Consider the following 51,094-nt stretch of genomic DNA (forward strand, 5'->3'; position numbering starts at 1 on the left):
TGGCTGTGTGCAGGGCGCCGGCCACCAGGTGCTCGAATTCGCGCCGGTTGATCAGGCCCGTCAGGGCGTCGTGTGTGGCTTGCCACGACAGTTGTTGGCTCAGCTTGCGCTCGTGGCTGACATCGCGAAACACGACGACGGCGCCGAGGATGTCGCCGTCGCACGACCAGATGGGCGCAGCCGATTCCTCGACGGCGATGCGCCGCCCTTCGCGCGTGATCAGCTGCGAGCGGGGGGAAATGCCGATGGCCTGGCGCTGTTGCAGGCAGCGCATGGCCACGTGCTCGAGTGCTTCGCCCGTGCGTTCGTCAGCCAGCGGCATGGTCTGGCCGATGTCCAGGCCCCGCGCCATGTCGTTGGTCCAGCCCGTCAATTGCTCGGCCACCCGGTTCAGGGAGCGTGTCTTGCCTTGCGGATCGGTAGTGATGACGCCGTCAGCGATGGAGCTGAGCGTGACTTCGGCCAGTTCCTTGCGCTCGGCGATCATGAGTTCGCGCAGTATGTGCTCTGTGACATCCCAGATGACGCCCAGGGTGCGCTCGGGATGGCCTCCACCATCCATGAAGACCTGCGCCTTGGCCGCCAGCCAGTGTTCGCTGCCGTCGGGCCAGATGACGCGGTATTGCAGGGCGTAGCCGCCGCGCCGGCGCACGCCGTCCTGCAGCACGCCGATCACCTTGTCGCGGTCAGCGGCATGGACGCAGTCGAGAAAGGCGGGGAAGGAATGCGTCACGGGGTGCTCCCCGAGGCCCAGCAGGGCCGCGCCCCTGGCCGACCAGATGACCGTGCCGTCGATGACCTGGCCAGCGACGATGCGCGAATCCCAGATGGCCATGTGCGCCGCTTCCAGCGCCATCTGCAAACGTTTCTGCTGGTCGCTCATCGCCCTCTCCCGATATGGATACAGGGATAGACACGCCGCCGGTGCTTAAGTTCCCGGCGCCTCGGCAGACGTGGCCGCAGAGGTGGCCGGCGCTGCGCGCGCCACGTCGCGCACGTTCTTTTGCACGGCCACGGCGGCAAACAGGCTGAGCAGGAATGCCATGGCATAAAAGCCCTTTTCGCTATTTTGCAGGGTGGCGTTCCACAGGCCCACAGTCAATAGCAGCAAGGCCAGCAGCACGGAAATCCAGCACAGGCCGAAATACATGCCCGTCACGGCGATGCCTTCGCTGCGGTCGCGCACGGATTTTTGCAGCGAGACGGCGGCGAACAGGCCGTACATGAGGAGCGTGAAGTAATAGCCCTTTTCGTTGAGGGCCATGCTGGCGTTCCACAGGCCGGACAAGTAGGTGATGGCGCCGATCAGCAATGCTGCCCAGGAGGCGCCGATAAAGGCGCTGCTGGGACGTTGGATGGGGGAAGTCTGCATAGGGTCTCCATGGGCAGGCAGGCGCCGCCGGCATGGCCGGGGCGGCAGGCACGGATGCGCCTGCCGCCCCATCAGACCAGAAAGCTTATTTGCTTGATTTGACCATGCGCAACAAAGCCGACACGGCCGTGACGCCGGCCAGCACCAGGCCACCGGCGATGAGGCCGGCCACCGCGTTGATCAGGCTGGGCGTGACGGCCGCCAGCACGGGGCCGATGCCGGCCACGCCGCCGACGGCTTCTTCTGCATGGTGCAGCATGGTGCTGGCCCACGGCCAGCCATGCGTCAAAATGCCGCCACCGACCATGAACATGGCCAGGGTGCCCACGACGGAGAGAAATTTCATCAGTTTCGGCGCTGCCGACACGAGCATGCGGCCAAAGCCGCGCACGCCATCCATCAGCGCGCCCGCGCCCTTGCGCGCCGCCAGGTAAAAGCCCGCGTCATCGAGCTTGACGATGCCGGCCACCAGGCCGTACACGCCTACCGTCATGATGAGGGCGATGCCGACGACGACGGCCACCTGCTCGGCGAAGGTGGCGGCGGCCACCGTGCCCAGCGCGATGACGATGATTTCGGCCGACAAAATGAAGTCGGTGCGGATGGCGCCCTTGATTTTGTCCTTTTCCAGCGCGACGAGGTCGACCTGCGGGTCGCGCAGCGCCTGTGCCAGCTCGGCCTTGTGGCTGTCGTCCGGGTGCAGGTATTTATGGGCGATCTTTTCGAAGCCCTCGAAGCACAGGTAGGCGCCGCCCACCATCAGGAGCGGCGTGATGGCCCACGGCGCAAACGCGCTGATGGCCAGCGCGGCGGGCACGAGGATGGCCTTGTTCTTCAGCGAACCGACAGCGACGGCCCACACGACGGGCAGTTCGCGATCGGCGCGCACGCCGGCCACTTGCTGCGCGTTCAGGGCCAGGTCGTCACCGAGCACGCCGGCCGTCTTCTTGGCGGCCACCTTGGTCATCAGGGAAACATCGTCGAGGATGCTGGCGATGTCGTCAAGCAGGGCCAGCAGGCTGGAGCCGGCCATCTCAGCACGCTCCCATGGCGGTGGCAGGGAATGGTGGAGCGAGGAAAGTGTTGTTTTTCATGATGTTATTCTTGGTTGTACGGCAAGGAAGTGTGTGACTGCGATCTTACCCCAGGGTGGGCCGGCAAGGCCGCACTGACCGGGTTAAAATTGCCTCTCATCCTCATTTTTTTTGGAAACCGCATGCACTTTGCCACCTGGATCACCTTTGTCATCGCCGCCTCCATCATCGCCGTCTCGCCCGGTTCGGGCGCCGTGCTGTCGATGTCGCACGGCCTGTCGTACGGGGTGAAGAAGGCCAGCGCCACCATTCTCGGCCTGCAGCTGGGGCTGCTGGTGGTGCTGGGCATCGCAGGCGCCGGCGTGGGCTCTTTGCTGCTGGCTTCCGAAGTGGCTTTCAATATCGTCAAGACGGTGGGCGCCTTGTACCTGATCTACCTGGGCCTGTCGCAATGGCGCGCCAAGGCGGCGGTGACGGGTGACCTGCATGCCGACGCCGTGGTGCCTTCCATGCGCCGGCGCGTGCTGACGGGTTTTTTGACCAATGTGACGAATCCGAAGGGCATCATCTTCATGGTGGCGGTACTGCCGCAATTCATCAGCCCGGCAGCACCGCTGCTGCCGCAGCTGCTGATCCTAGCCGTCACCATGTGCACGATCGATCAGATTGTGATGCACAGCTACGCCTTTTTAGCCTCGTCAATGCAGCGCTTTTTTCGCGATGCGCGCGCCGTGAAAAAGCAGAACCGCTTCTTTGGCGGCTTGCTGATGGCCGTCGGCGCAGCCCTGTTCTTCGTCAAGCGCGGTGGCCAGGCGGCGGCCTGAAACAGGTCAACATGCAAACATTTGTAAGCCCGCTTGCGATGCCCGCCCGATGCGGATGTAATCGATAGCAATCATCCTTGTAAGTCCTGCTGGAGCGCTGCCATGCGTCCGACCCTGTCCTTCCCCTTCCTGAACACCGTGTGCGCCGTGCTGCTGTCGTCGGCGTGCTCGCTGGCCCTTGCCGAAGATCCACCCGCCCGCGTGGGCCGCATTTCCACCGTCGAAGGGCAGGTGCTGGTGCGCGCCGGCGATGGCGAGGCGCAAAACGCCCTGCTGAACTGGCCCGTCACGACGGATAACCGGCTCAGCACCATGCGCGGCGCGCTGGCGGAATTTCGCGTGGGTGCGGCCGCCGTGCGCCTCGATGGCGATTCCGAGCTGGAAGTGAGCGAGCTTGATGACGACAGTTTCAAATTGCACCTTGGCTATGGCACGGTCAGCGTGCGCGTGCGCAACCCCGATGCGCTGCGCGGCTTCGAACTGACCACCGCCCAGGTCCGCGTGATCCTGACCCAGCCGGGCTGGGTGCGCATCGAGGCGGGGCGCCAGCCCGGCACCAGCGTCGTCAGCGTGCTCGACGGAGCGGCCGACGTGGATGGCGCGACGGGCAGCGTGACCTTGCGTGCCGGCAAGCGCGCCGAGCTGACGGACGAGGAATTGCGCACGGGCGCCTTGCAGAGGATCGCCTTCGACAACTGGCCCGAAGCCTTGCCCGCCGCCGCGCCGGCCTTGCGCTATGTCACGGACGATACCACCGGCTATGAAGAGCTGGACCGCTATGGCGCCTGGCAGGAGGACGCGGAATACGGCCCCTTGTGGCTGCCCAGCACGGTGCCGGCCGGCTGGGCGCCGTACAGCGACGGGCGCTGGACGTGGATCGCGCCATGGGGCTGGACCTGGGTCGACAATGCGCCGTGGGGCTATGCGCCCTCGCATTACGGCCGCTGGGTGCTGCTGGGCCATCGCTGGGGCTGGGCCCCGGGCCGCGAGCGCGGCCGCGTACCCTGGGCGCCGGCGCTGGTGGGCTGGGTGGGCGGCAATCATGGGCCAAATTCCGGGCCGCAACATGGCCAGCGTCCCGGCGTGGGCTGGTTCCCCCTGTCGCCGCACGAGCGCTATGTGCCCGGCTACCGCACCAGCGCGGACTATGAGCGCCGCATCAATCGCGTGGCCGACGGGCGCCGCCCTGTGGCGGGCGAGCGCGAACGCCGTGCAGGCATGACGATGCTGCCGGGAGAGCGTTTTGGCGGGCAGCGCACGGTCGACGTGCCGCGCCGCAACCGCACCACCATGCCGCCGCCCGTCATGCAAAGCATGCCCTTGAGCACGCCGCCTGCACCAGCGGGTAATTGGCAGCGCCCCGTCGAGGCGCCGCGCCAGCAAGATGGTTTCCGTCGCGACTGGGTCAACCGCCCTGGCCGCTTGCAGACGGACGATGGCCAGACGCATATGGCGCCGCGTCCCATGCAGCCGAACCGGCCGCCCGTGCCGCAACAGCCGCCGGTGCCGGCTCAGCCCGTGATGCCGGCCATGCCGGCCTTGCCACCCGTGCAAGACCAGGTGGCGCATCCCGGGTGGCGTGGCGAGCAGCGGTCCCGCGCCGAGCGGCCGCAGCCGCGTCCCGTCATCGAGCGTCCCTTTGATGCGCCCCGTCCGGACCGCGGAGAACGTGGCGGCCGTCGCGAAGTGCTGCAGACGGCGCCACCGCCGTCCTTGCCTTCCCCGCCGCCCGTGGCCCAGCCGCGGCCCGCGCCGCCGCCGATGCCGGCCCCTGCCGCCCGTCCGCCCCAGGAGGCGCGCAGTGCCGAGCGTCCCAATCCGCCGCGTGAGCGCAACAATGAGCGCGGCAATCCCGGCCGCAATGGCCGGATGCCGGAAGTGGAGCGCTGACGGCCGTGCCGTCTGTCGCGCCGTATCGACGTTCAAGCCGCAAAATGCGCAGTTCGTCACATGCCAGATGTAAAGTCGCCTCGGTTTGTCTACAGTACGACCACTGCTTATCCTCCAAGTGACAGCATCGACTTTTCCGGCTATTTTGTCCAAACGAAATAGTTTTCGCCAGCTTACAAAGCTGGCTTTTTTTTTGCCTTGCCGTGTGTGCCATGGCGGCGGGCGCAGCCGCCCTCAAAGTTGGCTACAATACGTTTTTATGCAGCCGCCGCGCGATAAGCGCTGCCTGTTCTGACCGGCACTGATTGGATTTCCTATGCAAACGACCCCACCCACCGAAGTCACGATTCCTCCCAGCGAATCGCTGATCGAATACCCGAGCGACTTTCCCATCAAGATCATGGGCCCGACGCATGTCGACTTCGCACCGACCATGCTGGAACTGGTGATCAGCCACGATCCGACCTTCCACGTGGGCCGCATGGAAGAGCGTCCATCGCCCAAGGGTAATTACACGGGCCTGACCGTGACCGTGCGCGCCATCAGCCGCGAGCAGCTCGACGCCCTGTACATGGCGCTGTCGGGCCACCCGATGGTCAAGATCGTCATGTAAGACATGCTGTTGCCCTGGCGGGCTGGCGTTTCGTCAGCCGCCACACGAGGGCAAAGGCCGCGCTGGCCGCCGCCGTCACCCATAGCAGGGGTTTTTCGCTGCCGTCCGTGATGGCGGCGATGACGGCGCCGCAGGCGGCCGTGATGAGCATTTGCACGAAGAAGAACAGGCCCGAGGCGCTTCCCGCCTGGGCGCCATACGGCTGCAGCACGGCCAGCTGGCAGGCCGGGATGGCCATGCCCACCGACACCATCACCAGCAGCATGGGCGCCACCAGCGAGGCCACGTGCTGCGGCGCCAGGCTGCCTGCCAGCAACAAGCTGGCCGCACCCGCCACATTGATCAGCACCGCCACGCCCAGCATGGTATCGGCGCCCAGGCGCGGTCCCAGCGCGCGAAACAGGCTCGATCCCGCCACATAGCCGCTGACCGTCAGCGCGAACACCAGCGCATACGCGTGCGGCGACAGATGCATGCCCCTTTGCAACAGCACGGACGATTCCGCGATGAAGGGGAAATACGTGCAATACACACAGCCGATGGCCAGCGCATAGCGCAGGAAATACGCGTCGCCCAGCAGGCGGCGGTACAGCGCCAGGGTATTGCCTTGTGGCACGGCATCGGCTGGTTTGGTTTCCGGCACATACGCGGCGATCAGCCCCAGCGACAGCGCGCCCAGCAGGCACAGTACGCCAAACACGGCGCGCCAGCCGAACGCCGCATCGAGCACGCTGCCGGCCAGTGGCGCCAGTATCGGCGACAAGCCCATCACCATCGATATTCTGCCCAGCATGCGCGCTTGCGTGGCGGGGTCGAAGCGGTCGCGCACCATGACTCTGCCGATGATGGTGCCGCTACAGCCGCCGAACGCCTGCAGCACGCGCGCGGCGATCAGCACGTGGACGTCGGAGGTTACGCTGCAGACGATGCTGGCGAGCACATAAATGCCCGTGCCGGCCAGCAGCACGGGACGGCGTCCGTAACGGTCGGCCAGCGGCCCGCAGGCAAGCATCGAGGCGGCCGAGCCGGCCATGAACAGGCTCAGGGTCAGTTGTAGCTGGGCATCGCTGGCGTGCAGGGCATCGGCCATGGCCGGCAGCGAAGGTAAATAGATGTCGATGCTGATGCGCGACAGGCAGACCAGCAGCAGCACGATGCCGCCCCAGGCCCATAAAGCGATTTGTTTCTGCATTGTTTTACACGATCCTCTCATGTGCTCCCTCATGCGTGCGCCCCGCTGGCGCAGCAGAACGGTGAGAGTAGAATGTTTGTGGTGTAATGCGAAGTGCCAGTCATCAGAAAATTCATTGGACCACTTGGACGATTATTATGCCGCGAGGAAAATCACCGCACGCCCTGGACTTGCCTCGTCCCACCAGCTGGCTCGACAAGGCGGGCGTCAACAAGCAGGATGGCGCGTATGAAGCGCTGCGCTCGGCCATCCTGACGAAGATGCTGCCGGCGGGCAGCCGTTTGCCGTCCAGCCGCACCCTGGCCGAACGGTGGGAGTTGTCGCGCGGCACCATCGAAACCGTGTTCGACCGCCTGCACGCGGAAGCGTATGTGACGCGCGTGCCCGGCTCCGGCACGCGCGTGTGCGCCGTGGTGCCGGAGCGCTTTTTGATGGCAGGATTGGCAGACGCCACCCCGGTCGGGCCATTTTCCGAGCCGGTTCCTGTGTCCGATACGGGCGTGCGCGACGGCTTGCCGTTCGTGGCGCGGCGCGCCGACGCCAGCCTGTTTCCCATGGCCGCCTGGTCCAAGTGCGCTACGCGGGCGCTGGCGGCCGCCACGCCGGAGCAGCTGTGCAGCGCCGATCCTGCCGGCCTGCCCCAGCTGCGCCAGCAGATCGCCGACTTTCTCGCCAAGTACCGCGGCATCCGCTGCGACCCGCAAGACATCGTTGTCACGACCGGCATCCGCCACGCGATCGACTTGCTGGCGCGCAGCATCGTGCGCGATGGCGACAAGGTTTGCCTGGAAGAGCCCGGCTACCCGGCCGCGCGCGCCCTGTTCGCCCTGGCTGGCGCCGTGCCCGTGGACATTGCCGTCGACGCCGAGGGCATCGATTGCGCCGCCCTGGCCGCGCACGCAGACGCCAGCCTCGCGTACGTGACGCCGGCGCACCAGTCGCCGCTGGGCGTGACCATGTCCGTCACGCGCCGCCTGGCCTTGCTGGAATGGGCGAACGACCACGGCGCCTGGGTGGTGGAAGACGATTACGACAGCGAATTCAATTACCAGAGCGCGCCGCTGGCGGCCCTGAAGGCGCTGGACCAGTACCAGCGCGTGATTTATTGCGGCAGTTTCAACAAGACCCTGTTTGCCGGCCTGCGCGTGGGCTTCATGGTGCTGCCGCCCGCCTTGCGCCCGCAGTTGCTGCGCACTCTGCAGTTGACGGGCCGCTCCGTGGGCGTGACGGAGCAGCTGGCGCTGTCCGCCTGGATGGAGGATGGCGCCTTCGTGCGCCATTTGCGCCAGGCGCGGCTGGCCTACAAGGAGCGGCGCGACCTGCTGCTGGCCTGCCTCGAGCAGACGGCCCCCGGGCGCTACGCGGTGACCGGCCAGCAGGCGGGTTTCCATTGCGTACTGTGGCTGCCGCCGGGCAGCGACGAGCGGGCGTTTTGCGCGCGCGCGGCGCAGGAGGGGCTGGCGCTGCAGCCGCTCGGTGACTTTTGTCACAGTGCAAAGCTGGCGCCGGCCGTGCTGCTCGGCTATACGGCCCTGAATGCCGCCCAGATACGCCATGCCGCTCAAAAATTAGGCAGATTGCTGCTGTTGCCGGCGCCCGAGGCTGAATGAAACGGCAGCCTGGCTTATAATCACGGCTTCGCCGCAGCGTCCCCAGGGCGCCGGCAGCTGATTACAGAATCTGTCATGACCACCACCCGAACCGAAGCGGCGCTGATCCGCGAGCTGGGCCGCGTCGATTACGAGCCGACCTTTGCCGCCATGCGCACCTTTACCGACGCGCGCACGACAGACACGCGCGACGAACTGTGGATCGTCGAGCATCCGCCCGTGTTCACCCTGGGCCTGGCGGCCGACCGCGGCCATTTGCTGGCTGGCGCAGAGAATGTGCCCGTGGTGCAGACGGACCGTGGCGGCGAAGTGACGTTCCACGGCCCCGGCCAGGTGGTGATTTACCTGTTGATGGACTTGCGCCGCAACAAGCCGGGCGGCAAGCTGTATGCGCGCCAGTTCGTGCATAAAATCGAGCAAGCCATCATCAACGTGCTGGCGGCGTATAATCTCGCTGGCGAGCGCATCGATGGCGCGCCTGGCATCTATATTGCCGGCGGGCCAAGCAAGGGTGCGAAGATCGCCGCGCTGGGCTTGAAAGTGCGCGGCAACGGCTGCACCTACCATGGCGTATCGCTCAACGTGGCGATGGACCTGGCGCCGTTTTCCTGGATTAACCCCTGCGGCTATTCCGGCCTGAAGACGGTGGACATGCGCAGCATGGGCGTGTCGGTGCCGCTGGCCGAGGTGCAGCGGGCCCTGGCCCATGAATTGACCGTATTACTCGATGTAAGCGAAGTAAACAGCGCCGCAGGCGCGCCTCAGGCAGCGGATGCCTGAGCAAACAAACCAACATGCCCCTCAAGGGCTTGCAGCCATGACTTCTGAGACCATTTCCAGCACCGCCCCCGCCGCTCCCGCCTACAACCCGAGCGAAAAGCAAAAAGGCGCCAGCAAGACTTCGCGCATCCCGATCAAGATCATTCCGATCGAGCAAGTCGAGCGCCTGAAAAAGCCGGACTGGATCCGCGTCAAGGCCGCCTCGGCATCGACCCGTTTCTATGAAATCAAGGACATCCTGCGCGAAAACAAGCTCGTGACGGTGTGCGAGGAAGCCAGCTGCCCGAACATCGGCGAATGCTTCGGCAAGGGTACGGCCACCTTCATGATCATGGGCGACAAGTGCACGCGCCGTTGCCCGTTCTGCGACGTCGGCCATGGCCGCCCGGACCCGCTGGACAAGGACGAGCCGTCGAATTTGTCGAAAACCATCGCCAAGCTGCGCCTGAACTACGTCGTCATCACCTCCGTCGACCGCGATGACTTGCGCGATGGCGGCGCCGGTCATTTCGTCGAGTGCATCCAGCAAACGCGCGCCCTGTCGCCGAACACCCGCATCGAAGTGCTGGTGCCCGACTTCCGTGGCCGCCTGGAAAAAGCCCTGAACCTGTTCAAGGATGGCTTGCCAGACGTCATGAACCACAACCTGGAAACGGCGCCGCGCCTGTACAAGGAAGCGCGCCCTGGTTCGGATTACATGCACTCGCTGAAATTGCTGAAAGATTTCAAGGCCATGTACCCGGACGTGAAGACCAAGTCCGGCATCATGGTGGGCCTGGGCGAGACGGACGAGGAAATCCTGCAAGTGATGCGCGACATGCGTGAGCACGACATCGACATGCTGACCATCGGCCAGTACCTGGCGCCATCGAACAGCCACTTGCCTGTGCGCCGCTACGTGCACCCGGACGTCTTTAAAATGTTCGAGGAAGAAGCGTATAAAATGGGCTTCACCCACGCCGCCGTGGGCGCCATGGTGCGCAGCTCGTACCACGCGGATGAACAGGCGCACAGCGCCGGCGTGGAATCGGCGCTGAATTTCTAAGCACCTTGCGCCACATCAAAGCCACCTGCTCATGCTGGTGGCTTTTTTTTGCCTGTTCGTATCGTGTCCACCTCATGCGGCTGAGCGTCCTATACTGACATGCTGAAAAAGCATGGTTGACGAATAGGCTATGAGGTGAGGCATGGACGTACGCATCGACGCATCGTGGAAGGCGCGGCTGGAGGGCGAGTTTTCCCAGCCTTACTGGGAACGCCTGGCCGCCTTCGTGAAGCAAGAGTACGCGGCAGGGCCGTGTTGTCCGCCGGGCAAGTACATTTTTCGGGCGTTCGACCTGACGCCGTTCGAGCAAGTCAAGGTGGTGATCCTGGGGCAAGACCCGTATCACACGCCCGGCGCGGCCATGGGGCTGTGTTTTTCCATTCCCGAAGGCACGCCGCCGCAGCCGAGCCTGCAGAATATCTTCAAGGAATTACATAGCGACGTGGGTGTGGTGCGCATGCGCACGGATTTGTCCGACTGGGCCGAGCAAGGGGTATTTTTGCTCAACAGTGTGCTGACCGTGCGCGCCGGGACGGCCGGTTCGCACGCGGCCAAGGGGTGGGAAAAGCTGACGGACAGCGCAATCCGCCACCTGGCCGCCGAGCGGAGTAATCTTGTTTTCATCCTGTGGGGCGGGCATGCGCAAGCCAAGCGGCCCCTGATCGACCCCGGCAAGCACCTGGTGCTGACGGCGCCGCATCCGTCGCCCTTGTCTGCCAGCAAAGGTTTCTTCGGCAGCAAGCCGTTCAGCCTGGCGAATGCCTACCTGCAAGCGCATGGCCAGGCGGCCATCGCCTGGGCATAATTCCTGGAACCGTACGGCAACCGACAGCGGCAGGCGTTGCTCCCTGCCGCTGTCTTCGCGCGTAACTCTTAAAAGCTGGTCGACAAGCCCGCGTAGAGGCTGCGGCGGGCGCCGTATTGCGGCGCCCCCACGCCTACGCCGGAACCGTCGCGCAGCAGGTACGATTTATCGAACAGATTGATCAGGGCCAGGCGTCCTTCCACCTTGCCGACGGGCGTGTTTTTCCACGTGTGCGTGAGTGCCGTGTTGACGGTGAAGTAACTCGGCAAATGGCCGGAATTGGGCGCGCCGCCGTCCGGCGTCATGCGCAGGCCGCTACCGTACAGGAAGTCAGCGCTCACTTGCGAATCGCCAAAGTGATAATGGCCGCCGCCGGACAGCGTGTATTTCTGGTCATGATCGAGGTAGACATAGTGCTTGCTGATGTAGCTCAACTCATCGGCACCAAACAGGGCCTGGCCCGAATTGATGTTGCGTCCCTGCGCCTTTTGCGTGCTGGCGTTGAGGAACAGGCCCCAGTTTTTCTCGCTGTAGATGGCGGATAACTCCAGGCCCTTGGCGTAGCCGTCCGCATAGTTGAATGGCGTCAAGATCAATGCCTGGCCGAACTGGCCTTCATCCAGCAGGTTGTTGATCTTTTTATAGTACACGTCGGCCGTCACGGTCAGTTTCGCATTCACCTGATGGCTGATGCCGACGTCGTAGTAATGCGTGCGCTCGGCCTTGACGTTATCCGACTGGCCGATTTCCGGCGCATTCGTCGTGTTCGCGTACAGGTCGATGCTGCCTTGCGCCGCCAGTTCCTGCGGCGGCGGCGTGAAGTAGCGCGAATAGCCCGCGTGCAGGGCCGTGCCTGGCGCGATCTGGTAGGCCAGGTTGACGCGGGGGCTCCATTGCTGCTCGCTCGTGTAGGCCGAGACCTTGTCGAAACGGGCGCCATAGTTGAGGGTCAGGGGCTTGCTGATATGCCATTCATCCTGCAGGTAAAAACTGGCCAGGGTGCCCGTCTTGCCGCTGTTGTCGGCAATACTGATCGGCGTGCTGGCGCTTTGCACCCCGTCAATACTCGGGAAGACGGCCACCGTGTTGTCGCTGGCCGTCTTCTGGCGCGTGTAGGCCAGGCCCGCGCGCACGGTGTGGTCCTGGTGCACTTTGTAGCCGATGTCGAATTGAAAGCCCGAGGCGCTGTTAGCGCGGCGCGAGTCCGAGGCCACGCCGTTGTAGATCAGGTCGCCAATGGCATCGGGCGTGAAGTGCAGTTCCGAATACTGGTGGAAGGCGGACACCTGGTAATTGACGTCGCCCAGACTTTTCTGCAGCGACAGCACGAGGAAGCGGTTCACCTCGCGCTGGTTTTCATTCAATTGCGACGACGGCAAGCTGGACGTGCCTGCCTGCGCATCGCTGTGGCCATCGAGCGAGAAGGCGGGCGCCTGGTTCGGATTGTTGGGGATCTGGAAGCGGCCATTATAGGTGCCGAACATGGCGCCCAGGCGGGTATTGTCATCGAGGAAATACGACAGGCTGCCGAACGACTTGTTCTGGCGCGTCTTGTCGTGCAGGGCGCTGCGCGTGGCTTGCGGGTTTTCCACGCCCAGTGCATTGCCCAGGTAGCTGCCGGACAGGTAGTAATTGAACTTGCCGACGCTGCCGAAAAATTCGGCACTCGGTTCCACATGGTCGTGGCTGCCGACCATGATGCCGATCCGCCCGCCCGGCGTCATGCCGCCCTCCTTCGTTTCAATATCGACGATGCCCGCCGTGCGCAGGCCGAACTGGGCCGGCAAGGCGCCCGTCATGAAATCCGTCTTGTCGATCAGGCGCGTGTCGATGGACTGGCCGAAGCCGCTGATGCTTTCCGGCAACTGCACGCCATTGATGCGGTATTGCACGTTGGCATGGTCGTCGCGCACATGCAGGGCGCCCGAGCCCTTCGAATCCTGCGATACGCCCGGCAGGCGCAGCAGCACTTCATTGAATGGCGTATTGTCGCCCTGGCCCAGCATGTCGACCATGTGGCTGTCGATGCTGTAGATGGTGGTGCCGACTTTCGGCGACAGCTCGATGCGCGCGCTTTTCAAATGGGCGGACGTAACTTCGACTTTTTGCATGTCTTGTGGGGCGGCATCGGTATTGGCCTCGGCAGGCTCGGCGGCATGGGCGGAAACGGTAAACAGGCTGGCAAGGGCGAGCGACAGCGCGCTCAGGCGTGGTGTGTGTTGCATGGTAAACCTCGAAAATAGTCAACGCCAGGCGGCACGGCGCGCGTCAAAACACGGCGGTGCAGCCCGAAAAATGGATAAACAGCGTGGGAACTACAGTGAGGCGGCAGGTGGGCCGCGCACGGGCGGCAGGATGAGGGCGGCAACGGGCGCCAGGGTGGCGGGCGCGATGGGCAGCAAGCGGTACGGCAGTAATTGGGCGGGCGGCTCGACGATGGCCGGCGGCACGGCGATATCGGCCACCTTGTCGATGACCGTGGCGCATAGCGCGCACTCTTCCGCGTCGAGCGTCGTCTTGTGCAGGTGCGAGGCGGCTGTCGACAGCAGGAACACGAGGGCCAGCGCACTGAACAGGGCCACGCACAGCTGCCACGGCGTGCGCGCGAGGGCGGCGGCACCGTGATGAGCAAGCTTGCGGGTGGGCTGGCGGGAAGACATGGGCGCATAGTAGCAAGAAAATCGCTACGTTGTCAGCGCTTGTTGCAATTCATTTGCGCTAGGGCGAGCTTACAGGGTGGCGCGCAAGTCGCGCGGCGACAGGCCGTAGTGCTGGCGGAAGCGGGCCGCGAAGCGCGACGGCGAGGCGTAGCCGCAGGCGGCCGCGATGTCGCTGATGGGTAAGATGCCAGACTGCAATTCCTGCAAGGCCAGCCCCAGGCGCACGTCTTCCAGGATGGTACGGAAGTGCCGCTGTTCCAGGGCCAGCTGGCGGCGCAGGGTGGAGGCGCCCAGATGCAGTTTCGATGCCACCTTGGCCACGCTCCAGTCTGCGCCCGGGTCCAGCAGCAGCACTTGCTGCACGCGCGCGGCCAGCGGATCGCGGCGGTCCAGCACCAGCGGGCCGCAATGGCCACCCAAGGCCAGGGCCAGCAGCAAGCCTTCGGCCTGGTGCGCCAGCAGCGCGGGCGGGCTGTTTGTGGCCAGGCTGGCCATCAGTTGGTCCCAGGCCAGCGCCGCATGCACGTCGAGCGGCACGCACAGGCTGGCCGTGGCCGCCTGGTGCAGCTGGGCATCGACGAGGCCGCCATGGCGCGCACGAAAACGGGCGATCAGGGCAGGTGAAAAACTCAGCACTTCCGCCAGGTAGCCTTGCACGCCGGGCAGGTTGGCCACGCCCAGTTCCTGCCCCGCCGGCATCAGCACTACGTCGTGCGTGCCTGCGCGCGCCTGGCGCCCACCCCATTCCAGCAGCTTCGTTCCCTGCCGCACGCGGCACAGGGCGCTCTGGAAGACGGGGACGCGGCGCAGGGTTTGTGCGCGGCGCGCCTCGATGGTGCCATGGGCGATGCGCAGTTCGCTCAGGGCCACCGCGTCCATTTCATCTGCCATACAGTCCCGTCAGCTGCGCCTTGCCCAGCGCGTTGGCGTTGAGCATGTAGCCGAGCATGGCGCCGCTGGCCTGCTGATCCAGTGGCAGCTTGCCCACGCTCAAGGCCCACACGGTGATCTGGTAGCGGTGCGCCTTGTCGCCGGGCGGCGGGCAGGCGCCGCCGTAGGCGCTGTCGCCGAAATCGTTGCGTCCTTGCACGGCGCCCGCTGGCAGGGTAGCCGCCGTTGTTCCCGCAGGCAAGGAGTTGGTGGTGGCGGGCACATTGAACACGCTCCAGTGCCACCAGCCGCTGCCGGTAGGCGCGTCAGGATCGTACAGGGTGATAGCGTAGCTTTTTGTCCCTGCTGGCGCGTTGTGCCACGACAATTGCGGCGACAAGTTGCCGCCCGCGCAGCCAAAGCCCTGGAACACTTGCGCGGCCGCCAGGGTCTGGTCAGGGGCGATGTCGCTGCTTGTGACGTTGAATTCGGCGGCGTGGGCACCCAAGTGCAGCAGTGAGCTAAGCAGGCCCAGCGTGATGGCGCGGAAGTGGGAGGGGGTCATGGTTTTCCTTTCGATAAGTATAGGGGAAAGTGTATGCCGTGCAATACTTACCCGCGATGCCGATGCGCTCGACTATGGTGCTGAAACGCTCGTTTTCACTTAATTTCAATGTCGCCATGAGCGTGTTGTTTGGTTTCCCGCTTTCTGACCGCGCATGATTTTCACTGTGGGCCTTTCATGCTATCGTTCCGCAGCCCAAATTTCCCCGAGTCACCTCCATGTCCCAACGCCCGATCAAGTGGTTGTTTGCCAAGCTGCACCTGTATGCGGGCCTGTGGTTCGGCGCCCTGTTCGTCCTGCTGGGCTTGACGGGTTCCGCCATCGCCTGGATGCCGGAGCTCGACGCGTATCTGAATCCGAATTTGCTGCAGGCGAGCACGCCCGCGCCTGGCCAGGTGTTCCAGGTCACGCCGCGCACGCTGCAAGCGGTGGTGGACACGCTCGCGGCCGACCCCGCCTACGGCAAGCCGAGCCAGCTCAATCCGCCCGCCGATGCGCGCGACGTGTATGTGGCATCGTACCGCCAGCCAGCCAAGCCATCCTCCTTCAGCCAGGCCATCGTGCGCCAGGTGATGGTCGACCCTTACACCCTGCAGGTGAAGGGGGAGCGCGACTGGGGCCGTTTTGGCCTCACGCGCCCCTTGTTCATGTCGGGCATGTTTCATCTGCACCGCTATTTATTGTCCGGCGAGGTTGGCAAAACCATTACCGGCATCTCCGGCGTGATGCTGCTGCTGATGGCCTTGAGCGGCATCTACCTGTGGTGGCCGCGCTTGCAGTGGACGGCGATCAAGCGGGCCTTGACGGTGTCGCATGGCGGCTCCTGGCCCCGCTTCAACTACACGATGCACAAGGCGGCCGGCTTCTTTGCCGCGCCCGTGCTGGCCATCCTGGCCTTTTCCGGCATCTATTTCAATTTGCCGCAGTTGGTGGTGCCGCTGGTAGACCTGGTGTCGACGGTGCCCGATACCGTCAAACTGAAGAATGTGGCCCTGGACGGCGCCCTGCTCGATGCGGGCCAGGCGATGGCCGCCGCGCAGCAGCTGTATCCGCAGGCGCGCGTGTCGCGCATTGTGCTGCCGGCGAAAAAGGACCAGCCGTACGAGATCCGCGTGCGCCAGCCGGACGAAATCGCCCACGGCGACGGCGCCACGCGCATCACCCTGGACGCGCGCAGCGGCTTGCCCCTGCGCATACGCGATCCCTTGCGGGCGCCGGCCGGTGACGTTTTCCTGGGCTGGCAATTCCCCCTGCATTCGGGCCAGGCGTTTGGCGTGGCCGGACGCAGTTTTATTACGGTGTTTGGCCTGATGCCGCTGCTATTCATGCTGACGGGGACTCTGGTGTGGTGGAAACGGCGGCGTGGCCGGAAATAAGCACCCGCCAAACTGATGCGGGGAAAGTTGCTATCATCATAGTATTTTCCGGCAGATCCGCTTTCCGGACTCACCCGCACAAGGACCAGCATGAGCAATCCCGACATCACCGTAGCAATGTTGAATGAACGCGGCACCGGCCGCCTGCCCGGCCACCTGGGCATCGTTATCACGGCCGTGGGCGACGGCCAGTTGACGGCGGAATTGCCCGTGCTGCCGCATTTGCTGGCGCCGAATGGTTATCTGCACGCGGGTAGCGTGGTGACCCTGGCCGACACGGCTTCCGGCTATGGCTGCATCGTCAACTTGCCCGAAGGTGCCAACAATTTCACCACCATCGAGCTGAAATCGAACCACCTGGGCACGGCCCGCGAAGGCACGCTCACCTGCACGGCGAAAGTCGAGCACAAGGGCCGCAACACGCAGGTGTGGGATGCTGTGGTGAAAAGCAAGGAAACGGGCAAGACGATTGCCCTGTTCCGCTGCACGCAGATGATTCTGTATCCCAAATAAGACTACATTTTTATCCAGTTACCCTTGTAGAGAATTGGCCCCGTCGGTCCGTTCGGATCGGGCGAACCGCCTTTCGGTTCCAGGGTAACGGCCAGCAGGGCCACGTCGCTGCCGATGGCCCGCTGCGACAGGGCCAGTTTTATATTGCCCTTGTCGGCCAGCAGGCCCAGCGAACGGGGGGGGCCGCTCTTCGGCACGGCCCACAGTTCCAAATCCTTATCGCTCGGCACGGGCGCGTTGCCCACCATGCGCACCTCGAGCGCGCCGTGGCGGCTGTCGGCCGTCAGCAGCAGGGCCGTTTGCGCTTTCTCATCCGTCAGGCTGGCCACATAGCTGATTTGCGGCGCGTCCAGCAGGCGCGTGGCCACGACGATCACCAGCAAGGCGGCGATGGCGCTCGAGGCCATGCCCAGCGAACGCCAGAACGACAGCGAATCGCGCCATAGCGACCATCCGCCTTGTGGCGCCAGGTGCAAGCGCTGCTCGATCTGTTGCCAGACGCGCTTGGGCGGCGCCACGGGCGTGGCAAATTCCGCCATCGGTTCCAAACGCTGGCGCCATTCGGCCGTGATATGGCGCAAGTCGGCGTCGTTGTGCAGCCAGCCTTCGAAACGCCGCCGCGCGCCCCCTTTCAGGGTGCCCAGCACGTATTCGGACGCCAGTTTCTGGCGCAGACTGTCATTACCGCGGCTATTCATGATGCCTCCCGTTTCGCCAGGCACGTGCGCAGCCGTTCCAGGCTGCGGCGTATCCAGGTCTTCACGGTGCCGATCGGCAGCGACATCTGCTGCGCCACTTCGCTGTGCGACAGGTCATGATAGAACGCCAAGGCGACCACCTGCCGGTGCAGCCCTTCCAGGGCCGACATGCAAAACGCCAGCGCCTTGGCGTCACCGCTCAGCTGCAGTGATTCGATCGGTGTGGCCTGGGGGTCTCGGAGTGCATTCATGACTTCGCTATCAAACTGTTCGGCATCGATTTCCACGGTATCGTCGCTGCGCCGCAGCACATCGAACGCCTTGTTGCGCACGATGGTGGCCATCCAGGTCATCGGCGCGGCCAGATGGCTCTGGTAAGCGGCGGCGTTGTTCCAGATGGCGACGAAACCCTCTTGCAAGGCTTCTTCAGCGAGCTCTTGCTTATGCAATATACGCAGCGCGAAGCCAAACAGTTTCGATGAGGTGGAGTTATATAGTTGGCGGAACGCCTTGGCGTCCTTGTTGCCGGCGGCAAGCAGCCAGGCTTTGAGTTGCTGCGGGTCGGGCTGTTGGGCGGCAAGGGACACGGCTGGCCTTCACAAGGTGAATGGGATCACGCATGGGAAGGTTATAACAGATTGGCAATACCTGGCAACAGGGTTGTGTACCGTGTTTGTGCGCTGTCTTAGCCGGCGATGGCGGTTTCCAGCAACTTGTGCAGTTCGGCAAACTCCGGCTTGCCCACATAGCGCTTGAGGATCTTGCCCTGCTTGTCGAGCACGAAGGTGGTCGGTGTGAGGGCCACGTCGCCATAGGCCTTGGCCGCCTCGCCCGTCACGTCGAGCGCCACCTTGAACGGCAACTGGCGCGTTTCGGCAAAGTTCAGCACGTAGTTGGCTGGATCGTATTTCATGGCCACGGCCACGAATTCCAGTCCCTGCCCCTTGTACTTGTTGTAGGTGTCGACCATCTCCGGCATTTCCGCCACGCAGGTGGTGCACGAGGTGGCCCAGAAATTGACCATCACGACCTTGCCGCGCAGGCTGGCCGAGGTGATTTTCTCGCCATGGATGCCGTGGAACGTCACGTCCGGCGCGCTTTGCTTGTCATTCAGCGACAGGTAAGCTGCCGCCGCCACGCCCGCCACGAAGACGGCGATGAGGGCTGGCTTGAGCCAGGACTTGCTTGCGGAGGGCGAAGTTGACATGGTTTTCATTTGAAAAGCGCGGCGATGCGGCCACGATGTGACTATTATAGCCGCCGCATCGTCGCCGTGCCCTAGGTCGGATGGCGGAGGCGCTTACTGTTGTACGGTATCGCTGACCGTGCTTGTCGTGCGCTGCTGCGGCGGATCTGGCTGCAACTGCTTCAGTTCTGCTTCCGAAATGTAGTCGAACAGCTTGACCACTTTCTGCACGCCTCCCACGCCGCGCGCCACATCGGCCGCCACCGTGCCTTCGCGCTGGGTGACCCGGCCCATCAGGAAGACGGTGGCATTCTCGGTGACGACCTTGAACGAGGCCGCCGAGATGGTTTTCATGTCGACCAGGCTGGCCTTGACCTTGGTAGTGATCAGCGCGTCGTTCGAGCGCGAGGTGTAGCTGGCCGGGCCGGCGATGATCAGTTCATTGGCCACCGATTCCACGCCCTCGATATTGCGCACTTCGCGCTCGACGGCATTTTTCATCGCCTCGTCGCGCACTTCGCCCGTCAGCAGGACGCGGCGGTTGAAGCTGGTGACATTCACATGGCCGACGTCGCCGACGATGGAGGGGATGCGTGACTCGCCTTTGAGGGCGATCGACTTGTCTTCGGTCTGGGCGCCCAGGGTGCGGCGGTCCGCTGCGGCAACGCCGCCCATCACGGCGCCACCGACCATCAATTCGATGCAGCCGGTGAGCGAGGTGAGCATGGCGCCGCACAAGAGTGCGGTGGCCAGCGGGCGTTGTACGCGTTTCCAGCCTGGGCCAGTACCGAATTTAGTCATTCACGTCTCCTCCGAATAGGGCGACATCGATGCCGTCGCAGATGCAATGTATGGTGGTCAGATGGACTTCCTGGATGCGCGCCGTGCGCTCGGCCGGCACGCAGATATGCACGTCGGCGTCCGTCAGCATCTTGCCGATGGCGCCGCCGTCCTTGCCCGTCAGCGCCACGACGCGCATTTCGCGCTCGAGCGCCGCTTCCACGGCGGCCATCACATTGGCCGAATTGCCCGATGTGGAGATGGCCAGCAGGATGTCGCCGGCCTGGCCGAAGGCCTGCACCTGTTTCGAGAAGATCTCGCGGTAGCTGTAGTCGTTGGCCACGGCCGTCAGGATCGACGTATCCGTCGTCAGCGCCAGGGCCGGCAGCGGAAAGCGCTCGCGTTCGAAGCGTCCCACCAACTCGGCCGCGAAATGCTGGCAGTCGGCAGCGGAACCGCCGTTGCCGCAGGCGAGGATCTTGTTGCCGTTGGACAATGCATAAAACATCAGGTCGATCGCCTGCGCAATGGGTTGCGCCAGTACGGTGGCGGCCTGGATCTTGAGTTCGGCACTTTCGTGGAAGTGCGAGAGGATGCGTTGATTATTCATAGTCTGCCGATTATAGTGCAGGCGCGCGGCATGGCGGACAAGCACTGTTAAAAATGCTTACATATCGAGGATGTTCTTCAGCCAGCTGATGCGCCCGCCATCGATGGCCAGCGCGTCGAAGCGGCAAGGCGGCAGCGTCTTTTGTCCTTGCAGCCAGGTTTGTGCCGCGTGCACCATGCGCCGCTGCTTGGCTGGCGTGATGCTGGCCAGGGCGCCGCCAAAGGTTGTACTGCTGCGTAGCCGCACTTCCACGAAGACGATGGATGCGCCATCGCGCATGATCAGGTCCAGCTCGCCGCCCTTGCACAGATAGTTGCGTTGTAGCAGCACCAAGCCTTGCAACAGCAGATACGCGAGCGCATCGTCTTCCCCTTGCCGTCCCCGTGCCTGTTTATTCTGGAACGGCAGGGGTGGCATGGCGCGCTCTTGCGTGCTCTTATTGGGCAGGCGGCACGGCGACAGGCGCGGTTGGTGGCCAAGTGCCCAGCACGCCCTGCTGGTAGATGGCGGCTTGCTCCGTGCGTTCGAACACGCTTTGATCGTTTTCAAAGCGCACGGCCAGGCGGCCCGTCACTCCATCGAGGGTAAATGGCGCGTTCGGCCGCAGCGCCACTTCGCGCGCCACGCGGAAGGCATCGATGCCCAGCGCGTACAGGCGTTCCATGTCGGCCGTCAGGCGGCGTTCGGCAGTCTGCTCGGGCTGTGGATACACCATCACTTGCGGATGGTCGCGCTGGACTTGCCACGGCAAGTCCAGCAGGCGCGCACCGTCGAGCTCGGGACCGCTGGCGCCGCGCCCCGTGCCGGGATTCAATGACGAGGTGCCATACAGGGGCAGATCGCTGCCGATGGCCACGCGCAGCTGGCGCGCCTGGTCGGCGTCGAGCGCGGCAAACAGCAGGCCTGGCGGCGTGGCGGCCAGGCGCGCGCGCAGTTGCACCAGCTCGGCATCGCTCAGGTAGCCATTCGTGGCCGTCAAGTCCATCGTCTCTATCTTGCCGCCCTGGCGCAGCCATTCCTGCTTGAAGGCAGCGCTGATGCGGCGCTGCGAGGGCGAACCTGCCGACAGGATCAGTGCGCTGGCGCCTGGCTGCTCGCTGGCGGCCCAGGCGGCTACCTGGCGCGCTTCGGCCTCGATCGACAGGCCCATCACCAGCAGCTTGGCCGGCAGGCGCGCGTCGCCGCGGTTGTCCGGGTGGTTCAGGGCGATCGTGGGTTTACGCACCAGGTCACTATTCGCCACGGCTGTGACGGCCGAGCGCGACAAAGGCCCTACGACGATGTCCTGTTCTTCCTGTGCTTGCGCAAACTTGTTCAGGACGTCGCTGCTGCCATCGCCCGTGTCGATCACCGTCACTTCGAAGCCGCTGCGGTCGCGTTCATACGCGGCCATGAAACCGGCGCGCAGCAGTTCGGCGGCCGGGCCCAGTGACGCCGAGCGCAGCGGCAGCAGCAGGCCGATGTGGTGGGCCTTGCCGTCGGACGGCGCCGGTGCCGTGGCGGCCGGCATGTCCTGCGGCGTGCCGGTCGCCGGCTTGGTGTTGATGGGCGCCAACGGCGCACCGTTTCCGTCGTACGCGGTAATATCGGGCACGGCCACGGCAAACGTCACCGGTTCGGGCGGTTGCGGCTTGGGCGGCACGGGCGGTGGAAGCGGCTTCGGTGGCGGCAGCGCCCTTGTGTTAGATTCAATAGGCGCGCACAATTGCCCGGGCGCGTCGCAAGGCGTGCTGCAAGCGCTCAGCATGCCGGTCGCGGCACAAACAAGCAGTAACTTCACACTATTAGCAAGCATTTAACCTCCAAAATGACCGTACAAGAAATCAGTTCCATCGCCAGCCTGCCCATCATGACAGAGGCGGCGCACCAGGTCTATCCTATCGCAACATTGTATATAGTGGCCACGCCGATCGGCAATGTGACCGATATCAGCCTGCGCGCGCTGCATTTGCTGAGCCTTGCCGATGCCGTCGCCTGTGAAGATACGCGCAACACGGCGCACCTGCTGACGCGCTTTGGCTTGAACAAGCCATTGATTGCGGCACATCAACATAACGAACGCGAAGTGGCGCAAACCTTGATTGCCCGCCTGCACGCCGGCGAGCGCATCGCCCTCGTTTCCGATGCTGGTACGCCGGCCGTTTCCGACCCCGGCGCGCGCATCGTCGACGCCGTGCGCGCGGCCGGCCTGCGCGTGCTGCCTTTGCCCGGCCCCTCGGCGGCGATTACAGCCATTTCCGCCAGCGGCTTACTCAATGATCAGTTTTACTTTGTCGGCTTCCTGCCGGCGAAAGCCAAGCAGCGCGAAAACATGCTGCACAGCCTGCGCGGCGTGACGGCCACGATGGTGTTTTATGAAGCGCCGCACCGCATCCTCGATTGCGCCACGGCCCTGGTGGAAGCGTTCGAGCCCACGCGCCAGGTGGTGTTCGCGCGCGAGCTGACGAAAATGTTCGAGGAAATCCACCGCTGCCCCCTGTCCGAAGCGGAAAGCTGGATACGCGCCGATGCGCACCGTGAAAAGGGAGAATTCGTCGTCCTGCTCGAAGGCGCCACGGAAGCACAGGACGCGGAAGACGTGGAAGCGGAACGCATCCTCAATATCCTGCTGGCCGAATGCAGCGTCAAGCAGGCGGCAAATTTGACGGCGCAGATCACGGGGCGCAAGAAAAATGCCCTGTATGAGCGGGCGTTGCAGTTGAAGGGGCAGGAATAAGGTGATTGTGAGATACCCAGATTGGGTACGCTCGTACCCAATCTGGGTATGTTGTTAGACTCACCACTTGCAGCCGCTGTCCTTCTTGTCGAGCAACATCAGCACGGGGGCCAGCAAGCCCGCGCCTGAATAGGCGCTGCGGCAATCGCCGCGCTTGCCTTGCGCGATATCGCGTGCCAGCTGGGTTTCCGTTTGCAGCGGCTTGTCGGGGATTTGCCCCACGGCCGTACCCACCTTGGATGGATCGCGCTCGCCGGCCATCTTGCGCGCCGTCTTCCTGGCTGCGTCCATATCGAATTTCGGTGTTTCCGGGGTTTCTTGCCTGAAGGTATCGCCACTGGCCGCCGGCGTGGCTGGTGACGCCGGTATGACCGTGATGGCTTGCGGGCTGGATGCCGCCGCCGTGGCCGCTACCGGCGTTTCCCGGGCAGTAGCGAGTTTCGGCTTGCTGATGGGCTTGGGTTCGCGTTTCGGTTTGACGACTTCGACGGGCGGCGGGGGCGGCTTGGCGGCCAGCGGACGTATCCATACGGCGATCGATTCCACGCGCGGCGCCGTGTCCATCTGCACGGTCGGCTGCACATGGCGCCACAGATAGATCAAGGCGCCATGCAGCAGCAAGGACACGCCGATGCCCAGCACGATGCCGCGGCGGTTCGGCATGGGCCGGCCGCCGTCGCTTCTTTCTATCCTGAACTCCATTGCCGTCGTCGCCTTCATGTCTGATCGGGAAAACTTGCCAAGCCAGTGTCGCATATTTCAATCGTTTTGAAAAATACATGCGTCCCGGTGGCGAGCGTAAATAATTTACATAGAGTTTCACCTGACCCTTGACCGAAATCGATACGGCCTGTATTATCTTGGTCTTCGGAGTGTGGCGCAGCCCGGTAGCGCACCTGGTTTGGGACCAGGGGGTCCAAGGTTCGAATCCTTGTACTCCGACCAAATTTGTAGAAAAAAACCCAAGAGTTCAGGCTCTTGGGTTTTTTTTCGTCTGTACTGCCGGGGTCAGACCCCCGGATGTGTTGGCGCTGAGCTTGACGCTAGCGGCATTGAGGGTCTGACCCCAGATTTCAGCCTGCGCGCTTCGCCGCGATGGCGTTGCCGGCGCGGCTAGATCCCTTGCGGCCCAGCTGCTGCGAGATGAACTGGCCCGCGTCCACCACCAGGTCCAGGTCGATGCCGGTGGAAATCCCCAGCCCCTGCATCATGTACAGCACGTCCTCGGTGGCCACGTTGCCGGTGGCGCCCTTGGCGTAGGGGCAGCCGCCCAGGCCGGAAACGGACGAGTGATAGATCGCGATACCCGTTTCCAGGCTGGCGTAGATGTTCGCCAGCGCCTGTCCATACGTGTCGTGGAAGTGGCCGGACAGGCCGCCCACGTGGAAGGCTGCGATGGCGCGCTCCATCACCGCCTGCGTTTTGCGCGGCGTGGCCACGCCGATGGTGTCGGCGATGTCGATCTCGTCGCAACCCAGGTCGCGCATGCGGCCCACCACGTCGGCCACGGCGTCCAGCGGCACTTCTCCCTGGTAGGGACAGCCGAAGGCGCAGCTGATGCTGCCGCGCAGGCGCAGACCATGTTCCTTGGCCGCCTTGGCCACGCCCTCGAAGCGGGCAATCGATTCGGCAATCGAGCAGTTGATGTTCTTTTGCGAGAACGCCTCGGAGGCGGAGCCGAAGATCACCACTTCATCGGCCTTCGCCGCCAGCGCCGCCTCGAAACCCTGCATGTTCGGCGTCAGCGCGGAATAAATGGTACCGGTGCGGCGCGCGATCTTTTCCATCACTTCCGCGCTGGTGGCCATCTGCGGCACCCATTTTGGCGAGACGAAGGACGCCGCCTCGATATTGGCGAAGCCGGCCAGGGTCAGGCGGTCGACCAGCTCGATCTTGACGGCGGCACTGATGGTGTCCTTCTCGTTTTGCAGGCCGTCGCGCGGACCCACTTCGACGATCTTCACCTGCTTGGGCAGACTGGTAGTAGGGTTCATTTCAATATCCTTGCGAACGGTTGACGATGCCGGCGACAGAGTCTCCAGCGTGCAGGCGGCGCATTTTGGCGGCGATCTGCGCCACGCTTTCGCGGCGCAGGGTGGCCGCCGAAATATGCGGCGTGATGGTGATACGCGGTTCTTGCCAGAACGGGTGCTGCTGCGGCAGCGGCTCGTTGCGGAACACGTCGAGTGTCGCCCCGGCGATATGCCCGGAGCGGATCAGGGTCAGCAGATCCGGTTCGGCGAGATGCGCGCCGCGCGCCACGTTGATGACGTAGGCGCCCGGCAGCAGCATGGACAGGCGCGTGCGGTCGAGCAGGTTGTGTGTCTCGGGCGTGAGCGGCAGCATGCACACCAGCACGCGCGTGCCGCGCAAAAATTCATCGAGCCCCTCTTCGCCCGCAAAGCACGCGACGCCATCGATGTGCTTGCGGCTGCGGCTCCAGCCCCGCAGGGGGAATTCGAACTGCGCCAGCGCTTGCAGCACGCGCGTGCCCAGTACGCCCATGCCCAGCACGCCGACGGGGAAATCCGCCTTGCCGAAGGCGGGCAGCGGCTGCCAGATGCCGGCGCGGCCCTGCGCCTCGTATTCGTCGAAGCGGCGGAAGTGGCGCAGCACGGCGTGGCTCACATATTCGGCCATCTGCACGCCCATGCCCGCGTCGTCCAGGCGCACCAGCGGCACGTGGGCGGGCAGCGCCTCGCCAAATTTCAGGAGCGCGTCGACGCCCGCGCCCGTGTTGAAGATGGCTTTGACTTCGCGCAATGCCGGCAGCATGGCCGCTGGCGGCTGCCACACGACGGCGTAGTCGCATGGCGCGAACGTGTCGCCTTCGCGCCAGAAGGCAATCTCCGCTTCGGGCAGCAAGTCCTTGAAATCGGCGATCCACGCCGCTTCCTTGCCGTCCGAACGTTGTAAAAGGATGCGCATCGTGGCAGCCTCTATGCGGCGGCCTTGAAGGCCAGCAGCGGCGCGCCATCGGCCACCTGGTCGCCGACCGCGTACAGCACGTCTTCCACCAGGCCGTCGTGCGGCGCGGCGATCGTGTGCTCCATCTTCATCGCTTCCATGATGACCAGAGGCTCGCCCTTCTTGACGTCCTGCCCTTTGTTCACCAGCACGGCGACGACCTTGCCCGGCATCGGTGCCGTCAGGCGGCCGCCTTCCGCTTCCACTTCGCCCGCATGTGCCATCGGGTCGCTGTAATGCAGGGTGTAGTGCAAGCCATTGGTGAACACGTGGAACTGCTCGCCATCGCGCAGCACCATGCCGTGCACGGCGCGCTCGCCGAGCTTGATGTGCAGCTCCTTGCCTTTGCGCGCCGTCAGGGTGAGGGGCTGGCCGTTGAACAGCCATCCATCCGTCTTGTAGGCGATGCGCGCAGCATAGGCCTTGCTGTCGCCGGCCAGCGCGAATTCATCGGCGAACGACAGGCTGCGTCCCAGGGTGCTGTTCAAGCGCCAGCCCAGGGCATTGCCCCAAGGGTCGGCGCGATTGGCCGATTGCGCCTCGGCGGCCGTTTTCTCTTCCAGCAGCAAGGCGACGGACGCCAGCGCCAGGGCCGTGTCGGGCGCCGCTTTCAGGGCGGGGAACAGCGTGTCTTGATTGCGCTCGATCAAACCCGTATCGAGATCCGCGCTGGAAAACGCCTGGCCTTCGACCAGGCGTTTCAAAAAGGCGATATTGCTGGCCAGGCCGACGATCTGGTATTCGGCCAGCGCCTGCGCCATGCGCGCGAGCGCTTCGCGGCGGTCCGCGCCCCACACGATCAGCTTGGCGATCATCGGGTCGTAGAACGGCGAAATGGCGTCGCCTTCGCGCACGCCCGAATCGATGCGCACGGCGGCCGGAACCACCGTGCCACCCAGCTCAAACGTCACGGCGGAAGGCGACTGCATGTGGCGCAGCGTGCCGATCGACGGCAGGAAACCCTTTTCCGGATTTTCCGCATAGATGCGCGCCTCGATGGCGTGGCCATGGATCGTCAATTCGCTCTGTTTTTTCGGCAGCGGCTCGCCAAAGGCGACGCGCAACTGCCACTCCACCAGGTCGGTGCCGGTGATCATTTCCGTCACCGGATGCTCCACCTGCAGACGCGTGTTCATCTCCATGAAGTAGAACGAGCCATCCTGGTTGGCGATGAATTCCACCGTGCCCGCGCCGACGTAACCGACAGCCTTGGCTGCGGCGACGGCCGCTTCGCCCATGGCGGCGCGGCGGTCAGACGGCATGCCCGGCGCCGGCGCTTCTTCCAGCACCTTCTGGTGACGGCGCTGCACCGAGCAATCGCGCTCGAACAGGTAGATGCAGTTGCCCAGGGTGTCGGCAAACACCTGGATTTCGATATGCCGCGGACGCGACAGGTATTTTTCGGCCAGCACCTTGTCGTCGCCGAAAGAGCTGATCGCTTCACGCTTGCACGAGGCCAGCGCGGCCTTGAAGTCGGCGCTGTTGTCGATGACGCGCATGCCTTTGCCGCCGCCGCCGGCCGAAGCCTTCAGCAGCACGGGATAGCCGATCTTGTCGGCTTGCGTGTGCAGGAAGTCCGCATCCTGTTCCTCGCCGTGGTAGCCGGGCACCAGCGGTACATTCGCCTTTTCCATCAGCGACTTGGCGGCCGATTTGGAACCCATGGCGCGCATGGCGGACGCCGGCGGGCCGATGAAGACGAGTCCTGCCGCGTGGCAGGCGTCGGCGAAGTCCGCATTCTCGGAGAGGAAACCATAGCCGGGGTGGATCGCCTGCGCACCCGTGGCCAGCGCCACGGCGATGATCTTGTCGCCGCACAGGTAGCTTTCCTTGGCCGGCGCGGGGCCGATCAAGACGGCTTCGTCGCACACGGCGACGTGCTTGGCGTTGGCGTCCGCTTCGGAATACACGGCGACGGTCTGGATGCCCATGCGGCGCGCGGTGGCGGCAACACGGCAAGCGATTTCGCCGCGGTTGGCGATCAGGATTTTAGTGAACATGGTCTCTCTCTTTGCAGCTCGTGGCTGGAAGTTTTTTATCTGAGGTGTCGCGATGAAGGAATGCGCCCTGGTGGGGCGCATTCCGATGGCTGCATCAGCAGCCGCACTTCTCTTTCTGCACCGAGTCCAGCATGGCGCCGCGCGTCTGCAGGCCCAGCTTACCCAGCAGGGTGCGGTCGTCTTCCGCTTCCGGGTTGTCGGTGGTGAGCAGCTTGTCGCCGTAGAAGATGGAATTGGCGCCCGCCAGGAAGCACATCGCTTGTACGGCTTCGCCCATCTGGCGGCGGCCGGCCGACAAACGCACGCGCGCTTTTGGCATGGTGATGCGGGCCACGGCGATCGTGCGCACGAATTCGAACGGGTCGAGCGCTTCCAGGCCATACAAAGGCGTGCCTTCCACCTGCACCAGGTGGTTCACTGGCACCGATTCCGGATACGGATTCAAATTGGCCAGCTGGGCGATCAGGCCCGCGCGCTGTAGACGCGTTTCGCCCATGCCGACGATGCCGCCGCAGCATACTTTCAAGCCTGCTTCGCGCACGCGGCCCAGGGTATCGAGGCGGTCCTGGTATTCGCGCGTGGAGATGACGTTGTCGTAGAACTCGGGCGCCGTATCGAGGTTGTGGTTATAGAAGTCGAGGCCCGCGTTTTTCAGGCGGTCGGCTTGTCCCTCTTCCAGCATGCCCAAAGTAGCGCAGGTTTCCAGGCCCAGCGCCTTGACCTTGGTCACCATCTCTTCGACTTTTTCCATGTCGCGCTCTTTCGGGCTGCGCCAGGCGGCGCCCATGCAGAAGCGCGTGGCGCCGTTGGCTTTCGCCTGGCGTGCCGCGTCGAGCACCGTGTCGATATCGAGGATTTTTTTCGCTTCCACGCCCGTGTCGTAGCGGGCCGCCTGCGGGCAGTAGCCGCAGTCTTCCTCGCAACCGCCCGTCTTGATCGACAACAGGGTCGCCAGTTCCACGTCGCCATCGGGGAAGTTGATGCGGTGGGTTTGCTGGGCCTTGAACATCAGGTCATTGAATGGCAGGTCGAACAGGGCCAGCACATCGGCGACGGGCCAGGTGGCCGCTTCCGGCACGGTAATGCGCGCCGCAGGGCGGTGCAGTTCGACGGTTTTTGCTGCTTCTTGGACGTGAGACATGTGATTCCTTCGCTTCTATTTTTTGGATACGTTTTAAGTGTTTGGATGCTGCGCCGGCCAGTTGGGCAAGCCGGTGAAATCGAGATACGCCGCCGCCGCTTCCGCGCTCGGTTGCGTCAGGCGCGGCACCTTGCCCAGCAGCGGCGCCGGGATGCGCTCGATCAGCGCATCGATATTTTCGTCGAGGAAGCGCATTTCCACTTCCAGGGTGTTGGCCACCCAGCCGATCACCGTCAGGCCGCGCGCTTCGATGGCTTCCAGCGTCAGCAAGGCCTGGCTGATGCAACCCAGGCGCATGCCGACCACCAGGATCACAGGCAGATCGAGCTGCTGCGCCAGGTCGGCCGAATCAAAACCGGGCGACAGGGGCACGCGAAAACCGCCCACGCCTTCGACCACGACGGCGTCCGAGGCGGCGGCGATTTCCAGGTAGGCGGCCAGGATCGGTACCGACTCGATGCTGACGCCTTCGAGGGCGGCGGCGATATGCGGCGCCGCCGGTTCCTTCAGCATATAGGGCGTGGTCAGGCTGCGCAGCATGGTGACGTTGCCGGCGGCGATCAGGCTGTCGGCGTCTTCATTATGCAGCTCGCCGTCGCGCATCTCGGCGCCGGCGGCGACAGGCTTCATGCCGCAGGCACGCACGCCGCGCGCGACCAGCGCATGCAGCAGGGCCGACGACGTCAAGGTCTTGCCGATTTCCGTGTCGGTACCGGTGACGAAACAGGCAAAGCGCGATGGCAGGGCTGCAGTGGCCGGCGCCGGTTGCACGGCCGGCGCCAGGTCCGCCAGCACTTCGGCCACGATGGGGTCATCAAGGCTCATGGCGTGTCCTTTCCAGGGTGTTGACTGCGTTGATCAATTGCGCCACTTCTGGCGCCGTGTGGCCGGCCGACAGGGTCACGCGCAGGCGCGCCGTGCCAACGGGGACGGTAGGCGGGCGAATCGCGCCGACCCACAGGCCTTGCTGGTACAGGGTGGCGGCGATGGCCAGCATGTCCGCATTCTCGCCGATGATGACGGGCTGGATGGCGGAGAGCGACGGCAAGGCTTGCCAGCGTTGCAGCTGCAAGCCCTCGTTCCATTGCGCCACCAGCGCCGCCAGGTGCACCCGACGTTGTTTTCCTTCGTCACCGGCGATGATGTCCAGGCTGGCCAAGAGCGCATGCGCGAGCGCAGGCGCCGCCGCCGTGGTGAAGATGTACGGGCGCGCCTTCTGGATCAGGGTTTCGATGACGGCATCATGCGCGCAAACAAAGGCGCCACCCACGCCGGCCGATTTTCCCAACGTGCCCACATACACCAGGTGCGGCGAATGCAGGTCGAAGTGTTCCAGTGCGCCGCGGCCATTGGCGCCCAGCGCACCGAAGCCGTGCGCATCGTCAACCACCAGCCAGGCGCCATGTTGTTCGCACAGGGCCAGCAGCGCAGGCAGCGGCGCCAGGTCGCCATCCATGCTGAAGACGCTGTCGGTAACGACGATTTTCGTTTGTGCCTTGCTTGTCGCGAGCAGTGCCGCCAAGGCATCGAGGTCGGCGTGCGGGTACACGCGCGTCTTGGCGCGGGCCAGGCGGGTGCCGTCGATCAGCGAAGCGTGGTTCAGCGCTTCCGAAAAAATCTCCGCTTCCGCATCGCCCACCGACAAGGCGGTCAGCACAGCTAAATTAGCCATGTAGCCGGTACAGAAATACAGGGCGCGCGCGTTTTCCAGGTTGGCGCCCACGAAATCGGCCAGCCGTTCTTCCAGCTGCGCGTGGGCGCGGCTATGACCGCTGATCAGGTGCGAAGCGCCGCTGCCGGCGCCATACAGGTCGGCGCCCTCTTTCAGCGCTTCCACGATGCGCGGATGCGACGCCAGGCCCAGGTAGTCATTGCTGCAAAAGGCCAGCATCTCGCGGCCATCGACCGTCAGGCGTGGCGCGCATGGCGTGTCGACGGTGCGGCGGCGGCGGATCAGGCTGCGCTCTTCCAGCCCCTGCAACTGCTGTTGTAATCGCGCGATCAGTTCCATCTCAGGCTCCGATCACGCTATTGAAGACGGCCAGGGTCTGCTGGCCGAGGCCCGCGATTTCTGCGTCGTCGAGGATGTACGGCGGCATCAGGTAGACGGTGGAGCCGATCGGGCGCATCAGGAGTTCGTGTTCCAGCGCCGTGCTGAAGAAGCGGCGCGAAAAATCGGGTGCAGCGTCCACCGCATCGAAGGCCCAGATCATGCCCTGCTGGCGGAAGTGTTTTACGCGCTCGTGCTGCGTCAGCGGCGCCAGGGCGCGCGTGATCTTGGCGGCGCGCGCGCGGTTGGCCACCAGCACATCGTCTTCCTCGAAAATCGACAGGGTCGCCAGCGCGGCGCGGCAGGCCAGCGGGTTGCCTGTGTACGAGTGCGAATGCAAAAAGCCGCGGCGCACGTCGGTGCTGTAGAAGGCCTGGTAGATGTCTTCGCGCGTCATCACCAGGGATAAAGGCAGGTAGCCGCCGCTGATGCCTTTCGACAAGCAGACGAAGTCGGGCCAGATGCCGGCCTGTTCGCACGCAAAGAAGGTGCCCGTGCGGCCGCAGCCGACGGCGATTTCATCGAGGATCAAGTGGACTTGATAGCGGTCGCACAGGGCGCGTACCAGCGACAGGTACAGCGGGTCGTGCATGGCCATGCCGGTGGCGCACTGCACCAGCGGCTCGATGATGATGGCGGCGATCTTGTCGGCTTTTTCCTGGAACAAAAGTTCGACGTCGGCGGCGGCGCGGCGCGCCACGTCTTGCGCCGATTCGCCCTCGGCCGCCTGGCGGAAGTCGGGCGACATCACCGTCTGCGAGGCGCGCAGCAAGGGGCCGTAGGCATCCTTGAACAGGGCGACATCGGTGACGGCCAGCGCGCCGATGGTTTCGCCGTGGTAGCTGCCCTTTAAACAGACGAATTCCTGTTTTTCACTTTTGCCGCTGTTGCGCCAGGCGTGAAAACTCATTTTCAGGGCGATTTCCACGGCCGAGGCGCCGTCGGACGCGTAAAAGCTGTGACCGAGTACGCCGCCGGTCAATGCCGACAGCTTTTCCGACAGTTCGACCACCGGTTCATGCGTGAAACCGGCCAGCATCGCGTGTTCCAGGCGGTCCAGCTGATCCTTCAGTTCCGCGTTGATGCGCGGGTTGGCATGGCCGAACAGGTTCACCCACCAGGAACTGATGGCGTCCAGGTAGCGTCGGCCTTCGTGGTCATACAGCCAGGCGCCGCGGCCATGGCTGACGGGGATGAGGGGTACAGTCTCGTGGTGCTGCATTTGCGTGCACGGATGCCACACGCTGCGCAGACTGCGTTCGACCCAGCCCGATTGTTTTTCTGCTTTCAAAACTGCTCCAATGATATTCTTAGTCCATGAGCTTTGGACTATTAACTAGCCCGTGAGCCAACTCGGCTTGCGCTTGTCGAGGAAGGACTGCACGCCTTCGCGTCCCTGCTCCGAGGCGCGGATCTGCGCGATGCGCTCGGCGGTGTCCAACAGCAGCGCATCAGTGACCGGCTGGCCGGCGATCTCGCGCACCAGCGTTTTCGCTTGCGCCACGGCGTGCGGGCTGTTGCCCGTCAGCGCTTTGAGCACTTCGGCGGTTTTCGCGTCCAGTGCGCTTGCTGCGACTACCTCGTGGGCAAAGCCGATGCGTAGCGCTTCCTGGGCGGAGAATCGCTCCGCGGTCAGGAAATAGCGGCGTGCCGCGTTTTCGCCCATGGCCTTGATGACATACGGTGAAATAGTGGCTGGGATCAGTCCCAGCCGCACTTCGCTCAGGCAGAAATGCACGTCTTCCGCAACCAGAATGATATCGCATGCGGCGACCAGACCCATGCCGCCCGCATAACAGTCGCCCTGGATCTTCGCCACCACGGGCTTGGGACACAGGTAAATCGTGCGCAGCATCTGCGCCAGCTGCAGCGCGTCGGCCTGGTTTTCGGCATGCGTATAGCCTGCCATCTTCTTCATCCAGTTCAAGTCCGCACCGGCGCAAAAGGCGGCGCCATTCGCGGCCAGCACGATGGCGCGCACCATGTCGCTGCGCCCCAAGCCTTCGAAAGCGCGCGCCAGTTCGGCGATCGTCGTCTCGTTGAAGGCGTTGCGCACGTCGGGACGGTTCAGGGTCACGGTAGCGACATTGCCCTCGATGACCAGCTTTAAGGTTTCAAATTCCATTATTTTCTCCCTTATTGCCGGTTACATACGAAATACGCCGAACTTCGTGTCCGGGATTTCGGCGTTGAGCGCCGCCGACAGGCCCAGGCCCAGCACCATGCGGGTGTCGGCCGGGTCGATCACGCCATCGTCCCACAGGCGCGCGGTGGCATAGTACGGGTGGCCCTGGTGTTCGTACTGGTCCTTGATCGGCTGCTTGAAGGCGGCTTCCTCGTCCGCACTCCACTGCCCGCCCTTGCCTTCGATGCCGTCGCGCTTGACGGTGGCCAGCACGGAAGCCGCCTGGTCGCCGCCCATCACGGAAATGCGCGCATTCGGCCACATCCACATGAAACGCGGAGAAAACGCGCGGCCGCACATGCCGTAATTGCCGGCGCCGAAGCTGCCGCCGATGATCACCGTGAATTTCGGCACGGCCGCCGTGGCTACGGCCGTGACCATCTTGGCGCCATTGCGGGCAATGCCCTCGTTTTCGTACTTGCGGCCCACCATGAAGCCGGTGATGTTTTGCAGGAAGACGAGCGGGATCTTGCGCTGGCAGCACAGTTCAATGAAGTGCGTGCCTTTCAGGGCCGATTCAGAGAACAAAATGCCGTTGTTGGCGATGATGCCGACTTTTACGCCATAGATATGCGCGAAGCCGCAGATCAGGGTGGTGCCGTAGCGGGCCTTGAATTCGTCGAAATCGCTGCCGTCGACGATGCGCGCGATCACTTCCCGCACATCGAAGGGCTTGCGCGTGTCGACGGGGATCACGCCATACAGTTCCTGCGTCGGGTATTTCGGCTCGACGGATGCACGCAAGGCCATCTGCTGCGGCTTGGTGCGGTTCAGGTTCGAGACGATGGTGCGCGCCAGCGAGAGCGCATGCAAATCGTTTTGCGCCAGGTGGTCGACCACGCCGGACAAACGCGTGTGCACGTCGCCGCCACCGAGGTCTTCAGCCGTCACCACTTCGCCGGTGGCCGCTTTCACCAGCGGCGGGCCGCCGAGGAAAATCGTGCCCTGCTCCTTGACGATGATCGATTCATCGCTCATGGCCGGCACATACGCGCCACCGGCCGTGCAAGAGCCCATCACGACGGCGATTTGCGGGATGCCCTTGGCCGACAGATTCGCCTGGTTGTAGAAGATGCGGCCAAAATGGTCGCGGTCGGGGAAGACGTCGTCCTGGTTCGGCAGGTTGGCGCCGCCCGAGTCGACCAGGTAGATACAGGGCAGGTTGTTCTGGTCGGCGATTTCCTGGGCGCGCAAGTGCTTCTTGACCGTCATCGGGTAATACGTGCCGCCCTTGACGGTGGCGTCGTTACACACGATGACGCATTCCTGGCCCGAGACCCTGCCGATGCCGGTGATGATGCCGGCGGAAGGCGCCGCATCGACGCCCTTGGCGTCCTGGTACATGGCGTAGGCCGCCATCTGGGAAAACTCGAGGAAGGGCGTGCCGGGATCGAGCAGCATTTGCACGCGGTCGCGCGGCAGCAGTTTTCCACGCGCCAGATGCTTGGCGGCCGCCGCCTCGCCGCCGCCGGCAGCGATTTTCTCGACCTTGTCGCGCAAATCGTCGACGATGGCTTGCATGGCCGCGGCATTGGCCTTGAAATCTTCACTGCGCGGATTGAGTTTGCTTTCGATGTGCGGCATTGCGGTTCCTTTTTATTATCGCCCGGTCTCTCGGGTCGCGCTATTCGGGAAAACTGCCGTCGAGATAAAACCAGCGCAGGGCGCCATCACCGCTCTTGTCCACCTCGCGCACGAAGCGGCTTACTTCATGCAGGCGGTGCGCGCGGCCGTTGACCTTGTAGCGGGCCACGAATTCGACGCTGTCGCGGTGTATCTCTTCGGCTTGATCTGCTGATTCTGCTTTACGTTGACGTAAACGTAAAGCAGATTTTACCTCAAGTCCCAGCCAGTGGACTTTTTCTTCTTCGGCAAATAAAGCGTCGGCAGGACAGGTGCTGGCATGCCAGGTGGCGCGCAGATAGGGCTCATCGCGCAAGGTAAATGCCGTATAGCGCGAGCGCATCAGCGCTTCGGTCGTGGGCGGCAAGGCGTCGCCCGCGATATACGGGCCGCAGCAGCTGGCGTAGGAGGCGCCGCCACAGGGGCAGGCGGCAGATGTCGAGGGTGTGGGCATGCGTTGGCAGACAGGGAACGGGAAAGTTCCGCAATTATCCGCCATATCGGCAGCGGCGCGTGCGCGCTGCCTTGGCCTGCTATTTTTTCGGGCTGAGGAAGTCCAGCGCGAACGGCGGCGCCTTGCCCGCCATGAGGTCGGCCAGGATGCGCGCCGTGCCGGCGGCAAAGGTAAAGCCCAGCGGGCCATGGCCCACGTTGAGCCACAGATTGCCAACTTTGCTGGCGCCCACGAGCGGCGCGCTGTTCGGCGTGGCGGGGCGCAGGCCAGCCCAGGCCGTGGCCTGGTCGTAATCGGCGCCATGCGGCATGGCTTCGCGCGCCAGGCGCGTCAGGCCGGCGATGCGGCCCCAGTCGATGCTGTTGTCGGCGCCCACCATGTCGACCATGGCGGCCACGCGCAGGTCGCCACCGATGCGCGCATACAGCACCTTGCGTTCGAAATCCGTGATGCTGATCTCGGGCGCCTGGTGCTGCGCGCGGATGGGCGCCGTCAGGCTGTAGCCTTTCAACGGGTACAGGGGCAGGTACACGCCTGCCGTGGCGGCCAGGTCGCGGCTCTGGATGCCGGCCGCCAGCACGTAATGGTCCGCTTGCAGCAAGCCCAGGCTGGTGTCGACGCCCGTGATCCTGCCCTTGTGCGTGACGAGGCGGCGCGCTTCGCCTTTTAATATGAGTGAACAATTCGGGTGCTGCAGCAAGCGCGCTTCCAGGGCCAGGCAAAACGCGTGGCAATCGGCCACCGCTTCGCCTTCCGTGAAGATGCCGCCCGCCAGTGCACCCTGCAGGGCGGCCAGCGCCGGTTCGCGCTGTACGGCTTCAAGCGGCGACAGGACGATGCGCGCTTCTTCCGACTCGGGCCGGGCTATGGCCCGCTGAAAGATGGCCGGCGAGCGGTAGACGATGAGCTTGCCCGCGTCACGCCAGGCATACGCTTCCGGCGGTACGCTCAACTCCAGCTGGGCCATGCCGGCGCGGCTCCATTCTCCCAATTGCAGCAGCTTGGCCGTCGTGCGGGCATTGCTGGCAGCATTGCAATTACGCAGGAAACTGGCCATCCAGCGCCACTGGCGCCAGTCCGCTTCGGGCCGGAAGCGCAGCGGACCATCTTTCTGCAGCAGCCATTGCAGGGCTTTGAAGGGGACGCCCGCGTCCGCCAGGGGCGCCACATAGCGATAGCTGAGCTGGCCGCCATTGCGGTAGCTGGCGGCGATCGCCACTTGTTCATTGCGTTCCAGTAAGGTGACCTTGTAGCCGGCCTCGGCCAGCCACCAGGCCGATGTCAGACCGACGACGCCGCCGCCGATGATGATGACTTGTTGCTGCATGTTGCCTCGCTGCGTTGCGCTCCCATGGTGCGGGAGCATTCGGGAAGAGCTTAGAGGCTGGCCGGTCAGGGAGCCAATGAAACATCATGGTGCAGCCATAACTTTCAGGAATGCACCATTTCAATGCAAGGGCTGATTGTTGGCAATCGCACCACGGTATAGAGTGGTGAGTATCAATTCCTCGCTGCGCCCCATGGCGGAATAGGTGCCCGGATGGCGTTCGGGGTCGCTGCCCGTGCCGCCCACCAGCATCACCATGCCGTTCTTGTTCTTCAAATCGAGCACGAAGGCGGAGACGAGCCCATATGCGTCGCCCAGGTGGCCGACCGCATGAAAACTGGCGCCCTCGACCAGGCCATTGCCCTTCCCCGCCACCGCATCGAACTGCTGGTTGCCCAAGCCCCAGGCGCGGTACAGGCCCTGTTCGCTGTTGCCATTGCCGCGATCGGGCGCCAGCTGCCATTGCCGGGAAAACATCAAGGCGATGCTGGCTGGCTGCAATAGCTGCTTGCCCTGATGACGGCCACCGTCGAGCAGCATCTGCATGACCGTGCCCAGTCCTGCGGCGGAGATGCGCAAGCCGCCCGTGGGACTGAAGACGGTGGCGTTGCTGCCGATCACATAGCTGGCCAGGCCGGCAGGTGGGTGCTTGTAAAAATCATCGGCCTGGGCGATCCACGGCCCTTGCGGTTGCCAGATTTCTGTGTCCAGCGTGCGCTTGCGGTACAAGGTGGCCGTATTCGCCAGCTCTTCCTTGGAGAATGCCGCCGGGTGGTAGCCGCCGCGCACATCGAGGGGATCGAGCAGCAAACGCCGCATCAGCAAGTCGAAGCGCTCGCCCGTGACCTTTTCCATCACGGTGCCGATCACGCCCCAGTTCAGGTTGGCATACGTAAAATAGTGGCCCGGCGCTGCGGCGCGATCCCACATGTTGTCGCCGCCGGCCGTAAACACGTCACGCAGGCTGCGTTCTGGTCCCCATGCGTAGCCGCCAGCGTCGCGCAGCGAGGACGTGTGGCTGAGCAAGCTGCGCAGGGTCACGGCTTGCTGGGGAAAGTGCGGGTTGCGCAGGGAAAAGCCCAGATAGATGCCCACGTCCTGGTCCAGGCTCAGCTTGCCCTGCTCGACCAGCCGCATCAGGCCCAGGGTGGTCATCATCTTCGATACGGAAGCGATGCGGAACAGGGTGGCCGGCGTCACGGGCAAGCTGTCCGCTGGCGTAACGCCGATGTGCCGGTAGCCAAATTGTTGCTGATACGACACTTTCCCCTGGTGGATGGCCAGCACGGACAGGCTGGCCAACGGGTGGGCCTGGTCATCGACGATGGCGGCCAGCGCCGCATCGAGCGCGCGCTGCTGGTCGTGTTGCACGAGCTGCTCAGTACCGCTGCCGGGCGGGGCGGCCAACGCAGTCCAGGTCGTGCCCAGCAGCAGCAAGCCCAGCAATCCCGTCATTTTGTTGATCATGCTTTCCCTGTGTCATGGTGGATGGACGCCTTGCCAGCATAGGGTGGGATGGTTTACTACGCCAATGAAAATTGCTTATTTATCTATAATGCAAAGCTATACGTACGGTAAAACATTGTTTTTTTAAGTGTATAGCCGTTATTTATAGCTATTTTCCATTTATTCATGGGCGGACGGGCTACGCGCAAGCGCCATCGCTATTACACTAGGAGGACAAGGAGAACTGTATGAGCCAGACCAGCGTAGAACTCAAGGTCGATTTAAATGACAATTCGCCTTTATATATGCAGATCGCCCGCAAGCTGAGCGATGACGTACGCAACGGCCGCTACCAGGTAGACCAGGCCCTGCCATCTGAACGTACCCTGTCCGAACTGCTCGACGTATCGCGCGTGACTGCCCGCAAGGCCATCGACCAGCTCGTCGAGCAAGGCCTCGTCGTGCGCCGCCGCGGCTCGGGCAACTATATTGCCCCGCGCATCGAACAGCCGTTGTCGAACCTGTCGAGTTTTTCCGAGCAGCTGCAGCAGCGCGGCTACCGCCCCGGCTCGCGCTGGCTCAAGCGCGAAGTCGTCATCGCCAGCAGTGATGAACAGCTGAGCCTGGGGCTGGCGCAGAATACGAAAGTGGCCCGTCTGGAGCGCTTGCGCCTGGCCGACGACGTGGTGATGGCGTATGAAGTGAGCGTGCTGCCCTTCAGCGTGGTGCCGGACCCGGCCGCCATGGGCGATTCGCTGTATGAATACTTGAGCAGCATCAAGAAGGCCCCCATGCGCGCCTTGCAACACATTCGCGCCATGAATGCGACAGATGTGCTGGCCAAGCAACTGGGTATCCCCGATGGCCAGGCCGTGCTGTTCATCACGCGCATCGCCTACCTGGAGTCGGGCGAAGCGGTGGAACTGACGCATTCGTATTGCCGCAGCGATCATTACGATTTTGTGGCGGAAATGCGTCGCGCTCCATAAATTTACTGCTCGAACAGGCGCATCATGGATTCCGCCACGCCGACGGACGACTCCCAGCTCATGCCGGTCACTAGCCGGCCATCGACCTCGACGTGACTCTTGCCGTTGGCGCCGTGTCTGAATATGCCGCCATGGCGCTTGATGCTGGCTTCTGCCGAAAAGGGATAGGCCTTGTAGATCGGCGATTCCTTGTTGAGAAACGCATCGGGGAACGAGGTGAGCACCTTGCCCTGGATCAGGAAAGTACCGTCACTGAGCTTCAGGTTCTTGATGCCCTCGGTGCCATGGCAGATTGCCGCGATCACCCCGCCTTGTTGTTCGTAGATATGCAAGGCGATGTCCTGGAGCGGCTTGTTTTCCGGGATGCCGACGATGGCCGCGCCGCCGCCGACAAAAGCCATGCCCGCATACTCGTCTGCCTTGACCTCGGAGACGGGCTTGGTATGGGCCAGTGCCCACATGAAATCACTGTCGTACAGATGCTTTTTGAGCAGCTCGTCCGACGTGACGATCATTTCCAAAGGAATGGCGCCCCCCTCGGGACTGACGAAGTCGACCGCGTAACCTGCTTTGCGAAATGCATCATAGGTATAGGCCAGCTCGGGAAAATTATTGCCTGCGTTAATTTTTGTGCCGGGATATTGATGCACATTCGACACGACCAGCAGCACCTTGCGTGCATGGCGCGCGGCTGCTGGTTCGCGATGGGCCGACTTGCTGACGATCTTCCAGTTGCCGGCGATCTTTTTCAGAAGAAATACATCCACATAGCGGACCCCTTGCTGGGGAAGGTGGATCTCGGCCTTGGCGGTGGCCACCTTGCCGCTCACATCCACCTTGATCAGTCGCCCGTGGCGCCCATTGAATTGCCCTATTTTCTCTTGGGAAAAGAGTTTTGCGTATTCCGGACCGCTCAACTCCCATTCCGCATCGTTTTTGCCGTCCAGGTAAAGGCGGGAATTTGCATGGAAGGCCTGGTTGATTTCGCTCTGTACGTTAAAGCTGGTGCCATGCATATACAAGCGCACGGTCTCCCGGATGGCATTTTCGTCCTGGTCTGCGGCGGTGCCGATGGCGGTGATGCTCAGGAAGCAACAGGCGAGTATCGTTCGCAATAAAAACTGAATCATGGATGTACCCTGCATATAGAACTGCGTTTATCGGAGCAACGACTATTTCAGATCGCTGGTGGTCGATAATTTATCGAAGTGCAGGGGAATTGATGTCGTCAAACATGATTTCAGACTCCGGAATGGCGATTCCGGAGAGGTTTTACGCGGAAATAGCCTTGGCCGCCTGACCAGATTGGGCCCGGAAGCTGGCGGGCGTCTGTCCAGCCACTTTCTTGAAGGTCGAGTAGAAGGTGGAACTGGAATTGAATCCGCAGCGCTCGGCAACGGTATCCATGTTCAGTTGCGGCTCGTCGGTCAATACCTGTTTCGCTTCGGCGATACGGTATTCGTTGACGTAGGTATTGAAGCTTTTGCTCAGCTTGTCATTCAGCACCTGCGATACCAGCGCCTGCGTGCATCCCGCCCGCTTGGCCAGTTGGGCCAGGGTGAGGTTCGGATTCAGATAGGATTTTTGCCCGCTCATCTGTTGTTCCAGCGCAGCGAGCACGGCAAGCGCATCTTCGTGCGTCAGGCGGCTATTTTGGTACTTCTGCTTCGGGTCGGTAGGCGTCGAGGTTTCCTTTCTCAGTAGAAAGACCATGACCGCGACATGCAGCGAGAAGGTGAACGACAAGGCGCCAACTATATAGGACGTGAACGGCGTGCTCGCGTACGCCGCCAGCATGACGCAGCTGCCTGCAAAGACGCTCAGCAGGAGCACGCTGCTGGTCGCCATCCGCTGTCCGTCGTTCAGCCATGCATGGCGGCTTTGCCAGAGCAACTTGGCAGTTGCCAGCAGGTAGCATAGCCAGAACACATGAATGGCATGGCTCGACAGGTCCCACGCAGGACGATACGCGGAATACGGAAAGGCAACGCCAATGACTATCAGCAGGAAGGACAAGCCCAAGTGCCAGCGCCATTGTTGGCCGGCAGGTAGTTGCGCGAGCCCGGCCAGGAAAGAGCGCACATAGAGATAGGTCAAGGGACCGATCAGCAGGCAGGCCGACAGGCCCAGCTGGCGGAATTCGATTGCGATCGCAGGGTTGAAGTAGAGGAAGGCGGATTTGGCGGTGCGCACCCCGACGGCAAGCAGCAATGCACCGAGCATGCAATCGGCGAGGCAGCGAGGCCGACGGCTGAAAAAATAGACGGCCAGGAAAATGCCGTTGATGGCGCCAAGGGCGCTAAACAGGAACAGCAATTGGCGAGCGATCATGGGGCGTGTCGTTGATGTTGGCGTCGAGCTGAAGTATAGACACAAACGGGAGCGTATCGAAGTACAAGTAGCACACCACCTTCCTGCACTAGCCATAAACTCCCGTTATGCCCACCCGCCATCCTTTCATGGTTGATCTCGCTCGTTGGTATTAAACTGGTTTCACCTTCAACCATGTTCTGAAATCATGTTGAAAACTGAAACCCCGAGCCGGCGGCATCCGGATCTGGACCTGTATCCGGTGGAGCAATTGGTGGCAGCGCTGGTCGATGACCAGTTCTGGGCCGTCGAAGCCGTGCGGCTGGCGTCGCCCGACATTGCTGCCGCCATCACGGCCGCCCTGCCCCGCATCGCCGCTGGCGGACGCCTGCTGTACGTGGGCGCCGGCACGTCTGGACGCTTGGGCGTGCTCGACAGCGTTGAACTCAATCCCACGTTTTCCTGGCCGCCCGAGCGGGCCGTCGCCATCCTGGCCGGCGGCGCGGGCGCGATGTTTACGGCCGTCGAAGGGGCGGAAGATGATTTATCGCAAGGCGAGCGGGACTTGCTGGCCCTGCAGCCACAAGCCAACGACGTGGTGATCCTGCTGGCCGCCTCGGGCGCCACGCCCTACGTGCTGGGCGCGCTGCTGGCCGCGCGCACGGCGGGCGCCTTGACCATCGGCATCGCCAACAATGTGGACGCCCCCGTGGCGCACGAGGCGCAATGCGGCATCGTTCTCGACACAGGTATGGAAGTCATTTCCGGCAGCACGCGCTTGAAAGCGGGCACGGCGCAAAAAATTACCCTGAACACGATTTCCAGCGCCCTGATGGTCGGTTTGCACAAAACTTACGGAAACTTGATGGTAGACTTGAAGCCGACCAACGCCAAGCTGATCTGGCGGGCGGTGCGTCTGACCATGCATGCCACCGGCGCCAGCGAGGCGCAGGCCAGGATTGTGCTGGAGCAATGCCAATTTCACGTCAAGGTGGCGATAGTTGCCTTGATCAAAAAAATCAACACAAACCAGGCACAGGCATTGTTGGCCGGCGCGGACGGCAGTGTGCGGGCGGCACTGGCGGCGTGATCCGATGGCGCGGCATTCTTCTGTCTGGGAGACAAAGAAGGATGTATGGAGCTAGTGAAACAAACCGCCCCGGCGCGCGCAAATAAGCCGTGGCTGTGGATCCCTTCCCTGTATTTCGGCCAGGGCATCCCCTATGTAGTGGTCATGACCTTGTCCGTGATCATGTACAAGAACTATGGTTTCAGCAATACGGATATCGCGCTGTATACCAGCTGGCTGTATTTGCCCTGGGTCATCAAGCCCCTGTGGTCGCCCTTCATCGATATGTACCGCACCAAGCGCTTCTGGATCGTCGGCTTGCAGTTGGTGATCGGCGCCGCGCTGGCGCTGGTGGCCTTGACGACCTCGCTGCCGCACTTTTTTCAGATCAGCCTGGCCATCTTCTGGCTGATGGCCTTCAGTTCCGCCACGCATGATATTGCCGCCGACGGCTTTTATATGCTGGGCCTGGAAGAGCACCAGCAGGCGGCCTTTGTCGGCGTGCGCAGCACGTTTTACCGCCTGGCGATGATCGCGGGCCAGGGCGGCCTCGTGTATCTGGCCGGCTATTTGACGCATGCGACGGGCAATGTGCAACTGGCCTGGTCCGTCGTGTTCGCGATTTTGGCGGGCCTGTTCATCGCCCTCTTCCTGTATCACTACTTCGTTTTACCGAAACCCAAGGATGACCGCCCCAGCATCCAGGGCGCCGGTATTTCTCCGTTGCAGGAATTCATCGCCACTTTTGCGTCCTTCTTCAAGAAGAAGGATATTCTCGTCATCCTGGGATTTTTGCTGCTGTTCCGCCTCGGCGAAGCGCAACTGTTGAAGTTGGCTGCGCCCTTCCTGCTCGACCCCGTCGCCAAGGGCGGCCTGGGCCTCAGCACGGAACAGGTGGGCCTCGTCTACGGCACCATCGGCGTGATCGCCCTGACCCTGGGCGGCTTGCTGGGAGGCTTCATCATTTCCCGCTTCGGCTTGAAACGCTGTTTGTGGATCATGGTGCTGTCCGTCCACTTGCCCGACCTGGTCTTCGTTTACCTGGCCAGCGCCTTGCCCAGCAGCATCTATGTGATCGCCGGTGGGATTGCGCTTGAGCAATTTGGCTATGGCTTCGGTTTCGCGTCGTATATGTTGTACATGATCATGGTGTCCGATGGCGCGCACAAAACGGCCCATTACGCCATTTGCACGGGTTTCATGGCCCTGGGTATGATGCTGCCGGGCATGGCCAGCGGTTGGATCCAGCAAATGCTTGGCTACCAGCACTTCTTCATCTGGGTTTGCATCGCCACGATTCCCGCCTTCATCATGGCCGCGCTGGTCAAGATCGATCCCGAATTCGGCAAGAAGGCCGAGGCCTGATTCTTTTGAACCGTGCGCCCGCAAGGATGGCGGGCGCACAGTAAAATGCCCGCACCGATAGACCTGCGCTCCACCACTGCAAGGAATTGTTTTGTTGTCTACTTTTAAAAAACGCCTGGGCGCCACGGCTGGCGTGCTGGCCGCGCTGGCCACCGCCACATTGCTCAGCAGCTGTACCAGCACCAAACTGCCCTCCGCAGTGACGCCGGGCGAAGCGGGTTTGCCGGCCGTGCCGCCCGTGCAGCACATCACGGGCGAAGTGCCGCCGCCGGCGCCGCGCGAATTCCGCGCCGCCTGGGTCTCGACGGTCGCCAATATCGACTGGCCTAGCCGCAGCAATTTGCCGGTGGCCAAGCAGCAAGCCGAGGCGATCGCCATCCTTGACCGCGCCAAGTCCTTGAATCTGAACGCGATTGTGCTGCAGGTACGGCCCAGCGCCGACACGATTTACCCGTCGCAGCTGGAGCCGTGGTCGGAATACCTGACCGGCAAGCAGGGGCAGCCGCCGTTGCCCATGTATGACCCGCTGGCTTTCTGGGTGGCGCAGGCGCATGCGCGCGGCCTGGAATTGCATGCATGGTTCAACCCTTACCGGGCCCGTCACGCGACGGCCAAGTCGCCGCTGGCGCGCGACAGTTTCGCTTCCACCAACCCGGCATCCGTCAAGCAATACGGCCGCTACCTGTGGATGGACCCGGGCGACGCCGCCGCTTCCAGGCACACGACGGACGTGGTACTGGACGTGGTACGCCGCTACGATATCGATGGCGTGCACATCGACGACTACTTTTATCCGTATCCGATCGACGCGCCTGGCGCCGGCGCCGGTGCCGAAACAGCCGCGCTGGATGCGGGCAATGGCGGCGCCAAGCGCGAACTGCCGTTCCCCGATGAACCTTCCTGGCAGCAATATCTGCTAGCCGGTGGCCAGCTGGACCGCCCTTCCTGGCGCCGCCAGAACGTCAACCAGCTGATCGAAGCCCTGTATACAGGCATCCACCGCGAAAAGAGCTGGGTGCGCTTCGGCATCAGCCCGTTTGGCATTGGCCGTCCTGACCGCCGCCCTGCCGGCATCGTCGGCTTCAGCCAGTACGATAAATTGTATGCGGATGCGGAACTGTGGCTGGCCAAGGGCTGGCTCGACTATCTGTCGCCGCAGTTGTACTGGCCCGTGGCGCAGGCGCCGCAAGCGTTTGGCGTGCTGCTCGACTATTGGCTGGCGCAAAATCCGTATGGCCGCCACGTGTGGCCGGGTTTATATACGAGCCGTATCGACAATTCCGCCAAGTCCTTCACGCCGCAAGAGATCATCAAGCAGATCGAAGTGACGCGCACGCGTTCCGGCGCGAATGGCCAAGTGCATTTCAGCATGGCGCCCCTGATGCAGAACCGTAAGGGTGTCAGCGAGCAACTCAAGGCGAACGTGTATCAGAGCCCTGCCCTGATTCCCGCCACGCCGTGGCTGGGCAAGGAAGCGCCCGGTACGCCGGTGCTGGCCTTGCGCCGCGATTCCACCAGCCTGAATGTAAAACTGACGGCGGGCGGCGGCAAAGCCGTGGCCCAGTACGCCGTGTGGGCGCGCTATGGCGAAGACTGGCGCTTCACGGTGGTCACGGGCGTGCAGGGCGAGCTGACCCTGGTTGATGATGCCACTGGTAAAGTCAACGCGGTGGTGGTCAGCGCCGTGGACCGCCTCGGCAATGAAAGCCCCCGCGTCACCGTGCGCGCACCGTTTACGGCCCCCGCCAAGTAATTGTTCACCGTTAGTCCATAACCTGCAGGCATGAAACATGCGTAAGCTTTCATGCCTGCAAGTTCAGCTTGGCTTTACACTCATGCCATGATTTCCATCCCTGCAACCAATACTGACACTGCCGTGCTCGGGCTGGGCATCGACGCGGGCGGCACGCAGACGCGCTGGGCCCTGGCCACCGTCGACGGCGCCATCGTGGCCGACGGTGCCGTGGAAGGCTTATCTGCCTTGCAAATGGGCAGCGATGCGGGCCGCGCGGCCATGCATGCCACTTTTACCAGGCTGTGCCAGGCCGTGCTGGCCGTCGGCCGGCCGCGCGCCGTGGTGGCGGGCTTGACGGGCTTTGGCGGTGATGATGTGGCACTGACGCAAGCGCTGGCCGCCTTGCTGGCGCTGGACGCCGCCGACGTCAGTGTATGCAACGATATCGAGATTGCCTATCGCGACAGCTTTGATCCAGGTCAGGGTTATCTGGTCTACGCTGGCACGGGCTCGATCGCCGCCTGGATCGATACGGATGGCGTGTTTCACCGCGCGGGCGGGCGCGGCGTGCTGCTCGACGATGGCGGCGGCGGCTACTGGATCGCGCGCGAAGCCTTGCGCCACATCTGGCGCCGCGAAGATGAGGCGCCCGGCAGCTGGCAAGGGTCGCCCATGGCCGGGGCCGTGTTTGCGCATCTCGGCGGCAGCGACTGGTCGCTGTCGCGCACCTTCATGTATGGCCAGGACCGGGGCGCCATCGGCCGGCTGGCATTGGCCGTGGCCGCCAGTGCGGATGCCGACCCGCTGGCGCTGGACATCTTGCAGCGCGCGGGACAGGAACTGGCGCGTCTGGCGCTGGCCCTGACGGCGCGCTACGGTCCGCGTCCCGTGGTGCTGGCGGGCCGTGCGGCGCAGTTGCACCCGGCCATTGCGGTTGCCATGCGCGCCGCTTTGCCGGTATCGTTGATGATGGAGCAAAAAGATGCCCGTGCGCATGAGGCTGCGGCCAAGCTGGCAGCCCGGGCAGCCAGCCAGCGTACTGGCAAGAACTGACTATTTTATTAACCCGAACATGGATCTTTCATGAAAAAAATCGCCCTCGCCCTGCTGGTGGCCCTGCTCTCCGCCTGTACCACGCCCGCGCCGCACCTCGACCATAGCCTGACGGCGCGCAGCCAGAGCCCGCGCGTGAAATTCATCGTCATCCATTACACGGTCAGCGACCTGCCACGCTCGATCAAGATCCTGACGGAACAAGTGGTCAGCAGCCATTATTTGCTGACCGACACGGACAAGCCGAAGTTTTACGTGCTGGTCGACGAATCGCGCCAGGCCAATCACGCGGGTGTGAGTAACTGGAAGACTTATACACAGTTGAATGTCAGCTCGATCGGCATCGAGATCGTCAACCCCGGCTACAAGGACACGCCGGAAGGCCGTCTCTGGTATCCATTTCCGCAGGCGCAGATCGATGAGCTGATTCCGCTGTTGAAAGATATCCAGGCCCGTTACAACATCGCGCCGGAAAATATCCTGGGCCACAACGAAATCGCCCCGCAGCGCAAGCAGGATCCGGGCCCCCTGTTTCCATGGCGTCAGTTGGCCGCTGCGGGCCTGATCGTCTGGCCGGACGCGAACCGCGTGGCAGCGCAGCGAATCATTTTTGAGCAGCAAGTGCCGGACGCCGTCTGGTTCCAGAAAAAGCTGGCCCAGCACGGCTATGCGACGCCGAATACGGGCGTCTTCGATGAAGCGACGCGCAATGTATTGATCGCCTTCCAGATGAAATACCGCAATACGCTGTTTGATGGCACGCCCGATGGCGAAACGGCGGCCCTGCTGGAAGTGCTGACGACGCCGGCCCCAGCTGTTGCAACAAAGTAGCACTGCCGTTCCAGCCCATGACTTTTTCTTATATGCTGAACGTTGACGGCCCAGGCGGCCACGGCAAGGTAAAGGAATAGCTCATGCGGCTGCGTCATATCGAAGTGTTTCACGCCATCATGCAAGTTGGCACCATCAGCGGCGCCGCCCAGGTGTTGCATATCTCGCAACCAGCCGTGACCAAGGTCTTGCAGCATTGCGAATTGCAACTGGGCATGCCGCTGTTCGAGCGCGTGCGGGGCAAGCTGTACCCGAAGCCGGAGGCGCACCGTTTGTTTGTTGAAACGGAAAAGCTCAATCGCGACTTATTGGGTATCCGCCGCCTGGCGGCCAGCCTGAAGGGCCACGCGGTGGAAACCATCCGCCTGGTCTCCACGCCGACGATCGCCATCAGCGTCTTGCCGTTTGCCATGACGGAATGGCGGCGCGACTTTCCCCACACACGTTGCCAGCTGGCCACCCACCACACGGGCGAGATCGTCAATACCCTGCGCCTGGGCGAAGCGGACCTGGCGGTGTCGCTGCAAGACCCGCGCCATCCGGGCATCGTGGCCGAACCGATCGCGCAGGGCGTCATGACGGTGATCGCGCCGGCCGGCACCTGGCATGCGGCCGATTGCGGCACGCCCTTGACGGCGCATGGCCTGAATGGCGAGCTGATCGGCCATGCGGATAACGATCCGCTGGGCGAACTGGTGGTCGCCGCCTGCGAGGCGCAGGATATCCACCCCGTCTTTTCCACCGTGGTGCAAACCTATCAAATTGCCCGTTCCCTGGTAGAAGCGGGCGCCGGCATGGCTGTGGTCGACCCGTTTACGGCCGCCTCCGGCTCGCCCGAGCGCCTGCAGCGTCGTCCCTGGGCGCCAGCCATCCCCATCCAACTGTATTTATTGACGGCGAGCCACTCGCCGCTGTCGCATGGCGCGCGGCGCCTGGCCGACAGCATAGGTGTGGCGGCGCGCAACTGCCTGGAAAGAGGAGTCTGATGTCTGTTGCAAGTTTGCAATTGGAAGCGGTCGGCAGCGATCCGCAATTTCGCCACCTGAGCAGCATCGCCGGCATCGCCGTCGACTTGCGCTATGCCACGCCCGAGAATTTTGTCGGCCGCGATTTATACAGCCCCATCGATTGCGCCTGGCTGCACCGCGATGCCGCCGCGGCACTGGAACAGGCCGTGGCCTGGCTGGCCGCGCATCGCCCCGATCATCATCTATTGGTGCTCGACGCCTTGCGCCCGCAGCGGGTGCAGCAGCAACTGTGGGATGCGCTGCAGGGAACGGAGTTACTGGGCTATATCGCGGAACCGTCGCGCGGCTCGATCCACTCATTTGGCATGGCGCTCGACATCACCATCGTGGGGCCGGACGGTCAGGAACTGGACATGGGCACGGGCTTCGATGATCTGAGTGAGCGCTCGCATCCGGCGCTGGAGCTGGTTTTGCTGGAAAAGGGAGAAATCACGGAGGAGCACGTGGCGCATCGTCGCTTGTTGCGCGACGCCATGTTCCAGGCGGGCTTTTTCGGTATCAACAGCGAATGGTGGCATTTCGATTGCGGCGACCGGGTGCTGGTGCGCCAGACCTACACCCGGGTTCTCTGATTAGAAGACCTGTAAACCCTTCAGCATCACGATTAGGATCAGCACGGGCGAGACAAAGCGCAGCAGAAACAGCAGCACATGCGCCAGGGTCTTGTTCTGCAACTGGCCGTGATTGCTGATCGCCTCAATGAAATGCTGTTTGCCCCAGGCCCAGCCTGTAAACAAGGCAATTGCGATGCCGCCTACCGGCAGGAAGATATTCGACGAGACGAAGTCGAACAGATCAAACATATTCAAGTTAAATAGCTTGAAGTCCGCCAGGGTGCTGTTGCTCAGCGCGCACACGGAGCCGAGCACGGCCAGCAGCAGCATGGTCACGATGGTGGCCTTGGTACGCGTCCAGCCAAAGCGTTCATGGAAAATCACCACGGGCACTTCCATCAGCGACAGCATCGCCCCCGTGGCGGCCACGGCGGCCAGGATGAAGAACACCACCATCAGGACTTGCCCCATGGGAATTTGCGAAAACACGGCCGGGATGGTGATGAACACCAGCGACGGTCCCGCACTGGGGGCGAAGCCAAACGTGAACACGGCGGGGAAGATGGCGATACCGGCCAGCATCGATACACCGAGGTCGGCCGCCATCACGCGCAAGGTGGTGACGGGGATATTCTGGTCATCGCGGAAATAGCTGCCGTAGGTCATCATCGTGCCCATGCCGACGGACAATTTGAAGAAGGCCAGGCCCATGGCCGTCAGCACGACAGAGGCCGTCAGCTTGGAAAAATCAGGGCGGAACAGAAACGCCAGGCCTTCGCCCGCTTTATCGAGCGACAGGCTGACCGCGCAGAGCAGTAGCAGCAGCAGGAACAGCAGCGGCATGAGTTTCTTGGCGATCGCTTCGATGCCTTTGGTCACGCCCAGCATCAATATGCCGCCGATAAACAGCAGCACGCCCCATTGCCAGAACAGCGATTGCAGGGGATTGCTGATCAGCGAAGCGAAGGCCGCTTCCGTCACCTGCCTGTCGCTGCTGAGGATGGAGCCATCGATGGCCTTGGCGATGTAGGCAAACACCCAGCCCACCACTTCCGAATAAAACGCGACGATCAGGAAGGCGGCGATCATGCCGATCACGCCAACCAGCCACCAGGGTTTGCCCTTCGGTGCCAGCTGTTCCATGGTCGAGATCGGGTTGACCTTGGCCCGGCGTCCCAGGGTGATTTCCGCGATCATCACGGGCAGTCCCACCAATAAGGTGGCGAGCAGATAGATGAGCAGGAAGCCAGCGCCGCCATTGGCGCCCGTCAGGTAGGGGAACTTCCAGATATTGCCGAGACCGACTGCGGAACCGAGGGTGGCGGCGAGCACGCCGAAGCCAGTGGTAAAGCCAGCTCGTTTCAGGGTCAGGCCTGATCCTTGAGCTTGTTGTTTCATGGTGAATCTTCTATGGTGGGACGCGAATTTGCGTTGAGGGGGCGAAATTGTAGCAGTTGGCCGCAAAAGCCTTGCTTCTACAGGGGCGCTTTGCTATAGTTCGCCTCCCCAATGAGACGCAGTCAAATGCGGCAGTTGAGGATCACCGGAAACGGCGATGAGTAGTAAAGAAGGAGTTGACGGACGTAGCAAAATGCTTCATACTCTTCCTTCTTCGCAGCTGACAAACACAACGCTTTGTCGATAGCGCGAAAGCAGTAACCGAATACAGTTCTTTAACAATTAACAGTCGATAAGTGTGGGCATTTGATGTAAGTGCAGCGTCAATCTTCGGATTGGCGTCTAACTTAAAATATCAAATGTTCACAAGAAATAATGAAATAGGATACTTCTTCGGAAGTAGCCTGTCAGTTTTTTGAGTGAGCGACCC

General features: G+C 63.1%; 49 protein-coding genes and 1 tRNA gene (1 of these 50 running past the window's edge). 19 read left to right on the forward strand and 31 right to left on the reverse strand.

Features of this window, described 5'->3' with window-relative positions; translation table 11 throughout:
* From ACQ4WY_RS16495 to ACQ4WY_RS16505, 3 genes are all read right to left on the reverse strand, one after another.
* Positions 1-883: the beginning of an EAL domain-containing protein gene (locus ACQ4WY_RS16495; RefSeq protein WP_436504952.1), read on the reverse strand. The gene continues 1,226 nt to the left of window position 1, outside the view; 883 of the gene's 2,109 nt are visible here — the first part of the coding sequence; the start codon lies at positions 881-883; the stop codon falls past the left edge of the window.
* Positions 884-928: 45 nt separating this feature from the next.
* Positions 929-1,372: an inner membrane protein YiaA gene (gene yiaA / locus ACQ4WY_RS16500; RefSeq protein ID WP_436504953.1), complete on the reverse strand. Its 444-nt coding sequence runs from the start codon at positions 1,370-1,372 to the stop codon at positions 929-931.
* Positions 1,373-1,457: 85 nt separating this feature from the next.
* A complete protein-coding gene (locus ACQ4WY_RS16505; RefSeq protein ID WP_436504954.1) occupies positions 1,458-2,405 on the reverse strand; it encodes a DUF808 domain-containing protein in 948 nt (315 codons plus the stop codon).
* Positions 2,406-2,588: 183 nt separating this feature from the next.
* Between ACQ4WY_RS16505 and ACQ4WY_RS16510 the strand changes: the two genes are divergently transcribed.
* The 3 genes from ACQ4WY_RS16510 (at position 2,589) to ACQ4WY_RS16520 (ending at position 5,733) form a co-directional block, all read left to right on the forward strand.
* Complete coding sequence (locus ACQ4WY_RS16510; RefSeq protein ID WP_436504955.1) at positions 2,589-3,230, forward strand: LysE family transporter; 642 nt, start codon at positions 2,589-2,591, stop codon at positions 3,228-3,230.
* 102 nt (positions 3,231-3,332) lie between these two features.
* A complete protein-coding gene (locus ACQ4WY_RS16515) occupies positions 3,333-5,120 on the forward strand; it encodes a DUF6600 domain-containing protein (protein WP_436504956.1) in 1,788 nt (595 codons plus the stop codon).
* Between the two features lie 316 nt (positions 5,121-5,436).
* Entirely contained in the window at positions 5,437-5,733 is a 297-nt protein-coding gene (locus ACQ4WY_RS16520; RefSeq protein WP_102122449.1) for a DUF493 family protein, read from the forward strand.
* On the opposite strand, the gene ACQ4WY_RS16525 is transcribed toward ACQ4WY_RS16520, so the two are convergent.
* On the reverse strand, positions 5,726-6,925 hold the full coding sequence (locus tag ACQ4WY_RS16525) for a multidrug effflux MFS transporter (RefSeq protein ID WP_436504957.1): 1,200 nt from the start codon (positions 6,923-6,925) through the stop codon (positions 5,726-5,728). The genes ACQ4WY_RS16520 and ACQ4WY_RS16525 overlap by 8 nt on opposite strands.
* Before the next feature lie 137 nt (positions 6,926-7,062).
* Here ACQ4WY_RS16525 and pdxR point away from each other — a divergent pair, with 137 nt between their 5' ends.
* The 4 genes from pdxR to ung all read left to right on the forward strand — a co-directional run bounded on the left by pdxR (position 7,063) and on the right by ung (position 11,165).
* A complete protein-coding gene (gene pdxR, locus ACQ4WY_RS16530; RefSeq protein ID WP_436504958.1) occupies positions 7,063-8,535 on the forward strand; it encodes a MocR-like pyridoxine biosynthesis transcription factor PdxR in 1,473 nt (490 codons plus the stop codon).
* Between the two features lie 75 nt (positions 8,536-8,610).
* Positions 8,611-9,315 carry a lipoyl(octanoyl) transferase LipB gene (gene lipB / locus ACQ4WY_RS16535; protein WP_436504959.1) on the forward strand — a complete coding sequence of 235 codons (705 nt, stop codon included), beginning with the start codon at positions 8,611-8,613 and terminating at the stop codon, positions 9,313-9,315.
* Positions 9,316-9,352: 37 nt separating this feature from the next.
* Positions 9,353-10,360 carry a lipoyl synthase gene (lipA, locus tag ACQ4WY_RS16540; RefSeq protein WP_436504960.1) on the forward strand — a complete coding sequence of 336 codons (1,008 nt, stop codon included), beginning with the start codon at positions 9,353-9,355 and terminating at the stop codon, positions 10,358-10,360.
* A 142-nt stretch (positions 10,361-10,502) separates the two neighbouring features.
* Positions 10,503-11,165, forward strand: coding sequence for a uracil-DNA glycosylase (gene ung, locus ACQ4WY_RS16545; protein ID WP_436504961.1), 663 nt, complete (start codon positions 10,503-10,505; stop codon positions 11,163-11,165).
* Between the two features lie 68 nt (positions 11,166-11,233).
* Here the strand turns inward: ung and ACQ4WY_RS16550 are convergent, their stop codons facing one another.
* The 4 genes from ACQ4WY_RS16550 to ACQ4WY_RS16565 all read right to left on the reverse strand — a co-directional run bounded on the left by ACQ4WY_RS16550 (position 11,234) and on the right by ACQ4WY_RS16565 (position 15,260).
* Complete coding sequence (locus tag ACQ4WY_RS16550) at positions 11,234-13,390, reverse strand: TonB-dependent receptor (protein ID WP_436504962.1); 2,157 nt, start codon at positions 13,388-13,390, stop codon at positions 11,234-11,236.
* 90 nt (positions 13,391-13,480) lie between these two features.
* Positions 13,481-13,825, reverse strand: coding sequence for a hypothetical protein (locus tag ACQ4WY_RS16555; protein ID WP_436504963.1), 345 nt, complete (start codon positions 13,823-13,825; stop codon positions 13,481-13,483).
* Between the two features lie 69 nt (positions 13,826-13,894).
* Positions 13,895-14,716 (reverse strand): helix-turn-helix transcriptional regulator, encoded by an 822-nt coding sequence (locus tag ACQ4WY_RS16560; protein WP_436504964.1) that lies wholly within the window; start codon positions 14,714-14,716, stop codon positions 13,895-13,897.
* Positions 14,706-15,260, reverse strand: coding sequence for a YbhB/YbcL family Raf kinase inhibitor-like protein (locus ACQ4WY_RS16565; protein WP_436504965.1), 555 nt, complete (start codon positions 15,258-15,260; stop codon positions 14,706-14,708). Before ACQ4WY_RS16565 ends, ACQ4WY_RS16560 begins: the two co-directional genes overlap by 11 nt.
* 218 nt (positions 15,261-15,478) lie before the next feature.
* On the opposite strand from ACQ4WY_RS16565, the gene ACQ4WY_RS16570 reads away from it, so the two are divergent.
* Positions 15,479-16,636 (forward strand): PepSY-associated TM helix domain-containing protein, encoded by a 1,158-nt coding sequence (locus tag ACQ4WY_RS16570; protein WP_436504966.1) that lies wholly within the window; start codon positions 15,479-15,481, stop codon positions 16,634-16,636.
* 90 nt (positions 16,637-16,726) lie between these two features.
* A complete protein-coding gene (locus ACQ4WY_RS16575; protein WP_230540024.1) occupies positions 16,727-17,149 on the forward strand; it encodes a PaaI family thioesterase in 423 nt (140 codons plus the stop codon).
* Positions 17,150-17,151: 2 nt separating this feature from the next.
* On the opposite strand, the gene ACQ4WY_RS16580 is transcribed toward ACQ4WY_RS16575, so the two are convergent.
* From ACQ4WY_RS16580 to ACQ4WY_RS16610, 7 genes are all read right to left on the reverse strand, one after another.
* Positions 17,152-17,847 carry an anti-sigma factor gene (locus ACQ4WY_RS16580; protein WP_436504967.1) on the reverse strand — a complete coding sequence of 232 codons (696 nt, stop codon included), beginning with the start codon at positions 17,845-17,847 and terminating at the stop codon, positions 17,152-17,154.
* Positions 17,844-18,434 (reverse strand): sigma-70 family RNA polymerase sigma factor, encoded by a 591-nt coding sequence (locus tag ACQ4WY_RS16585; protein ID WP_353659472.1) that lies wholly within the window; start codon positions 18,432-18,434, stop codon positions 17,844-17,846. The genes ACQ4WY_RS16580 and ACQ4WY_RS16585 overlap by 4 nt, the downstream gene beginning before the upstream one ends.
* A gap of 98 nt (positions 18,435-18,532) precedes the next feature.
* Positions 18,533-19,054 (reverse strand): peroxiredoxin family protein, encoded by a 522-nt coding sequence (locus ACQ4WY_RS16590; protein WP_436504968.1) that lies wholly within the window; start codon positions 19,052-19,054, stop codon positions 18,533-18,535.
* A 93-nt stretch (positions 19,055-19,147) separates the two neighbouring features.
* On the reverse strand, positions 19,148-19,834 hold the full coding sequence (locus ACQ4WY_RS16595; RefSeq protein ID WP_077398288.1) for a BON domain-containing protein: 687 nt from the start codon (positions 19,832-19,834) through the stop codon (positions 19,148-19,150).
* Positions 19,827-20,423 (reverse strand): phosphoheptose isomerase, encoded by a 597-nt coding sequence (locus ACQ4WY_RS16600; protein ID WP_034752465.1) that lies wholly within the window; start codon positions 20,421-20,423, stop codon positions 19,827-19,829. Before ACQ4WY_RS16600 ends, ACQ4WY_RS16595 begins: the two co-directional genes overlap by 8 nt.
* 57 nt (positions 20,424-20,480) lie before the next feature.
* Entirely contained in the window at positions 20,481-20,840 is a 360-nt protein-coding gene (locus tag ACQ4WY_RS16605; RefSeq protein ID WP_436504969.1) for a YraN family protein, read from the reverse strand.
* Between the two features lie 19 nt (positions 20,841-20,859).
* Complete coding sequence (locus ACQ4WY_RS16610; protein ID WP_436504970.1) at positions 20,860-22,065, reverse strand: penicillin-binding protein activator; 1,206 nt, start codon at positions 22,063-22,065, stop codon at positions 20,860-20,862.
* Positions 22,066-22,230: 165 nt separating this feature from the next.
* On the opposite strand from ACQ4WY_RS16610, the gene rsmI reads away from it, so the two are divergent.
* The gene (gene rsmI, locus ACQ4WY_RS16615; protein WP_166446200.1) at positions 22,231-23,139 is read left to right on the forward strand and encodes a 16S rRNA (cytidine(1402)-2'-O)-methyltransferase; all 909 of its coding nucleotides are present in this window, start codon (positions 22,231-22,233) and stop codon (positions 23,137-23,139) included.
* 60 nt (positions 23,140-23,199) lie between these two features.
* Here the strand turns inward: rsmI and ACQ4WY_RS16620 are convergent, their stop codons facing one another.
* Positions 23,200-23,802, reverse strand: coding sequence for a hypothetical protein (locus tag ACQ4WY_RS16620; RefSeq protein WP_436504971.1), 603 nt, complete (start codon positions 23,800-23,802; stop codon positions 23,200-23,202).
* Between the two features lie 205 nt (positions 23,803-24,007).
* Between ACQ4WY_RS16620 and ACQ4WY_RS16625 the strand changes: the two genes are divergently transcribed.
* A tRNA-Pro gene (locus tag ACQ4WY_RS16625) sits at positions 24,008-24,084 on the forward strand.
* Between the two features lie 128 nt (positions 24,085-24,212).
* Here ACQ4WY_RS16625 and ACQ4WY_RS16630 read toward each other — a convergent pair.
* From ACQ4WY_RS16630 to ACQ4WY_RS16685, 12 genes are all read right to left on the reverse strand, one after another.
* The gene (locus ACQ4WY_RS16630; protein WP_436504972.1) at positions 24,213-25,133 is read right to left on the reverse strand and encodes a hydroxymethylglutaryl-CoA lyase; all 921 of its coding nucleotides are present in this window, start codon (positions 25,131-25,133) and stop codon (positions 24,213-24,215) included.
* A 1-nt stretch (position 25,134) separates the two neighbouring features.
* Positions 25,135-26,067: a 2-hydroxyacid dehydrogenase gene (locus ACQ4WY_RS16635; protein WP_436504973.1), complete on the reverse strand. Its 933-nt coding sequence runs from the start codon at positions 26,065-26,067 to the stop codon at positions 25,135-25,137.
* An 11-nt stretch (positions 26,068-26,078) separates the two neighbouring features.
* Entirely contained in the window at positions 26,079-28,106 is a 2,028-nt protein-coding gene (locus ACQ4WY_RS16640; protein WP_436504974.1) for an acetyl/propionyl/methylcrotonyl-CoA carboxylase subunit alpha, read from the reverse strand.
* 94 nt (positions 28,107-28,200) lie between these two features.
* Positions 28,201-29,247 carry a biotin synthase BioB gene (gene bioB, locus ACQ4WY_RS16645; RefSeq protein ID WP_353659478.1) on the reverse strand — a complete coding sequence of 349 codons (1,047 nt, stop codon included), beginning with the start codon at positions 29,245-29,247 and terminating at the stop codon, positions 28,201-28,203.
* 33 nt (positions 29,248-29,280) lie between these two features.
* A complete protein-coding gene (gene bioD / locus ACQ4WY_RS16650) occupies positions 29,281-30,072 on the reverse strand; it encodes a dethiobiotin synthase (protein WP_436504975.1) in 792 nt (263 codons plus the stop codon).
* The gene (bioF, locus tag ACQ4WY_RS16655; protein ID WP_436504976.1) at positions 30,062-31,258 is read right to left on the reverse strand and encodes an 8-amino-7-oxononanoate synthase; all 1,197 of its coding nucleotides are present in this window, start codon (positions 31,256-31,258) and stop codon (positions 30,062-30,064) included. The genes bioD and bioF overlap by 11 nt, the downstream gene beginning before the upstream one ends.
* A 1-nt stretch (position 31,259) precedes the next feature.
* The gene (bioA, locus tag ACQ4WY_RS16660; protein WP_436504977.1) at positions 31,260-32,588 is read right to left on the reverse strand and encodes an adenosylmethionine--8-amino-7-oxononanoate transaminase; all 1,329 of its coding nucleotides are present in this window, start codon (positions 32,586-32,588) and stop codon (positions 31,260-31,262) included.
* 45 nt (positions 32,589-32,633) lie between these two features.
* A complete protein-coding gene (locus tag ACQ4WY_RS16665; protein ID WP_436504978.1) occupies positions 32,634-33,422 on the reverse strand; it encodes an enoyl-CoA hydratase/isomerase family protein in 789 nt (262 codons plus the stop codon).
* A 21-nt stretch (positions 33,423-33,443) separates the two neighbouring features.
* A complete protein-coding gene (locus ACQ4WY_RS16670; protein WP_353659482.1) occupies positions 33,444-35,066 on the reverse strand; it encodes a carboxyl transferase domain-containing protein in 1,623 nt (540 codons plus the stop codon).
* 40 nt (positions 35,067-35,106) lie between these two features.
* Entirely contained in the window at positions 35,107-35,559 is a 453-nt protein-coding gene (locus tag ACQ4WY_RS16675) for a YchJ family protein (RefSeq protein WP_436504979.1), read from the reverse strand.
* Between the two features lie 79 nt (positions 35,560-35,638).
* Entirely contained in the window at positions 35,639-36,925 is a 1,287-nt protein-coding gene (locus ACQ4WY_RS16680) for a D-amino acid dehydrogenase (protein WP_436504980.1), read from the reverse strand.
* Positions 36,926-37,006: 81 nt separating this feature from the next.
* Complete coding sequence (locus ACQ4WY_RS16685) at positions 37,007-38,353, reverse strand: serine hydrolase domain-containing protein (RefSeq protein ID WP_436504981.1); 1,347 nt, start codon at positions 38,351-38,353, stop codon at positions 37,007-37,009.
* A gap of 227 nt (positions 38,354-38,580) precedes the next feature.
* On the opposite strand from ACQ4WY_RS16685, the gene ACQ4WY_RS16690 reads away from it, so the two are divergent.
* Positions 38,581-39,321, forward strand: a complete 741-nt coding sequence (locus tag ACQ4WY_RS16690; protein ID WP_436504982.1) for a GntR family transcriptional regulator — start codon at positions 38,581-38,583, stop codon at positions 39,319-39,321.
* 2 nt (positions 39,322-39,323) lie between these two features.
* On the opposite strand, the gene ACQ4WY_RS16695 is transcribed toward ACQ4WY_RS16690, so the two are convergent.
* Positions 39,324-40,451: a nuclear transport factor 2 family protein gene (locus ACQ4WY_RS16695; RefSeq protein WP_436504983.1), complete on the reverse strand. Its 1,128-nt coding sequence runs from the start codon at positions 40,449-40,451 to the stop codon at positions 39,324-39,326.
* Between the two features lie 142 nt (positions 40,452-40,593).
* Positions 40,594-41,652: a helix-turn-helix transcriptional regulator gene (locus tag ACQ4WY_RS16700; protein ID WP_436504984.1), complete on the reverse strand. Its 1,059-nt coding sequence runs from the start codon at positions 41,650-41,652 to the stop codon at positions 40,594-40,596.
* 187 nt (positions 41,653-41,839) lie between these two features.
* On the opposite strand from ACQ4WY_RS16700, the gene ACQ4WY_RS16705 reads away from it, so the two are divergent.
* From ACQ4WY_RS16705 to ACQ4WY_RS16735, 7 genes are all read left to right on the forward strand, one after another.
* Positions 41,840-42,721, forward strand: a complete 882-nt coding sequence (locus ACQ4WY_RS16705) for an N-acetylmuramic acid 6-phosphate etherase (RefSeq protein ID WP_353659489.1) — start codon at positions 41,840-41,842, stop codon at positions 42,719-42,721.
* Between the two features lie 45 nt (positions 42,722-42,766).
* Complete coding sequence (locus ACQ4WY_RS16710; RefSeq protein WP_436504985.1) at positions 42,767-44,065, forward strand: MFS transporter; 1,299 nt, start codon at positions 42,767-42,769, stop codon at positions 44,063-44,065.
* A 91-nt stretch (positions 44,066-44,156) separates the two neighbouring features.
* Entirely contained in the window at positions 44,157-45,818 is a 1,662-nt protein-coding gene (locus tag ACQ4WY_RS16715; protein WP_436504986.1) for a glycoside hydrolase family 10-like protein, read from the forward strand.
* An 87-nt stretch (positions 45,819-45,905) separates the two neighbouring features.
* Positions 45,906-46,853, forward strand: coding sequence for a BadF/BadG/BcrA/BcrD ATPase family protein (locus ACQ4WY_RS16720; RefSeq protein WP_436504987.1), 948 nt, complete (start codon positions 45,906-45,908; stop codon positions 46,851-46,853).
* Positions 46,854-46,883: 30 nt separating this feature from the next.
* On the forward strand, positions 46,884-47,684 hold the full coding sequence (locus tag ACQ4WY_RS16725; protein WP_436504988.1) for an N-acetylmuramoyl-L-alanine amidase: 801 nt from the start codon (positions 46,884-46,886) through the stop codon (positions 47,682-47,684).
* Positions 47,685-47,767: 83 nt separating this feature from the next.
* The gene (locus ACQ4WY_RS16730; protein ID WP_305062990.1) at positions 47,768-48,670 is read left to right on the forward strand and encodes a LysR family transcriptional regulator; all 903 of its coding nucleotides are present in this window, start codon (positions 47,768-47,770) and stop codon (positions 48,668-48,670) included.
* Positions 48,670-49,284 carry a M15 family metallopeptidase gene (locus ACQ4WY_RS16735; protein WP_436504989.1) on the forward strand — a complete coding sequence of 205 codons (615 nt, stop codon included), beginning with the start codon at positions 48,670-48,672 and terminating at the stop codon, positions 49,282-49,284. The genes ACQ4WY_RS16730 and ACQ4WY_RS16735 overlap by 1 nt, the downstream gene beginning before the upstream one ends.
* On the opposite strand, the gene ACQ4WY_RS16740 is transcribed toward ACQ4WY_RS16735, so the two are convergent.
* Complete coding sequence (locus ACQ4WY_RS16740) at positions 49,285-50,664, reverse strand: sodium-dependent transporter (RefSeq protein WP_436504990.1); 1,380 nt, start codon at positions 50,662-50,664, stop codon at positions 49,285-49,287.
* Between the last annotated feature and the right edge of the window lie 430 nt (positions 50,665-51,094).

The organism is Janthinobacterium salmonicoloratum (assembly GCF_051380845.1).
GTDB lineage: Bacteria > Pseudomonadota > Gammaproteobacteria > Burkholderiales > Burkholderiaceae_D > Janthinobacterium > Janthinobacterium lividum_F.

What these genes read in the sequence shown, in the direction of transcription:
- yiaA (WP_436504953.1), bottom strand. Translation starts at nt 1,372, where the DNA reads ATGCAGACTTCCCCCATCCAACGTCCCAGCAGCGCCTTTATCGGCGCC.
- ACQ4WY_RS16505 (WP_436504954.1), bottom strand. Translation starts at nt 2,405, where the DNA reads ATGGCCGGCTCCAGCCTGCTGGCCCTGCTTGACGACATCGCCAGCATC.
- ACQ4WY_RS16510 (WP_436504955.1), top strand. Translation starts at nt 2,589, where the DNA reads ATGCACTTTGCCACCTGGATCACCTTTGTCATCGCCGCCTCCATCATC.
- ACQ4WY_RS16515 (WP_436504956.1), top strand. Translation starts at nt 3,333, where the DNA reads ATGCGTCCGACCCTGTCCTTCCCCTTCCTGAACACCGTGTGCGCCGTG.
- ACQ4WY_RS16520 (WP_102122449.1), top strand. Translation starts at nt 5,437, where the DNA reads ATGCAAACGACCCCACCCACCGAAGTCACGATTCCTCCCAGCGAATCG.
- ACQ4WY_RS16525 (WP_436504957.1), bottom strand. Translation starts at nt 6,925, where the DNA reads ATGCAGAAACAAATCGCTTTATGGGCCTGGGGCGGCATCGTGCTGCTG.
- pdxR (WP_436504958.1), top strand. Translation starts at nt 7,063, where the DNA reads ATGCCGCGAGGAAAATCACCGCACGCCCTGGACTTGCCTCGTCCCACC.
- lipB (WP_436504959.1), top strand. Translation starts at nt 8,611, where the DNA reads ATGACCACCACCCGAACCGAAGCGGCGCTGATCCGCGAGCTGGGCCGC.
- lipA (WP_436504960.1), top strand. Translation starts at nt 9,353, where the DNA reads ATGACTTCTGAGACCATTTCCAGCACCGCCCCCGCCGCTCCCGCCTAC.
- ung (WP_436504961.1), top strand. Translation starts at nt 10,503, where the DNA reads ATGGACGTACGCATCGACGCATCGTGGAAGGCGCGGCTGGAGGGCGAG.
- ACQ4WY_RS16550 (WP_436504962.1), bottom strand. Translation starts at nt 13,390, where the DNA reads ATGCAACACACACCACGCCTGAGCGCGCTGTCGCTCGCCCTTGCCAGC.
- ACQ4WY_RS16555 (WP_436504963.1), bottom strand. Translation starts at nt 13,825, where the DNA reads ATGTCTTCCCGCCAGCCCACCCGCAAGCTTGCTCATCACGGTGCCGCC.
- ACQ4WY_RS16560 (WP_436504964.1), bottom strand. Translation starts at nt 14,716, where the DNA reads ATGGCAGATGAAATGGACGCGGTGGCCCTGAGCGAACTGCGCATCGCC.
- ACQ4WY_RS16565 (WP_436504965.1), bottom strand. Translation starts at nt 15,260, where the DNA reads ATGACCCCCTCCCACTTCCGCGCCATCACGCTGGGCCTGCTTAGCTCA.
- ACQ4WY_RS16570 (WP_436504966.1), top strand. Translation starts at nt 15,479, where the DNA reads ATGTCCCAACGCCCGATCAAGTGGTTGTTTGCCAAGCTGCACCTGTAT.
- ACQ4WY_RS16575 (WP_230540024.1), top strand. Translation starts at nt 16,727, where the DNA reads ATGAGCAATCCCGACATCACCGTAGCAATGTTGAATGAACGCGGCACC.
- ACQ4WY_RS16580 (WP_436504967.1), bottom strand. Translation starts at nt 17,847, where the DNA reads ATGAATAGCCGCGGTAATGACAGTCTGCGCCAGAAACTGGCGTCCGAA.
- ACQ4WY_RS16590 (WP_436504968.1), bottom strand. Translation starts at nt 19,054, where the DNA reads ATGTCAACTTCGCCCTCCGCAAGCAAGTCCTGGCTCAAGCCAGCCCTC.
- ACQ4WY_RS16595 (WP_077398288.1), bottom strand. Translation starts at nt 19,834, where the DNA reads ATGACTAAATTCGGTACTGGCCCAGGCTGGAAACGCGTACAACGCCCG.
- ACQ4WY_RS16600 (WP_034752465.1), bottom strand. Translation starts at nt 20,423, where the DNA reads ATGAATAATCAACGCATCCTCTCGCACTTCCACGAAAGTGCCGAACTC.
- ACQ4WY_RS16605 (WP_436504969.1), bottom strand. Translation starts at nt 20,840, where the DNA reads ATGCCACCCCTGCCGTTCCAGAATAAACAGGCACGGGGACGGCAAGGG.
- rsmI (WP_166446200.1), top strand. Translation starts at nt 22,231, where the DNA reads ATGACCGTACAAGAAATCAGTTCCATCGCCAGCCTGCCCATCATGACA.
- ACQ4WY_RS16620 (WP_436504971.1), bottom strand. Translation starts at nt 23,802, where the DNA reads ATGCCGAACCGCCGCGGCATCGTGCTGGGCATCGGCGTGTCCTTGCTG.
- ACQ4WY_RS16630 (WP_436504972.1), bottom strand. Translation starts at nt 25,133, where the DNA reads ATGAACCCTACTACCAGTCTGCCCAAGCAGGTGAAGATCGTCGAAGTG.
- ACQ4WY_RS16635 (WP_436504973.1), bottom strand. Translation starts at nt 26,067, where the DNA reads ATGCGCATCCTTTTACAACGTTCGGACGGCAAGGAAGCGGCGTGGATC.
- ACQ4WY_RS16640 (WP_436504974.1), bottom strand. Translation starts at nt 28,106, where the DNA reads ATGTTCACTAAAATCCTGATCGCCAACCGCGGCGAAATCGCTTGCCGT.
- bioB (WP_353659478.1), bottom strand. Translation starts at nt 29,247, where the DNA reads ATGTCTCACGTCCAAGAAGCAGCAAAAACCGTCGAACTGCACCGCCCT.
- bioD (WP_436504975.1), bottom strand. Translation starts at nt 30,072, where the DNA reads ATGAGCCTTGATGACCCCATCGTGGCCGAAGTGCTGGCGGACCTGGCG.
- bioF (WP_436504976.1), bottom strand. Translation starts at nt 31,258, where the DNA reads ATGGAACTGATCGCGCGATTACAACAGCAGTTGCAGGGGCTGGAAGAG.
- ACQ4WY_RS16665 (WP_436504978.1), bottom strand. Translation starts at nt 33,422, where the DNA reads ATGGAATTTGAAACCTTAAAGCTGGTCATCGAGGGCAATGTCGCTACC.
- ACQ4WY_RS16670 (WP_353659482.1), bottom strand. Translation starts at nt 35,066, where the DNA reads ATGCCGCACATCGAAAGCAAACTCAATCCGCGCAGTGAAGATTTCAAG.
- ACQ4WY_RS16675 (WP_436504979.1), bottom strand. Translation starts at nt 35,559, where the DNA reads ATGCCCACACCCTCGACATCTGCCGCCTGCCCCTGTGGCGGCGCCTCC.
- ACQ4WY_RS16680 (WP_436504980.1), bottom strand. Translation starts at nt 36,925, where the DNA reads ATGCTCCCGCACCATGGGAGCGCAACGCAGCGAGGCAACATGCAGCAA.
- ACQ4WY_RS16685 (WP_436504981.1), bottom strand. Translation starts at nt 38,353, where the DNA reads ATGATCAACAAAATGACGGGATTGCTGGGCTTGCTGCTGCTGGGCACG.
- ACQ4WY_RS16690 (WP_436504982.1), top strand. Translation starts at nt 38,581, where the DNA reads ATGAGCCAGACCAGCGTAGAACTCAAGGTCGATTTAAATGACAATTCG.
- ACQ4WY_RS16695 (WP_436504983.1), bottom strand. Translation starts at nt 40,451, where the DNA reads ATGATTCAGTTTTTATTGCGAACGATACTCGCCTGTTGCTTCCTGAGC.
- ACQ4WY_RS16700 (WP_436504984.1), bottom strand. Translation starts at nt 41,652, where the DNA reads ATGATCGCTCGCCAATTGCTGTTCCTGTTTAGCGCCCTTGGCGCCATC.
- ACQ4WY_RS16705 (WP_353659489.1), top strand. Translation starts at nt 41,840, where the DNA reads ATGTTGAAAACTGAAACCCCGAGCCGGCGGCATCCGGATCTGGACCTG.
- ACQ4WY_RS16710 (WP_436504985.1), top strand. Translation starts at nt 42,767, where the DNA reads ATGGAGCTAGTGAAACAAACCGCCCCGGCGCGCGCAAATAAGCCGTGG.
- ACQ4WY_RS16720 (WP_436504987.1), top strand. Translation starts at nt 45,906, where the DNA reads ATGATTTCCATCCCTGCAACCAATACTGACACTGCCGTGCTCGGGCTG.
- ACQ4WY_RS16725 (WP_436504988.1), top strand. Translation starts at nt 46,884, where the DNA reads ATGAAAAAAATCGCCCTCGCCCTGCTGGTGGCCCTGCTCTCCGCCTGT.
- ACQ4WY_RS16730 (WP_305062990.1), top strand. Translation starts at nt 47,768, where the DNA reads ATGCGGCTGCGTCATATCGAAGTGTTTCACGCCATCATGCAAGTTGGC.
- ACQ4WY_RS16735 (WP_436504989.1), top strand. Translation starts at nt 48,670, where the DNA reads ATGTCTGTTGCAAGTTTGCAATTGGAAGCGGTCGGCAGCGATCCGCAA.
- ACQ4WY_RS16740 (WP_436504990.1), bottom strand. Translation starts at nt 50,664, where the DNA reads ATGAAACAACAAGCTCAAGGATCAGGCCTGACCCTGAAACGAGCTGGC.